Here is a 43,947-nt window from a genome sequence, read left to right as displayed (position 1 = left end):
AGTCAAACGCTTCAGGGCCGACTGCGGCTCATGCTCTGAAGACATTGTGGATGAGGTCAGGAAGCATTGCAGGACATTCTACATACGCGCCAACCGCTGCTGCTCGCTCTATGATGACATCTTCGCGCTCAGAGGGTGGAAGAAGGAAGAGATAAACGGCATCGTGTTTGAGTTGAACTCCATTCTCGTTGAGAAGTGGAAGGGCAAACCGTATCGCCTGGTAATCCAGAGACAGAGACGCATGGGCAGTGGACCGGACCTGTGGGAGGGGGAATATACATACCGCTGCATCCTGACCAACGATTACGAATCATCCATGAGGGACATCGTGGAGTTCTATAACATGCGCGGTGGCAAGGAACGCGTCTTTGATGACATGAACAATGGGTTTGGATGGGACAGACTGCCTAAATCCTTCATGGCGGAAAATACCGTGTTCCTGCTCCTGACGGCACTGATACGCAATTTCTACAAGGCCATCATGCAAAGGATTGAAGTGAAGAAGTTCGGGCTCAAGGAAACCAGCCGTATCAAGACGTTTGTCTTCAAATTCATTTCAGTACCTGCCAAGTGGATTAAGACCGCAAGGCAATGTGTGCTGAATATCTACACCGACAACCATGCATATGCAGAAGCCTTCAAAACTTCTTCCGGATGATTTACATCACTTGATGGCCACTGATTGCGTATTGCCTCAAGTCGCTTTATGGGGTAAGGGGATGGTATGCGCATTGAAACGGACGCGAGGACTTAATGGTTATCTTACGAATCAAAAGTCCATTTCTCTTTATGTAGGTAGCACTTCGGGAATGGAGTTGCGGATTTAAGGATTAATTAAAAGTATGAAGAAAAAATTCTATGGAGCTCTTCTGGTAGGAAGTTTATTCCTCGCAGGGGGTATGGTATCTTGCTCTGATTACGATGATGACATCAACAGCTTGAATGAAAGAGTTGATGCATTGGAAAAAACAGTAGCAGAACTGCAGAAAGCCATCGAAGCTGGTGCTGTCATCACAAATGTTGAAAGCACAGAAAATGGCGTTAAAGTTACTTTAAGTGACGGTAAGACATTTGAAGTAAAGAATGGCGCTAATGGTGCAGACGGCAAACCGGGTTCAGTAGTAACAATCGACAAAGAAGGTTACTGGTGCATCGATGGAATCAGACAAACTGATGAAAATGGTAATCCGTACAAAGCTCAGGGAGAAAAAGGAGAAGCAGGTGAACCGGGAAAACCAGGTGAAGACGGTAAAGACGGATGCTGGTATGTTCCAGCTAAAGATGGTTACTGGCACAAACAGTACTACAATGAAGAAGGTACAGTTGTAGATGAAGCAACAGATCAGAAATGGACTCCTTCAGCAGAAGAATCTGTACGTGTAGTTTATGACCCTGTAAATGGTTGCTTACAGATTTCTAATGCGGTAGATATGGAAGAAGGTCAGGTTATCAATATTCCTATTACTTCTAATTTGAAATCATTAGCTGTTATTCCTTATGTATTGGACAAAGAAACAAATTATCCTCTTGTATTCTTCTACAATATCATGGGATATGAAACCAAGGCAGAAGTAGGAAATGCTAACGCAAAACTTGTAGTTGCATCAAGTACAAATGCAAAAGCTCATTATCGTTTAAATCCTGCAAATGCAAATACCAAAGAGTGGGATTGGACAATGATTGATAGAACTGTTACTCGCGCAGCTGGTGATGAAAATGAATTGCTTTCTATTGTATCAACAGAAAGAGATAATGATGAATTCATTGTATCATTAAAATCTAATAAATCATTAGATGATTTAGCAAACGAGGCTTTATTTAAAGAACATGCAATTGCTGCCTTACAAGGAACTAATAAAGAAACTGCAGAAGTGATGACTTCTGACTATATTAAAGTTTCAAGTAAGGATTTGAAAGAATTCTCTATCATTACTGGTTATGATTTAGTTCAAAATGAAGTATTTGAATTACCAAGAGCAGGTGAACAGGAGCTCGATTCTTATAAAGATAGAGAAGCTGATGCACAATTCATTTACACAGAATCAATAGACCTGAATACATTGATTAAAACTTGGGCTAAAGAAGTTCAAGGACCAACTAATATCCCTACTATGGTAGATGATATGGTAGCAGAAGGAGAATTAACTTATCAATTTAGCTTACCGGCTGAATACAAACTTGGTGATAACGAAACTAATCAACAAGATTTTGTGACTTTGGAAGGAAGTATTTTGAAAGTTAATACAGAAAAATGGCCTAATGGAACAGGTGCTATCGGTACCACTCCTATAGTAGAAATTGTAGCTGTTGTTAACAATAAAATTGTTGCAACAGGTGTAATAAAAGTTGCCGTTGTAAAAGAAATCGAAACAGAAAAGCCTGCTTATGTAGTTACTGTAGATCCTGTAAACATGGAATATAGTAATATTAAGGATGGTGAAATTGTAAATAAATTCACATGGGAAGACATGCGTCAAGTATACGATGCATTGAAGATTACACGTGATGAATTTATCAACCAATACAAGAAATATACTATTGAAGATGGCAATGGCGTTATCTTGGAAAACAAGGCAGATGACGAAGTTGGAACTCAAACAAATATGGTTGAAATGAGTTTCGATCCAAAAGAAATCGCAAGTAATACAAAGGGATCTGTTAAGATTACATACACTCCGACAGATAAATTTGGATATGCTCCTATCGTAATTGAATTCCCATATGTAATATCACATAAACACGGAGAATGGTATCCTGAGTTCAATGAACAATTTGTAAATGGAGATGTTGCTATCATCAAAGGCCAAATGGTTGATGGTGTATGGACTCAAAAAGTTGAAATCTCTGAACACTTTGTAAACTTGAAAGAATATAAGCCACAGGGTAATCACGAAGCTCCAGTATTAGTTCTGAATGATGATATTGTATATAGCGAAAGACTCAATCTTGAAGGAACAACTTTGAGCAATCAAGTACTCACACTTAATAGTGAAATTAACGGAAACGAATTGAATGTACCTGTTTCAATCGTTGAAAAATTAGCTAATGGTGAATCATACTGCTTGAAGTCATACACTATTCGCTTCGTTAATCCATTTACAATGACTCCTGCAGCTATAAACTTGTCAGCTCCATTCCCTGGAAGAAAAGACAGCAAAGCTGTATCTTATACAGTAAAAGAAGGTAACAACACTATCGTTGGTAGCGATGGAAAAGTTACTGAATATGCAACTAAGACTTATGGTTTAACTAATGATGATGTAACTGTTACATATTCTGAAGGCAACTTCAATTGGGCACAATATGGTCTCAATAATGAAGCAGATGACTATGGAAATAAACAGAAATTGTCATTGTACAAAGAAACCAAAGACGGTACAACTACTTACAACATCAAATGGGAAAATAAAGGTACTGCTTTGATGAAAGAAATTAATACATTCTATCAAGTACAAGTAGTTGTAAAAGGTATTGCAGTAATGACTGAAAATGGTGCTGTAAAAGTTACTGAAACTGATATGTAATAACAAACTCAGTTAAATAACTCTCAAAAAGGGATTGTCCTGCCAAAGGGCAGTCCCTTTTTTTCAAATATATGTGCTATCTAATTAAATAGCCTCAGTCTGTAACAAACCATTTTAAAATAAACGATTATGAAACAGAGACAGACACTAATGGCTCTCGCACTACTATGTGGAGCGACAGCTTTTGCACAAACATCTTCCCCGCAAATCAAGGAAGAAGGAAAAACAGAGTTTGTTCCTCATTGGTTCATGCAAGTACAAGCCGGTGCAGCACACACACGTGGTGAAGCGAAATTCGGAGACTTGATTTCTCCAGCAGCTGCTATCTACGGCGGCTATCAGTTTACACCGCTCTGGGGACTGCGTGCCGGAATAAGCGGCTGGCAGGCTAAAGGAGGATGGGCTGCCGACGGACAACTTTACAAGTATAACTACTTGCAGGGTAATGTAGATGCTACACTGGATTTGGGCAACTTGTTCTGCCGTTATAATCCAGACCGTTTCTTCAATGCATACTTGTTTGCTGGTGTGGGCCTGAATGGTGGCTTCAACAATGATGAAGCTGTAGCATTGGCTAACAAAGGCTATGATCTGCGCTACTTATGGACAGATAATAAGATCAGCCCGGTAGGTAGATTCGGATTGGGTACAAATCTGCGACTGACTTCTAATCTGTTCTTCAATATCGAAGTAAATGCCAATGTTTTGTCGGATAAATTCAATTCAAAGAAGGCTGGCAATGCAGACTGGCAGTTTAATGCGCTTGCCGGATTCACTATCAAATTCGGAAAGACTTCACGCAAGACAGAACCTGTTTATTATGAACCGACTCCGCAACCGGCTCCCGTTGTAAAAGAAGAACCGAAACCGGTACAGCAGCCTGCTCCGGTAAAACAGGAAAAGGTAACTATGACAGAAAATGTCTTCTTCGCACTTAATTCTTCTGCTATCCGCAGCGGAGAAAAACAGAAGATTGAAAAGCTGGCAGAATTTATGAAGAACCATGCTGAATGTAAAGTTACTATCTGTGGATATGCAGACAAGCAGACTGGTAATGCAGATATCAACATGCGCCTTTCTAAGAAACGTGCTGAAAATGTAGCTACCCAACTGAAAGAAATGGGTATCGACAGCCAGCGTATCACTGTAGATTACAAAGGTGATACCGTACAGCCATTTAGCACACCGGAAGAAAACCGTGTAAGTATCTGTATAGCTGAATAACAGAACTCTTTAATTCTTCATAACATGTAAGGAACGTCACTCTCCTATTCCCTAGGGAGAAGATGACGTTCCTTTTTTAGTTTTTGTACACGATGATGCTTTCCGAATGATGAATAAATCACTATCTTTGCGCAAACTGATAAATGTCGGGAAATACAAAACCATATATACACATGAAAATAGAAGATAAACTGACTGCCTCCGTCACCAACGGGGTAAAAGAATTGTACGGTGCAGAAGTGCCTGCCAAAATGGTACAATTACAGAAAACCAAGAAGGAGTTTGAAGGTCATCTTACGCTTGTGGTTTTCCCTTTTCTGAAAATGTCGAAAAAGGGACCGGAGCAAACAGCACAGGAGATCGGTGAATATCTGAAAAAGAACGAACCGGCTATCGCAAATTATAATGTAATCAAAGGATTCCTGAACCTGACTATCGCATCGGATGTATGGGTTGAACTGCTGAACCGCATTCACGCTGATGCTCAATGGGGTATCCAGAAAGCTACGGAAGATGCTCCGCTGGTAATGATAGAATATTCATCACCGAATACAAACAAGCCGCTGCATCTGGGACATGTCCGCAATAACTTGTTGGGTAACGCACTTGCCAATGTAATGGCTGCCAACGGAAACAAGGTCGTAAAGACAAATATCGTAAACGACCGTGGTATCCATATCTGTAAGTCAATGCTTGCATGGCTGAAATATGGTAACGGAGAAACTCCTGAATCATCAGGCAAGAAGGGTGACCACTTGATTGGTGATTATTATGTGGCTTTCGACAAGCACTACAAGGCTGAAGTAGCTGAGTTAATGGAAAAAGGTTTGAGCAAGGAAGAAGCAGAAGCTCAATCACCACTGATGCAGGAAGCTCGTGAAATGTTGCGTAAATGGGAGGCAAATGATCCTGAAATCCGCGCTTTGTGGAAGAAAATGAATGACTGGGTATATGCCGGATTCGACGAAACATACAAGATGATGGGTGTCAGCTTCGATAAGATATACTACGAATCTGAAACATATCTGGAAGGTAAGGAAAAAGTGCTGGAAGGACTGGAAAAAGGTTTCTTCTACCGCAAAGAAGATGGTTCTGTATGGGCTGATCTGACTGCAGAAGGTCTTGACCACAAGCTGTTGCTGCGTGCCGACGGTACTTCTGTCTATATGACTCAGGATATTGGTACTGCTAAGCTTCGCTTCCAGGATTTCCCGATCAATAAAATGATTTATGTAGTAGGAAACGAACAGAATTATCACTTCCAGGTGCTTTCTATTCTGCTCGATAAGCTGGGATTTGAATGGGGTAAGGATCTGGTTCACTTCTCTTACGGTATGGTGGAACTGCCGGAAGGTAAGATGAAGAGCCGTGAAGGTACGGTAGTAGATGCAGACGACCTGATGGAAGCAATGATAGAAACAGCGAAAGAAACCAGCAGTGAACTGGGTAAGCTGGATGGCCTGACTAAGGAAGAAGCTGATGATATCGCACGTATCGTAGGTTTGGGTGCACTGAAGTATTTCATCCTGAAAGTGGATGCTCGCAAGAATATGACATTCAACCCGAAAGAATCTATCGATTTCAACGGTAATACAGGTCCGTTTATCCAGTATACATATGCTCGTATCCAGTCTATCTTGCGTAAGGCTGCTGAAGCTGGTATCACTATTCCTGCGGTTATCCCGACAGGTGTGGAACTGAGTACAAAAGAAGAGGGACTGATTCAGATGCTTGCTGACTTTACAAACGTGGTACGTCAGGCCGGAAGTGACTATAATCCGTCTATTCTTGCTAACTATGCGTACGATCTGGTAAAGGAATACAACCAGTTCTATCACGATTTCAGCATTCTGCGTGAAGAAAATGAAGCATTGAAGGTATTCCGTCTTGCTTTGAGCCAGAATGTAGGAAAGATCGTCAAACTGGCAATGGGACTGCTCGGTATTGAGGTTCCTGAACGTATGTAATTAAGACATTAATCATACACTATCTTTTATTCACCACGGATTATACAGACTTCTACACATATGTGTGAAACTTCTGCATAGTCTGTGGTGAATTGGTTTATTGATATCGCTATTATACAGATTATGGCAAAGCAGCAGAAATTTTATGTAGTATGGAAAGGAGCGGAACCAGGAATATATACATCGTGGACCGACTGCCAGCTACAAATTAAGAACTACAAAGGTGCTATTTATAAATCGTTCGCTACACGTGAAGAGGCAGAACATGCTTTCGCTACTCCTGCTTATGTGTATCTGAAGAAAAGTCAGACAGCAACACACGAACCGGAAGAGAAAAAAATCCCTGAAAATTTCGATTTAAACTGTCTGGCCGTAGATGCTGCATGCAGCGGTAATCCAGGCCCAATGGAGTACCGGGGAGTGTATTTACTTACCGGACAGGAAATTTTTCATTTTGGACCTATGTATGGCACAAATAATATCGGAGAATTCCTTGCTATTGTCCATGGTCTGGCACTGATGAAACAAAAGGGGATAAACATGCCTATTTATTCTGACAGCCGCAATGCGTTGAACTGGGTGAAACAGAAGAAATGTAAAACAAAGCTGGAACGTACCGCGAAAACTGAAGAATTATTCCGGCTTATCGAACGTGCAGAGAAATGGCTGAATGAGAATCAGTATACTACTCCACTGCGCAAATGGGAAACTGATTTATGGGGAGAAGTACCGGCAGATTTCGGCAGAAAATAACTTTCTGCCTTATTGTGCGGGTTGTGAACGCTTCAAAAGCTGAATATATCGGGGATGATTTCTTCTGACATATCGCAATAGTTTTCGCCAAACTTTCTGACTAAGTAAAAACAACAGGAATATGGTTCCCACGATACATACTGCACCAAACAGTTCTTTCAGACTGGTCAGAAGCGTCTGACGGGTAACTTCTTCATACAATTGCTGGATGGAAACATCAGGCATCCATTCTTTTACCAAATCCATTTTACGGCTTATCAGACCGATATTATCCTGCTGCATGTACTTCAGCCAGCGGTTTAATATGGCTGTACCCAAAGGAGTAGCAATGCTGGTGCGGATAAAGCTTAATACACATAGTCCCTGAAAGAAATGTTCGAAAGGGACAGTCTTGGCTACATAGATGGTCAGCGATATATAAAGTATGCCGTGTCCTAGTCCTTTCAGAAAATTGGGGATGTAAAGGCTTTCAATATTCAGGTTGGGATGGATAAGGAAATACATATAGTACTGATAAACTACTATCAGCATGAAGCCGACGGTAATAAGCAGTTTATAGCCTTTGCGCAGCACTACCTGGCGGTAGAATACAACTCCTGCACCTGCCAGTATTCCGATAAACACACACCAGTTCAATGAAACGGCATTCAGCATATCATATTTCAGAATAGCACTCATAAACATTTCCTGTAAAACTGATGATGTAGTGAGAAACAAACACAGCATCAGAAAAAGGAACAGGATAGTCGGGAAATGACGGTACTTAAACACGTGGGGATGGATGTACGGACGGTGAGTCGTAAACATTCGGTTCACATTGATAAGGGTACATACAACTGCCAGTACGATACAGCCTCGTATCAGAGCACTGTCAAGCCAGTCGTAATATTCACCATAAATGCATACAAACACAATGGAGAAAAGCACTACAGCCCAAAGAAGAGCACTTGTCCAGTCTATGCCATACAGAGGCATCTTGCGGGCCATCCGAAAGGGACGTGTAAGAAAAAATACGCACAGCCATACTACGGCAAGCAATCCGATGACGAGCCAGTGCATGTATTGCCAGTTTGCCCAATCGCTGATATGTATGGCTACAAGTCCGGAAAGCTGGATGCTTTCGAGTACAATGATATAGATTACCGGATAGAATACGGAAAAATTTCCTGAGGGGGTTACACTCAAACGGATATTTGAAAAACATTCAAATGTACCCCACATTCTGAAAAAACCGGAAATAAAGCACGTTATGACCAGTATGAAGATATTCTGCACGTGCATCGTCACCAGGTTGCAGCAGATAAGTACCGGACATACCATCATAAATATCTGTCGGGTAGTAAAGCGAAACTTCAGACGAAACAGAATGGGAAAAATCACTGTCATACCGATGAATGAGGCATATCCCGCCATCATCACATCTTCTTTCAGGCAACCCAATGCACTTGACATCTGTACAGACGTAGGAAGAAAAACTCCTCCGTTGAACTGAAACACCATTGCAAAGAACAAGGAAAGAAGTATGCACACGGAAGTGGGGATAAATTCCTTGAAATATAATATTCTAGGACGTTGTTCTTCTGCCATAATTTGTCTTTTATTGCAGTTTTACGTAACATTCCACGTTCATACCGGCACGCAAACGGCTTAGATTCTCCTTGCTGTTATTATGTGTAAATTCAATTCGGACCGGTATACGTTGTTCTACCTTTACAAAGTTTCCTGCCGAGTTGTCCTGAGGAATCAGGGAATAAAAGGAGCCGGTTGCATCTGAAATGGAAATAATCTGTCCTTGGTATTTCACCCCAGGTATAGCATCGACTGTCATTTCTACCAGTTGGCCCTGTTTCATATCGGTAGTCTGAGTTTCCTTATAATTGGCAATTACCCATTTTTCGGTTCCGTCTACAAGAGTCACCAAAGTCTGTCCCGATTGCACCAATTCTCCTTCATGGATATTTTTGCGTCCGGTCACTCCATCGGCTGTAGCACAGATTACAGTATACGACAAATTCAATTTAGCCAGATTCAAAGCAGCTTCTGCCAGCTTAATGTCCGATTCGTTCTGCTCCAGACGTTGGGTTTGTTCCTGTTTGACAAGCTCAGATGATTCTTTCTGACGCAACAACTGCTCGTAGCGGGCTTTCGTGGCAGCATAGTCGGTTTTTACACGATCGAACTGCTGTGGAGTGACTGCTTCTTCTTTCATCAGCTCTGCATAACGTTTGTAATCGGTTTCTGCATTCTGAAGGCGGACGCGCTGTTCCTCGATAGCAGCTTCGGTTACATAGATATTACTCTGAGTTGTATTGATGGTAGTATGCATAGCACTCTTCCCTGCCAGTGCATTCTGGTAATCAGCCTCAGCCTGTGCTACTTTCAGCAAATATTCGGTATTTTCTATCACTACCAGTGTATCTCCTTTCTTAACGGACTGATATTCTTCAAAATAGATTTTTTTGATGAATCCCTGTACACGAGTATTGATAGGGCTTAAATGTTGTTTCACCTGAGCATTGTCTGTATACTCCACATCACCCAGATGTATAAACTTTCCACATATCCAGCTGATTCCTCCAGCCAGAACCAATGCTATAAAAAAATTAGGGATAGCTCTTTTCTTATTTTTTATCATAACGTCTTATTCAGTTTATAGCTTTATTAGAGATTTCCTGTCAGTTTTTTCAATAAATAATACTGGTATAAAATACCTATCTGATAATTCGCCAATTGCAGTTCCATATCCAGCTGTGTGTTACTGGCATCCAGCATATCTGTTATCAGTGCCAGACCGTTTACATATCGTTGACGGACAATATTGAAGTTCTCATGTGCCAGTTGTACACTTTTTTTCTGTGTGCGCAAGCGTATATAGGCTTCATTCAGATTGACATATGCAGCATGAATATCATTCTCAGCCTCTTCTTCTGCCACTCTGCGTGCCTCTTCCATTTTACGGGTAGCAAGCTGTGCCTGTTTCAGCTTTCTCTTACTTTTAAATAAGGCATCAATATTATATGAAATGCCGACACCAGCGTACCAATATGTAAAATTGTTATTCAACGGGGGGACTTCTATCAAAATAGGTCCAGTGAAATCGTTTGCTGCTACCAGACTTATCTTGGGCCTTCTTTCAGCACGTATCAAATCCTGTTTATTCTTTTCTTGCTCTATTCTGATATCAGCCAGCCTGACCGACGGAGTATGATGTATTTCGAGCAACCAGTCTTCTTCTGTACGGTTTTCAACATTAAATTTCAGAAGTTCGGTTGTATCGGGGAGGATTAGCACATCAGGCTCCAAACCGACTGCTGTAGCCAGTTTATGGCTCAACACATCTATTTTATCTTTGACAGAAGTCAACGAAAGTTCCAGACTCTGAAGCTGAAGCTCATAACGGGTTATATCACTCTTCAGCGCCGTTCCCTGACGATAAGACGCCTTCATATCCTTTACCAGCAAGCGGGTTTGAGAAATATTGCTTTCGTAAACACGCTTCTGATTGTTTAACTGGAAAAGATCCAAATAATATCCAGCCAGAAGAAAACGAATATCCTGGCGGTTTTCTACATATTCCAGTTCTGCTTCCTTTTTTTGTAACTTACTCCGTTCGATTCCTTTTGCCACAGCTCCTCCAGCATATATCACCTGACTTGCCTTCAGCACAAAAGAATTACCAAAATGAGGCATATCTGCATGTACTGCATGGGCGAAATTTCTATCGGTCATCACTCCGTCGCCTATATAGTTCAGTTCAACATGCGCCTGAATAGAAGGTAAACGATCATTGCAAGCTACTTTTACCCCTTGCTCAGCTTCAGATATTGCCAAATCGTACAACCGTATACGATTATTATTCTGATCTGCCAACTGAAACATTTCATCGAGTGTCAATGAACGAGTCTGGGCTAACCCTTGCCCCAATAAACCTAAAAAAACAACACTAACTAATAATACTTTTTTTATCATATATTTTGTTTAGTCTTTATGCACATCAATACCAGACAAATAAATTCTCATTCCTATATCTGGTGTACAATAAAAGAATCACTATTCTTTTTGTCCTAAAAACTTACCTTACTTTTTTGTTATGCAAAAGTAAGTCTTTAATTTTGTTCCGAATTTGCACATTACGCAACAATATTATCAAAATAAGCCAAGTTTATTCCTGATGAATACAGAACAACAAGAATATATATCGCTAATAAGCCGTTCCACGCACGACGACATTCTTATCAAAAAAACCGGTTGGGAAGCAATCAATTTCCAGGAGCATGCGCATGAGAAATTCCAGATTATTTATACACTTTCCGGAACATTGCATGTAGAAACCGGAGGAGTAAACTATTTTGTTCCGGAAAAGCATATAGCATGGATTCCGGAAAAAGCCAGCCATAAGTTATCAAGCAACAGCCGGCAGGTTTCACTCATCATTTTTTATATTAATTTGAACATCACTCCTGATGATGGGAAAAACCGTTTCTCAATATATAGTACCAATGGTATTATAGCCGAAAACCTGAAGTTCATCGCATCAAAAGGGAAAGTCATTACACGCGGAAAGCAAACTGATCTATACAACTTTGCGTTAAGTTTTTTCAATTTACTTCCACAAATGACATTAGGGGCAGACTTTCTGCTGAAGACACTGGTTATCCCCAATGATTCACGCCTGCATCCTATACTGAACTACATAACAGAACACATACATGAAGACTTAAACATGGAACAGATAGCATCACAATATAACTTGTCAGTACGTAATTTAAGCCGGCTGTTTAATACATCAGGCATACACTTCAGCAACTATGTAAACCATCTGCGTATTACACGTGCTATAGAACTCCTGACAGATGGAGATAATACGGTACAGGAAGTTGCTTACAAAGTAGGATTCAATACTCCCAACAACTTCAACAGAGTATTTAAACAAGTAACTGGAAAATCACCCAAAACATACATTAAGGGGATCTGAAAATCGACGAAATAACAATTCGTACTGCATGTAAAGTGAATATAAATGAAAGACAATCTCTCCACACTATAAAAATATGTATCTTTGTAAGTTCAAATTCAACAATATATGAAAAAAAGAATCGCGTACCTGATATTGGTCTTTGCAGTTATATTTATTTTCTTCATACTGCAAAAACCCTTTTTCATGCTTTATAATGATGCGCCCGGACGACTGGTTCCATTTAGCTGCTATTTGCAGGTAATGTTTCACGGAATGAGTCTCGATGCTGCTACTACAGGGTATCTTACTGCCATCCCATGGCTTACCATACTCATTAGTATATGGTTCAAGAAATTTCCTCTCCGTCAACTACTTGTAGGATACTACGCCATTGTCTGCTTGCTGATTTCACTGATCTTTGTAGGCGACATGTGCCTCTACCCTTTTTGGAACTTCAAACTTGACGCCTCTGTCTTTTTGTATCTGGACTCTCCGAAAAATGCTATGGCAAGTGTATCTACCGGTTTTATTATACTACGGATACTTGTCATCCTGTTGCTTTCTGGATTTGTAACCTGGATACTTTATCGGATTACTCCCCGATATCTGCCTCCAGCCAACAAAAAAATAACTGGTACACTTGCCACAATTCTGCTGGGAGGAGTACTTTTTATCATCATACGTGGAGGAGTGAGTGAATCAACCTCCAACATCGGTCAGGTATATTTCTGCAACGATGAGTTTTTAAACCATTCTGCCGTAAATCCAGCTTTCAGCCTGATAGCTTCAGCCGGAAAAACAAAAAACTACTCAGAACAATTCAACTACTTCGATGAGACACACCGTAAGGAACTGTTCGATAATCTTTATCCTACCGGAGGAGAAAACACAGTAGAATTACTAAATACCAAACGTCCGGATATCCTGATTATCCTAATGGAAGGTTTCGGTGCCACCATGGTAGAATCGCTGGGAGGCGTGAAAGGAGCCAGCCCTAATATAGACCGTTTGTCAAAAGAAGGAATTTGGTTTACGCAATGCTATGCCAATAGCTTCCGGACAGACAGAGGAACGATTTGCACATTTAGCGGCTATCAGAGCTTTCCGGATCTATCGGTAATGAAAATACCAGCCAAGAGTCGTACATTGCCTTCTATCGCCGGAAAACTGGCAAAAGAAGGGTATCATACAGACTTTCTATATGGCGGTGATATTAATTTTACCAATATGAAAAGCTATCTGCTGGAAAGTGGATATCAGAACCTGACCGCTGATACCGATTTCCCCATGAGTCAGCACCAGAACGCTTGGGGAGTCAACGATGATATAACCTTCGATCATCTCTATCAGATGCTGAAAGACCGAAGAGACTCCCCCTGGCATACCGCTTTTCTTACTCTGAGCAGTCACGAACCTTTTGAAGTACCCTATCACCGGCTGAAGGAAAAACAACCAAATGCTTTTGCTTTTACCGACCATTGCCTCGGAGAGTTCGTAGAGCGTATACGCAAAACTCCTGTTTGGAACAATCTGCTTATCGTTTGTCTGCCCGACCATGGATTCTATTATCCAGCCGAAGGAAACGGACACGACGCACGGATACATCATATTCCAATGCTCTGGTTAGGAGGAGCAGTTAAGCAACCGATGGTAATAAATCAAGTGATGAACCAAAGCGATCTGGCTGCGACCTTACTTGCTCAACTCGGCATCGACCACAGTGAATTTAACTTCAGCCGAAACATACTGAGTACAGCATATACTTATCCGTTTGCCTATTGGACATTTGGAGGAGGTTTTGCATTTGCCGACAGCACAGGAGTAACATTAGTAGACATTAATGCCGACCGCCCGATGCTGGAGATACCTTCACCTGATGAAAACCGAATCTTGCGTGGAAAGGCTATCCTACAAAGCTCCTACGATGATTTGGGAGAAAGGTAGCAGTATAAACATTATGTTTAACGGACATTGTTTCCTCAATTTAATCTCTGCAACAATAAACAAAAATAGCTCTGCCATCTCCAAAACAGGGGAAGTCAGAGCTATTTTTATTTGTAACATGAATAACTTATAGGCTTTTCACAGAATCCAAACTTCAGACATATTTCTTAGTTATACATGTTTCCCGATGTATCATTTCATTATTCCACGAATTTCACTTTTGCAGCTTCACGAGGTTTAGCAGCTGGAGCCTCATCAGGATAACCGAATCCTATGCAATACAGCAATTCATATCCTTCACTAAATCCTAATTTCTGCAAATATTCGGCAGCTTCAGGAGTCTTCATAAAACGAGCTGGACTTCCCAAGCAGCAACTGCCAATACCCATAGACCATGCTGAAATCATCATATTTTCAGCAAGCAGACCACAATCGAAAGGAGAACTTTCCGATTTCGTATCATGACCGATGAACACCACTGTAGGAGCATTACGGAACATATTCTTGAATGCCGGATCTTCAGCTGCTTTCGGATTGGCTTTCTTATATAATTCTGTTACTCCATTGATATAATCAGCATTATCTACAACACGTACTTCCCAAGGTTGCTTATTCATTGCATTTGGAGCATTGATTCCGCATTCTACAATCGTTTGCATCTTGTCCCGCTCTACCGCCTGAGGTTTATACTGGCGAACACTACGACGTGTCATGATTGTTTCTACTACCTGATTTTTCAAGCTATCCTGTACAGGAGTTTCTGCCGGAGCCTGTTGCTGTGCTCCTCCTCCACATGCCATCAATGGCAATAATAACACAGCAAAAGTTGTTTGTTTTAAGTTTCTCATAAGCAATCTGTTTTATTTAAATTAGAAATTTTCTTTCCAGCGTTATTTTACACAATATATCGACAAATCAACAGAAAAAATTGAACTTTATTTTCAATCTGGCATAAAAATAATTTTTTCTCCGCTATTTACACATATTTCTTTTAGAAAATTCAGAAGCACTTCTCTATTTCATCATTCCACAAGATAAAAAAATAAGAGGATACTCTTTCGAGTACCCTCTTACGTTGGTTATTTTGTAACTTTATATTCAAATTACAATTTCGGACCAGCAGCAACCAAAGCCTTACCAGCTTCGTTTCCAGTGAACTTAGAGAAGTTCTTAATGAAACGACCAGCCAAGTCTTTTGCTTTTTCTTCCCACTGACAAGCACATTCGTAAGTGTCACGAGGATCCAAGATCTTCGGATCAACACCCGGCAATTCAGTTGGAACAACGAAATCGAAGTAAGGAATAGTCTTAGTAGGAGCTTTTTCGATAGAACCATCCAAGATAGCATCGATAATACCACGAGTATCGCGGATAGAGATACGCTTACCAGTACCATTCCAACCAGTGTTAACCAAGTATGCTTTAGCACCAGTCATTTCCATCTTCTTAACCAATTCTTCTGCATATTTAGTTGGGTGCAATGACAAGAAAGCAGCACCGAAGCAAGCAGAGAATGTCGGAGTCGGTTCAGTGATACCACGTTCTGTACCAGCCAACTTAGCAGTAAATCCTGACAAGAAGTAGTACTGAGCCTGTTCAGGGTTCAGGATAGATACTGGAGGCAATACACCGAATGCATCAGCAGACAAGAAGATAACTTGTTTTGCGTGAGGACCTTTAGACACCGGTTTAACGATGTTTTCGATGTGGTGGATAGGATAAGAAACACGAGTGTTTTCAGTTACGCTCTTATCAGCGAAGTTGATTTTACCTTCAGCGTCAACAGTAACGTTTTCCAACAAAGCGTCACGACGGATAGCGTTGTAAATATCTGGTTCTGATTCTTTATCCAAGTTAATAACTTTAGCGTAGCAACCACCTTCGTAGTTGAACACACCTTCGTTATCCCATCCGTGTTCGTCGTCACCGATCAACTTACGTTTCGGGTCAGTAGACAAAGTAGTCTTACCTGTACCAGACAAACCGAAGAAGATAGCTGATTCAGTTTCGTCCATATTAGTGTTAGCAGAGCAGTGCATAGAAGCGATACCACGCAATGGGTTGAAGTAGTTCATCATAGAGAACATACCTTTCTTCATTTCACCACCATACCAAGTGTTCAGGATAACCTGTTCTTTAGTAGTCAAGTTGAATACAACTGCAGTTTCTGAGTTCAGACCCAGTTCTTTGTAGTTTTCAACTTTTGCTTTAGAAGCGTTGTAAACGATGAAGTCAGGTTCGAATGATTCCAGTTCTTCTTTAGAAGGACGGATGAACATGTTAGTTACAAAGTGAGCCTGCCATGCAACTTCCATGATGAAACGAACTTTCAAGCAAGTAGCTTTGTTAGCACCGCAATAACCATCAACAACATACAATTTTTTGTTTGACAATTCTTTTGCAGCCAAAGCTTTCAGTTCTTTCCAAGCTTCAGTAGTAACAGGTTTGTTATCGTTCTTATATTCTTCAGAAGTCCACCATACAGTGTTTTCACTTGTAGCGTCTTTTACCAGGAATTTATCTTTAGGAGAACGACCAGTGTAGATACCAGTCATTACGTTTACTGCACCCAGTTCAGTTACCTGACCTTTTTCGAAGCCTTCCAAACCAGCTTTTGTTTCTTCTGCAAACAATACATCGTAAGAAGGATTGTGTACGATTTCTACGGTTCCAGTGATACCGTACTTAGTAAGATCTAAATTTGCCATTGTTCAAATGATTAATTTGGTTATTATATCAAATGTTTAGTTTTCCGTTTATACCATCCAATAGACCAGTGAGTTCAATCCTCCTCGTCTTTGGCGATACAAAAGTAGTAGTTTATTTTTAAACTAAAGAAGTTATTACAGAAAAAAATCCGTAATAAACTAAAGATTTATACTTGTGTAACAAATCTGTCATTTCGACATTGCAACTACGAATATTACCACCTAGAATAATAAGTATAGTATTTAATCCATTCTTCCATATCTTTCATGAATTATCCGTATATTTGCGGCATAAACATGTAACAATCAAAAAAAGAGAAACAATCTATGAAAATTGTAGAACTGAACCGGAATAATAGTATTCTAAACCAGTATCTGGCAGAGATTCGCGATGTAAATATACAAGGTGACAGCCTGCGTTTCCGCCGCAATATCGAACGTGTCGGAGAAATCATGGCATACGAAATCAGCCGTGATCTTCCTTATCAACCGCTGGAGATACAGACACCTTTAGCCATGGCAACCGAAAACGTTCCTACCATACAGCCTGTCATTGCTACTATCCTGCGTGCCGGACTGCCGCTGCACCGGGGATTCATTAACTATTTCGACCGCGCTGAGAATGCTTTTGTTTCGGCTTATCGCAAATACATAGATACCGACAATTTTGATATCCATATCGAGTACATTGCCTCTCCGCGCTTGGACGGAAAGACGCTGATTCTGGTAGACCCGATGCTGGCTACAGGTGGTTCAATGGAACTCGCCTACAAAGCATTGCTTACTAAAGGTGAACCAGCACACATACATATAGCATCGGTTATTGCCAGCCGACAGGCAGTGGAACACGTACAAAAAGTATTTCCTCAGGACAAAACAACAGTATGGTGTGCAGCTGTAGATCCGGAATTGAACGCACACTCATACATCGTACCGGGACTAGGTGATGCCGGTGATTTGTGCTATGGAGAAAAAGAATAAGTCTTTTTAAGAAACAGTCAACTATCAAAACAAATTCCGGTTCTGCTTCAATCTGATATTTCGCAAGTTCCTGCTCCCACAAAGAAACACCTTTCTCGCGCAGACTATCGAAAGTCATTCCGTTCAGTTCTTGCAAATTCAAAGTTGCTCCGGCTGTACTGACAGCAGAAACAGCCGTCTTCACTATGATTTCTTCTCCTTCTGCTGCTTCAAAAGATATACATGCCATCAGATTCTTTCTCCAAGCTTCATAACAGCTTCTGAAACGAGATGTGTTGTAAATGACCGGTTTCTTATCTTGCATAAAACGCAAATTTTTCAGCTTCTTTGAAAACACGGCTGTAAAATATACATGGCGCTCCGGTCCCCAACCTTTCACAAGCTTATACCCTGTCAATGTAGAATCGTTTTCCATACGTAAATTCGACCATTCACAACTTTGCCACAAGGTATGGTTCATATCAATCATGATAAATGCCTGCTCCGATTTGGGATAGGTAAAGCGAAACATTCCACTCCGAAGACCAGCTGTCATTTCAGCTTTCACACCATAATCGGACAATTCTACAGCATAATAATTAGGTGATGCCCATTCTCTATCATGAGAATAACGAGAACGGTAACCTTCTGTAGGATTCTCACGTGTACCCGGATCAAGCTTCATCTCTCCTGTACCTGGAATAAACAGGAAGTCGCCCAAATCGGGAATCCCTGTTCCACTTAAATGCGTCAGACTAAATCCTAGAATAGAGGTATGATTATACTTATATCCAGCTGCTGCATCATAAAATTTTGCATCTGTGTCTGGACTAATCTGTATTCCTCCAAATGGTATCTGCGCTCCTGGATATACATTCCCATATCCATCTGTACCAATCATAGGATTGACATACTGAGTTAAGTTCTCTGCAGAAAGAGAAAACACCGGCAAAGAAACACATAGAAAGATTGTTTTCAGTATCTTTTTCATAATCAATGATTTTCTGTTTCTTGAATATCGCCAACTGCAACTTGATATTCATACCACAAGTCATCTATATCATACTGCTCTCCTAAAGCATATTTTATAGCCCCGTTAAATGACCAAGGAACAACCTCAAGTGTACTTCGATTAAACTTACGAAGAAAGTCTTTATCTTTATTATCTCTTAACCATACAAAAAAGTATCCGGCAGTACGATAACCATCCATATAGTTTCCACCTTTAGGACGAGCATCCGGAGTAAAACCTCCATTGGCAACACGTACTGCATCAGCCATTCCCTCTATAAAAGCCCAGAAAACACGACTGCTTCCATAATTACCTATCCCTTGAGGCTCCAGCTGATATGCATGAGTCAATTCGTGTAACAAAACACCCCTTGTTTCAAAAAACAGCTTAGCAGTATCATTTGCTGCAAATGAGTTTTCAATATGACGAGTACTATAAAAAATGCTCACAACGCCATTACCTCCTCCTTTTGCAGAAATACCCTCTATATCCTGCAAAGAATAATGAATTGTATCAACCGGAACAATACTGTCAGCCGGAGAATCATATAATGTAGCAAGTACTGTACGTGCCTGATCTGCAATATACTCCTGAGGATTAGTTATTATACGATGATAAACTTTTGATCCTTCTGTCTCTGGAGCCTGATCATCAAATACAATATGCCCAACCGGATAATCTTTCCAGACCTCCATTGTCTCTTTTTCAGTCATCACATTTTTCTTGTTCCCCGTACAAGCCGATATACCACTCATTCCTAATATTATACCAGCTAATAACAATTGTGCTTTCATACTATTTGATTCCGTTTGTTAATGAATAAGGCTTATTTTCTGCTTTTTGTCCTCTTTTCTTGTTGGGTGAGGTTCCCATCTTAAACTCCCAGACTCCTCCTTTCAACAAATCTGCATGAGTAATATATAATTTGTCATATTTCTTGCCGTTAATAGTAAGTGACTGAACATAACGTCGGGTATCGCTCACTCCTTCAGCTTTAATTTCCAAAATGTTTCCATTAGGTAAACGCAGTTTGAGATAAGGGAAATATGGAGCTCCTAATACATACTGATCTGTTCCCGGACATACTGGATAAAATCCCATTACCGTAAACATATACCAGGCAGACATCTGACCACAATCATCATTTCCTCCCAACCCGTTTATATCATTACGATACATACGGTCGATTATCTCACGAGTCCAAAATTGAGTTTTCCAAGGTTGTGATGTCCAAGCGTATAAGTAAGGTATATGATGACTTGGTTCATTACCATGCACATATCCGCCAATCAGCCCTTCTTCCGTAATATCTTCATTCTTTTCATAATATTTTTTAGGAAGATGCATTTCAAAAAGCTCATCCAAACGAGTTAGAAAAACTTTTTCACCTCCCATTAAATCCATGATACCATAGACATCATGTGGTACATGGAAAGAAAAATTCCAGGAATTACCTTCGATAAAACCCTCTCCATGTGTTTGCAGAGGATCAAAATCTTTTTTGAAGCTACCGTCAGTATAACGCGGACAGGCAAAGCCATTTTTCTTATCAAAGACATTACGATAATTCAATGCACGTGCATAATACTGCTTAGCAATTTCTTCATTACCTGCTCTTAAAGCAGTCTGATAAATAGTCCAGTCATCATATGCAAATTCCAATGTAGAGGAAACAACTGTACTACTCTTTTCAAAAGGAATATATCCCAACTGTTGAGAGAAAGCCGGAGTAAAGATTAAACCGGCGAGCAAACAAAAATGTATTTTTCGAAGCATATAAAATTAAGATTTAAGCCAATATCCTATATGTAAAAGTAATAATAGATAACTATATTTTTTTCCTCTTTAAAGACATTCTTTCTCCCTAAATCAAAATGTCCTAATAAAGAATCATATTCAAAATACAGAACAATATTACAATCTGATTTACAGCATATTAAAATTACAATAAAACATTTAGAGAACAAAGTAGAAAAAGCAGAAAACAGATTTAAGAACAGGCAAGCACAAGAAAAAGGAATACTTATAACACCATATAAGTATTCCTTTTATAGTTATGATTCACTTTCAGTCAATGTTCCTGCCTTATGATGTGCACGATAATTTTTCGGAGTAGTCCCATATTTATCTGCAAACTCCTTATAAAAATACGGACGACTAGAAATACCAATACTTTCTATTACCTCCTGAATAGACATATCAGTTTCCAACAGAAGTTGAGCAGCCTTTTCCATACGGTATTTCTTTATAAAATCACTAGGAGTAATTCCTGATAAATCTTTAAACTTCCGAGAAAATTGACGAGGACTTATATGCATCCTTTCAGCCAAGAAAGTTGGTCCCAGCTCCTCTTTATCCAAATTCTCTTCTATTATCTCGATGATTCTTTGTATAAATGTAATCTGTTCAGGCTGATTACAATAAGGAAAAAATGCTACCCAGTTTCCTAAAGCACTTGCTTTCACCAATAAGTTTTCCTGCTGAATTTCTCCCAATCCTTTCGATACAGCCCATGCTCGCGCCAAACGTTCAAAGAATCCTTTCCTATGCAGTTTACAAATATACCCTGCCAAACAAAGAATTATCAAAAGGACAAGAGTCAAATATGCCCATATCGTATGATACCAGAAAGGAGCAATTTTAATAGCAACAGAATACTCCTTATAGACAGTATCCAATACGTCTTTCTTATACCGTATACGAAGTAAATACTCCCCAAGGGGAACATTTTTAAACATAGCCTCATTTTCTTTAGAAAAAAGACTCCATTTTTCATCATATCCCTCTAAAATATAAGCATATTCAATATCTGAATTAAGATAATCCAATGCTACAAATTGTAAAGAAAACGTATTCTGTTCTTCAGAAAGCAGAATCTGTTTTCTGTCTGCCGAATAAAACCTGTTAAGGTTAACTTCCTCACGATCAATAATCAGCTTACGAAGAATTACTTCAGGATAATATTCCGGAATAGAAGACTGACTATCATTCATATACAATAGTCCATCTACTCCTCCTAAAAAAAGATCTCCATTATAGGGACTACGATAATAGCTATCATCACTAAACTCTCCTATTTCAATCCCCTTGCTATAATAATACGTATAAGATCCACCACTAACAGGGTCATATTTTATCATTCCTTTATTTGTACCCATCCATAATATTCCAGCATCGTCTTTTACAATGCCGTGTACCATCTCATTAACCAGTCCTTGTTCGCGACCAATGTATGAAGGCACAATATTTCTGCCATTAATTGCAACAGAAACCAAACCGGCTGTAGTACCAACAAAAAAGTGATTGTTATCATATTCACACAAACACAAGACATCATCTACAGCTTTTCCCAGCATCGTACGCAAGGAATACACCTGATACTCATATTTTCGAATATCAAACCGAACTAACCCTTGTCCACGACTTCCCAGCCATAAAATAGAATCACCTTGTACCCATAAAGAAGAATATTCTACAAGTTCTTTCTGTTCTGCAAAACAACGGAAACGTCTGAATCTTTTGATCTCCGGAATTTCATGTGATTTATCTAGCACAACCTTAATAAGACCTGAGCCAAACGTTACTACCCAAAGAACAGAATCATTTTCCTCATATAAGCCATGTATTTCTGCCGGATAACGTATAGAGCCTCCCACACGTATCAGTTTATCAGACTGATAAGAATAATAATACAATAACGAATCGGACATTCCCACCAAAAAATCATCTCCTTGAGTCTTTTTCTTCAGCATAAATACCGGATAGAAATTAGGTCCGCGCACATAATCAGTCAAAGCCCATTTTCCTTTAGGTGAATAAACTGAAAGAGTTTTAAGATCAATCTCTTTTTGATAATCAGGTATACGTATCAGACCGTCTCCCTTAGTTCCAACCCACAATGTACCGTAACGATCGGTCATAATACCTCTAACCTGCCCACTTACAGATGAAGACATGCGATTTAGCATTAAATTCGTAACCAGAGCATCTCTTTTAGTAAACTTCACTACACCGGCTCCATCTGTCCCCATCCATAAAATCCCTTGCTGATTATCTGTATAAGCTGAAAATATACGCAAATCTACACGTATCAAATCTTCTGTATATTGCTGAGAAGCCATCAGACGAAGGATACCACCCGTATGAAGAGTTATCAGAATATCATCATAAAAAGGAAATACGTTCATGAAGTTACCATACTTTCTATATAGTTCCCCTACATTACGAATATATACTTTAGACTTCTTGGAAACATCATACAAATACAAATCATCTGCTTCGTCAATGAAACAAATAACCCCGCTTTGAATAAAAGTCTTTTTTATAACCTTGGAATGTAAAGGTGAAGATGTAACATCCAAACTTGTCTGCAAAGAATCAGCAGAAAAAGAACTCAATGAAAAATGAATCATCTTAGTATCATTAACTGGTACTATATGAAGTCCACCTTGTCCATCTACATAAGCACTTTGTTGAAGGTTCTCCAAATTTAAATTCATTGCACCGGCCTTCACAAAGCAACGATGATATGTATTATAATAATACAAATTCCGCTTTCCAACAATCCAGCTGTCACCTTTCCGATTAGAAAATACAATAACTTCTTCATCTGGAAATACATAATTATCGATAACAGATAAAGAATCTGTAGAAAATAAGTTTACTCCAGAATAGCTTTGCACCCATAATTTGTCATCTGAAGCAATCTGAATACGAGAAATAATGTTATTATCTAATGTTAGGCCCTTGGAAAAATCAGTACGAAATACATCTATCGTTCTACCATCATAACAGTTTAATCCATCGTAGGTACCGAACCACATCAATCCCTGATTATCCTGTAAGATGCTTAAAACTGCGCTATTTGAGAGTCCTTGTAAATGGTTTATTGTAAAAGAAGAATAAGAACTAGAAGCCAGCATAACCTGAAAGCATGCTATCAAGAAACTTGCCAGATAGATTTTCATATTACTGATGCTTCTTATCATAATTCTACTTTATAAGATATAATACAAAAATTTGGATAAATAAAAACAAAAAAAATAAGGAGCCCCATAATATTGACTCCTTATTTTTTTCTTCCGCTTTATTTTATTTCCCAAGTATCATTGGTTGCAAGCAATTCAGCAAAATTATGATATTTCTTTTTCGCAGAAACTTCTTCTATTTGTGCTTCGACAGATTCATCATATGTAGGCGCTTCTACATCACGAATAACTCCCAATGCAATCGGGAAATCAGGCCCTTCCATCAAAGCCAGTTTCAACTGAAGTGTATGATCTTCACAATGAGCATCATGTACTAGAATATCTTTTTCCGTAATTCCATTTTCACCCAGTTTAACGACTTTCAATCCGAAACCTTCCTGCATTAATCCAAACTCTTTATTCGGACCGAAAAGCATAGGTTTACCGTGTTCCAGATAAATGGCATTGCGTTCACGATCTTCTTTTTTAGCGACAGCATCATGAGTACCATCATTAAATATCACACAGTTTTGAAGAACCTCCACTACCGATGTTCCCTTATGACGAGCTGCTACTTTCAATACTTCTACTGACGGACCTCCATCTACAGCGACACAACGGGCAAAAAAGCGTCCACGCGCGCCAAAGCATAATTCTGCTGGACGGAACGGATCTTCTACTGTACCGTATGGTGACGACTTACTGACAAAACCTCGAGCTGATGTAGGAGAATACTGCCCCTTGGTAAGTCCATAAATACGATTATTCAGTAATATAATATTAATATCTACATTACGACGGATAGCATGAATAAAATGATTACCTCCAATAGCCAGTCCGTCACCATCTCCTGAAATCTGCCAGATAGTAAGATTTGGATTAGCGACTTTAGCACCTGTGGCAATAGTTGCCGCACGTCCATGAATCGTATGCATACCATATGTATTCATATAATAAGGCAGACGAGACGAACATCCAATACCAGAAATAACTGCAATTTCATGGGGAGAAACTCCTAATTCTGCAAGTGCCTTATGAAAGGAATTCAAAAATGCGTGATCACCGCATCCGGGACACCAGCGCGGTTGTCCTGCCTTATAATCTGCTGCTGTATATTTTGTTTCGCTCATTGTCTATTCCTCCATTAATTTAGTAAATGCTTCAACCAGTTCTTGTACAACAAAAGGTTGTCCCTTTACCTGATTAAACTGATGCAAATGAATACCTTCTATCTTCATTCTCAGATAACCTGCCAGCTGTCCCATATTCTGCTCTGCAACAACGATCTTTTTATATCGACGAAGAACTTCTTCTGTATTCTTAGGCAACGGATTGATGAACTTAAAATGAGCTAAAGCAGCTTTCTTTCCACGTCTGTTCAGCTCATCCATAGCCGAATGCAAATGACCGTATGTTCCACCAAAACCTACAATCAGTAAATCTACATCCTGATTTCCTTCTACCTTCAAATCAGGTATAGAATCAGCAATCTTAGCCACTTTCTCAGCACGCAGACGCGTCATCAGGTTATGATTTTCCGGATCTGTTGAGATAGCTCCCGTTTCATTACTTTTTTCCAATCCTCCGATACGGTGCATAAATCCTTCCATACCTGGAGTAGCCCAATAACGTACGCCTGTCTGTGGATTACGCTGGAAAGGTGTCCAGGCCCCAGCCATGTCAGGTGTTACATAAGGAGGACGAATATCAGGATATTCAGCTAAGTCAGGCAAACGCCATGCTGCCGAACCGTTTGCAATATATGCATCAGTCAACAAAACAACAGGAGTCATATGTTCCAATGCTATTTTACATGCCATATAGGCTGCATCAAAACAATCTGTAGGTGAGGATGCAGCAATAACAGGCATCGGGCTTTCACCATTTCTTCCATACAAAGCCTGTAATAAATCCGTCTGTTCTGATTTAGTAGGTAGTCCGGTAGAAGGTCCTCCACGCTGTACATCAACGATTACTAAAGGTAATTCAGTAATTACAGCCAGATTCATAGCTTCACTCTTCAGACAAACTCCAGGTCCGGAGGTGGTTGTTACAGCCAAAGCTCCGGCAAAAGCAGCACCAACAGCCGAAGCACATCCTGCTATTTCATCTTCACACTGAACCGTTTTTACTCCCAATGATTTATGTTTTGCCAATTCATGTAAGATATCTGTCGCAGGAGTAATAGGATATGATCCCAGGTAAAGCTGCAATCCAGCCTTTTCTGCAGCAGCAATAAGCCCGTAAGCCGTAGCTTTATTGCCATTAATATCCATGTAACGTCCTTTTTCTTTTTGAGCTTTACTAGGAACCAGATAGCTCATCGCAACTGAAGCATGCGTGTTTTCTCCAAAATGATAACCATCGTATAAAACCTTCACATTAGCTTCTGCAATCTCCGGCTTTCTCGCAAATTTCTCACGAAGTAACTTTTCACCTACCTTTACATCACGATGGAAAAGCCAGCACACTAAACCTAATGCGAACATGTTTTTGGTACGCATAATAGACTTATTGTCCAACCCACTATCCTTCAGGCTTTCTTTACACATTGTCGTAATGGCAGCTTCCACTACCTCATTCTTAATACCAAGCTCTGAAAAAGGATTTTCCAATACAAACTGAGCTTTTTCCAGGTCACGCTTTGTAAACGAGTCTGTATCAATTATAATAACCGATTGAGGCTTACAAAATTTATACTGAGTTTTCAATGCTGCAGGATTCATTGCAACCAACACATCGCATTTATCTCCTGGAGTATATACTTTCCCAGAACCTATATGTACCTGAAATCCAGAAACACCTGTTAATGTACCTTGCGGAGCCCGGATATCGGCCGGATAATCTGGAAATGTACTGATATCATTTCCCTCGGCAGCTGATATATTGGAAAACATATTTCCCGCCAGCTGCATACCGTCGCCTGAATCACCAGAGAAGCGAACAACTACATCATCCAGCTCCTTGATTATCATTTCTTCTGCCATAATATGTCATTTAAAGTTTACAAATTCATTAATCGCAAAATTGGCGAACTTCCTTTAAAAATCAAAATAAAAAAGGTAGTTATTTCATTTGTAAAGGAAGCTCTCAAGTTTTTTAAACAAAATTATTGGGATATTCCGAAAAAGAAGTATTTTTGCAATCAACTTGCCCTTGTAGTTCAACGGATAGAATAGAAGTTTCCTAAACTTTTGATTCGGGTTCGATTCCCGACGAGGGTACAAAAAGAAAGGAGCCATGTCTAAATTCTGACATAGCTCCTTTTTCCGAAAAACAAACTAGAGTTTTATTCTGCTTCGTTCAGTGTTGCAATACTTACGCGGTTCCAGTCTGGTTCTGAGAACATTTCTCCTACTCCTTGACCTTCTGCCGTAATACGGCTTGCGCTTATTTTGTATTTATTAATCAAGATAGTCTTCACAGCCTCTGCACGTTGCTTAGCAATACGTGCATTAATCTCTGCACTACCTTCAGGAGAAGCATATCCTTTAATAACAACTGTACTAGAAGGATTATTCTTCATGTATGTAGCAATACGTTCTACATTTGGCAACTGATCAGCACTTACAGTAGCCTTTCCTTGTCCGAAAGTAATAACCGACTCTAAAGACTTAGAGTGAGTATTCTGAACAATAGTTTCAACCTCTTTCGGTGCATTCATACACTCATTCAGTTTTTCTTTCAACTGATCATTTTCATATTGCAAAGCTTCAAGTCCTTCTGTTTTTGCAGCCGATTCTGCACGCAATGTGTTAATTGCATCATTCAGCAAATCAACTTCAGCCTGGTTGTATGGAGTCTGAATTGTTTGGTAATGCTTTCCATTACTACTTGCAAAATGATAGGTCACACCCGCCAAAAGTTCTATAGCTGATTTATTAACATTTAAAATCTGCGATCTGTTTCCTGACATCTGATATACAATAGCAGGACGTACATTTATAGTCCAAGCTTTCGCCTCTCCTAAATTGAAGTTAAAACTTGTTCCAAAACGGCTTACCATATATGATTTGTCATAGCCCAGACCTGAATTTACAAAATCATGTCCCCAGCCAATGCCGGCAATCGCCTCAACTTCAAACAATCTGGGCTTACCCAAATAGCCACCAAATAAGTTATTTAAGTTGATTTTACCCAAGGCTCCCAAATTAAGTGCATCAAACGCTGTACGGCTTTCGCTCGTGTTGACAGTTGTCAGTCCTTCAAAAGAAACTCCCAACACCGGAGTAATTTGTTTCCCAAGCTCAATACCAGCTGTTCCACGCATATTTTTCCAGAATGCAGAATGTGTTGTTGGGGTAATGCCTCCACCTTTGATACCCATGTACCAATTATCAAAGAATTTATTACCTACGTATGCATCTTGTGCATTACCCACCATTGCAACAGCTACAAGCGCCATTGCGAAAAAAAATCTTTTTTTCATACTTTGAATAGTTTGGTTAGTTGTTTAGTCAGTCTGTTAATCTTACAGTACATAGATAAAACAAATCTATGCCTACTTTGTTCTTCAAACTCAATAATCAGCAATAAAAAATCATAGGCAAACGAGTAGGAGGAAAACGAAGTAGTTTTCTTCCTACTTTCGTTTTCCGACCTCTCACACCACCGTACGTGCCGTTCGGCATACGGCGGTTCTTTACTATGGATGCCTTTCGTATTCTTCGAAAGACACTTCCACGACATCTTCTTCAACCATCCATTTGTAGGTCTGCGCTCCTTTATACCCTTCGCATTCCGTCCTATCTCTTTAAAGGTAGCCCAATACTTCTGTTTTGGTTTTATGCATTCGTTCCAACAAACGGTAGTTTTCAGTTATGCCGTTTAAATAAAGTTTGGTCCTTCCCTATAGGCATACATGCCTTGGGTACTACGACCTCTGCTGACTTCTCACGGCAAGCTTTACTCCATCATGGTACTTCGAATCATTCATCCTCACCATATGTCCGTGAGACCTCCTCGGATAAGGGTATTAACTTTCAATCTTATGTCTGCTCCATTTACACTAACCGTCCCGAATAGCTATAGGGCTTTAGTTTGTTTCGCAACCTTACCCACGGTCATATGCCTTATATGAAGTTTCTGTTCGTCAGACCAGATGTTTGCCGCCAGCTTCTTTCAGATTCCAACTCGCGATGGACACCCTTGCTTTTGGCTGTATGATTCCCGCTATTAGGGCTCATTGGGGACTTGCACCCGTTAGCTAATACTCATGCCGAGCATACAAAAAGAAAAGCCTCTACCATAAGTGCTATGGTAGAGGCTTTTACCTCAATCTATAATTTTAATAAATTTATTAAGCTTCTGCTTTTTCTGTATCTTTCATCTTATGTCCCATTGTCAGATATGCAACTGGAGCTGCCACGAACAATGATGACAAAGTACCGATAACAACACCCAGAATCATTGCAAAGGCAAAGCTACGAATACTATCACCACCTAAAATCAAAATACTCAACAATACGATTAAAGTACTTAATGAGGTATTAATAGTACGGCACAATGTAGTGTTCAGTGAGTCGTTAAACAGTTTAGCACGATCACGTTTCGGATACAAGTGGAAGAATTCACGTACACGGTCGAAAATTACCACCTTATCGTTGATTGAGTAACCGATTGCGGTCAAAATAGCACCGATGAATGTCTGGTCGATTTCCAATGAGAAAGGCAGTATACCATACCAAATAGAATACATACCAATAATCAACAGTGTATCAACAGCCAATGCAACAGTAGCACCTACACTATAGGCAATATTGCGGAAACGAACTAAAATATACAGACCAATTGCAATCAGAGCCAACACAACTGACCAAACAGCAGATGTTTTGATATCATCAGCGATACTTGGACCAACTTTCTGTGAACTGATGATTGAACCACCAGTACGGTTATCACGGTCGATAAATATTTCAAGTGTAGTTCCTTCACCAAGCAAATTACCCTCTTTCAATGCATCATACAAGAATTCCTCAATTTCAGCATCGATAGTTGGAGAATCTTCTTCTATACGGTAGTTTGTTGTAACACGGATAGTCTTACCATCTGTACCCAATGCAATAGCCTGAACATTAGCATCACCCACCTTTGGCTGCAACAAGCTACGTACAGTTTCCGGTTGTACAACCTGTTCGAACTGAACAACGAAGTTACGTCCACCGGTAAAGTCAATACTTTGTGACAAACCGCGAGCAAAGAATGAAATGATACAAACAACAATTACAGCTCCCCAAATTATGAAAGAACGTTTGGTAACACCCATAAAGTTGTAATGCACATTCTGCATCAGGTTCTTCGAAATACCAGTAGTAAAGGTCAAGTTCAACCACTTATCTTTACCCATATAATGTTCGTAAACCAGACGAGTCAAGAATACAGCTGTAAAGAATGAGCAAAGAATACCGATAATCAATGTAGTGGCAAATCCACGGATAGGACCAGTACCAAAGTTAAACAAGATAATACCAGTAATAATAGAAGTCAGGTTTGAGTCGAAGATTGCTGAGAATGCATTAGCATAACCTTCCGACAAAGCTTGTTTAGTTCCCTTACCAGCCTTCAACTCTTCTTTTGTACGTTCATAAATCAATACGTTAGCATCCACCGCCATACCAAGTGAAAGCACCATACCGGCAATTCCAGACATTGTCAAGGCAGCCTGGAAAGAAGATAGAATACCTAATGTAAAGAAGAAGTTAACAAACAATGCACAGTTTGCAATCATACCCGGAATAAATCCATACATAGCACACATATAAATCATCAAGACAACCAGTGCAACTACGAATGAAATAATTCCTTGGTTAATAGATTCCTGTCCCAAAGACGGTCCTACGATATCTTCCTGTACAATACGTGCAGGTGCCGGCATTTTACCAGACTTCAGCACGTTAGCCAAGTCTTTTGTCTGTTCCGGAGTAAAGCTACCAGAGATTTCTGACTGTCCTCCAGGAATTTCACCATTAACACGTGGAGCACTATATACATAACCATCCAATGCAATAGCGATTGATCTGCCAACATTTTGTTTAGTCAAAGCAGCCCAGCGACGAGCACCTTCTGTATTCATAGACATGCTCACGCACGGTTTATTATACTGGTCGTAAGAATCTCTTGCATCAGTTACGACATCACCTTCCAAAGGAGCACGGCCATTACGCTCTGTAGATTTAATTGCATACAATTCGAAAATACGACCACTCTTATCGAAGTCAGCAGCAGCAACACCCCACATCAATTTCAGATCACGAGGTAACTGCTTCTGTATTTCAGGCATACTTAAGATACGATTAACTTCAGCTGTATCGTTACGGTCAGCATAAGCAACAATAGCTCCTACGCCACTCTGGTTCAACTGAAGAACAGAAAGCAACGGATGTTCCTTCTTCATTTGTTCAATATTTGCACCAGAAGTATTAGAAGCAGTTTCACCTTTCAATGCAGCAGCTAAACTGTCTTTAGCAGAGATTGCAGGCTGAGCAGTAGCAACAGTATCTGTTTGTACAGAATCAGTAACTGTTCCTGCAAGCAAATCACGAGCACGACTATCAGCAGAAGCTAATACCGGAACGATTTCTTTTGCTTCAAAAGTTTCCCAGAATTCCAGATTAGCAGAACCCTGCAACAATTTTCTAACACGTTCTGGTTCCTTAATACCAGGCAATTCTACCATGATACGTCCCATCTTACCTTCCAATGTCTGGATATTAGGCTGAGCCACACCAAAGCGGTCGATACGAGTACGCAATACATTATAAGAATTGTCTACCGCAGCTTTCACTTCTTCGCGTAATACAGCTTCAACCTCAGCATCAGTACTGCGTGTAGTTACTTTATCCTTTAACTGTTGAGTAGCGAATAACTCTGCCAGCTTTCCTTCCGGAGCCAGTTTCTTGTATTCACGAATAAAAATTGTGATAAAATCATCCTGACTGGTAACCTGTTGTTTTGCAGCTTCAGCAACGGCTTTATTAAATGCCTCATCTGTTTTGTTATCAGCCAAAGCTTTTACAACATCCGGTACAGAAACTTCCAGAATAACGTTCATACCACCTTTCAGGTCAAGTCCCAGTCCGATTTCCATCTCACGACATTGTTTCAGCGTATAACTGCCCAACCAAACCTTTTCATTCTGTACTGAATCAAGGTAGTGAGTTTCCCCTTTCGGATCTTCTGCCGCCTTTTTCATATGATAGCGGGTTACAAAAGAGAACGAAAGATAGAACACACATACAAGGGTCAGCAATATCGCAAAAACCTTTACGAATCCTTTGTTTTGCATGTTACTTTAATTTATATATTTACTTTTTAATTAATATACGTTTATTCAAGGTTGCAAATATAGTTTTTTTTTCATTTATAAAGGGAAAGGTTTCTAAATATTTAAGTTTTAAGCTATAAATTTCCCTTTTTCAAAGAAGCATTTCATATCAGTATTATAATTTGACAGATCAAATCGTTAGAAAACAGCTGTACTGCATAACTAAACGAGTAGGAGGAAAACGAAGTAGTTTTCTTCCTACTTTCGTTTTCCGACCTCTCACACCACCGTACGTGCCGTTCGGCATACGGCGGTTCTTTACTATGGATGCCTTTCGTATTCTTCGAAAGACACTTCCACGACATCTTCTTCAACCATCCATTTGTAGGTCTGCGCTCCTTTATACCCTTCGGATTCCGTCCTATCTCTTTAAAGGTAGCCCAATACTTCTGTTTTGGTTTTATGCATTCGTTCCAACAAACGGTAGTTTTCAGTTATGCCGTTTAAATAAAGTTTGGTCCTTCCCTATAGGCATACATGCCTTGGGTACTACGACCTCTGCTGACTTCTCACGGCAAGCTTTACTCCATCATGGTACTTCGAATCATTCATCCTCACCATATGTCCGTGAGACCTCCTCGGATAAGGGTATTAACTTTCAATCTTATGTCTGCTCCATTTACACTAACCGTCCCGAATAGCTATAGGGCTTTAGTTTGTTTCGCAACCTTACCCACGGTCATATGCCTTATATGAAGTTTCTGTTCGTCAGACCAGATGTTTGCCGCCAGCTTCTTTCAGATTCCAACTCGCGATGGACACCCTTGCTTTTGGCTGTATGATTCCCGCTATTAGGGCTCATTGGGGACTTGCACCCGTTAGCTAATACTCATGCCGAGCATACAAATAAAAACAGGCCAACTTCAGAAAAGAAGTTAGCCTGTTTTCGTTGCGAATTATTATAAAACAAAGATCAATCTATAAAAAGTATTTCGCCAAAATTTGGTCTGGCAAGCATCAATAAAAATTTATTTCGTTTTTTCAAGCAAGCACCAAACCGGATAATGATCAGAAGTGTTTATGGAACGATCAATTTTACATTCCAGTATACGAAAAGCATCGCTGGCAAAAATATGGTCTATGCGGAAATAAAAACGATTCTCATAATAAGTAAAACCAGGCCCTCTACCCGCCTTTCTATAAACATCATTCAAACCCTGTCCGACTACTCGATGAGCATACGAGATAGGAGAATCATTAAAATCACCGCAAACAAGCATATAGCGAGTACGATTCACAGCAATAGCCTGTGCAACAGAGTCCGCCTGAGGGGCACGTACAGCCACAACCTTTGCTATTTTATGAAACAAATGCTTTCCCCCATTTTTTATATTCTTTTCCCTTGGAGATTTCAATATATCATTATATACAGTCTTATCATGTGCATCAAGCTTATTCGACTCCAAATGATTATTGATTAACACAAGAGTATCATTTCCAAATTTCAACCGATAAAGAATACTGGCATTGGATTCAGTCTTATAATCTATTGTTTCTGCCGAAAGAATTGGATAGCGTGAATAACAAGCAAGTCTGCCCGGCCCCTCTCCCTTTACACGTACATGGTAAGGATAACATGCCAAAGCACGATCTATTTCCTTTTGTTTTACCTTTGCACTAGGATTAAACTCTTGCAAGCAAATAATATCAGCATCACTGTCCCGCAAGTAATTGAGAACAGGATTACCTTCCTGTTTATCATACTCTTTCGTTAACGCAATATCCTGCGTGTTATAAGTAAGCAACTTAATTACCTCTCCTCCTTCCGGTTTCTCTTCTGATCCCAGCGGACAATAGTTCCAAATACTGCTCCAGCCGGCAACAAGAACCAGCAACGAAAAAAAAGCATACCGCCATTTGATACAAACCCACACAAATATAAATAGGAGATTAGCAAGAAACAGAAAAGGGAAAAACAGCCCAGCACACGCCCACAACGGATGACTGACCGGAGATATATACGGACTGTAAGCACTTATCAAAAAGCCAATGGCAACTAATATATTTAAGGTAAACAATACCCACCGAACCAAACATCCAATTTTCCTCATATCTATATTATTTTATATTATCAATATTGCATTCGGATATATTTTTCTTCCATTGGCAGAAGCCCAAACGAGCTTTATTTACTTTTTACTTGCATCAAACAAGCTCTTTTTTTCAGCATCAGTCAAACTACCGTAACCAGACTTACGCAACTTATCTAATATTCTATCTATTTCCTCTGTTCGTTCTTTTTTTCTGGCATTAAAATCATAGTCTTTCTGCTTGTCACTGTAATGCACTTTCATTTTAGGCTTTCTGGAAACAGGCTTCCAGCTTCCAGATAAAAAGTCGAGTATATTATTTATCCATTTTGTTGCATCATGACCCTTCTGTAACCCTGCGGCAAACCACCAACCGGCTAAAGCCCCTCCCAGATGAGCAATATGTCCACCTGCATTTCCTGAAGTCATAAACAACAAATCCAGCAACAACATGAATATAGCTACCTGCTTTAGCTTTACAGTACCGACAAACATCAACTGAATAGGATAGTTTGGCTCACGTACACCAACTGCAATTACAATAGCAAGCACTGAAGCCGAAGCTCCTAACAAATAAGAAGAATATACCGCACCAGCAAAATAGGGAAACAAATTATATGCAAGCATATACATCAATCCTCCCACAATTCCGCCTAATACATATAAGCCACGCAAATGTTTTGCCGAAAAAAATTGCAAGAACAAACGCCCGAACCAGTACAGCCATAACATATTGAACAATATATGCAGTATGCCAGCATGCATAAACATATAGGTAAACAACGACCAAGGCTGTCGGATAAAACGCTCCCACCAAGCGGGAAATTCCAAATAGTTCGTCCAAAAGCCAGCAGGCTGATTAAACAAAGTCAGTACAATGTTTACCAGTGTGACAACCAGGAAAACTCCTATATTTATATATAGCAGCCGAGTTACAATATCCCCTCTCCTGAAATTTTCTTTTAGGTTAGTAATAAAACTGTTGTCCGCCGCCATTCTTCTTTCTCCAATATATAATCAAAATAAAACCAAAAAGCATTCCTCCCAAATGTGCGAAATGAGCTACTCCGTCACCTCCTGCAATACCAAGAACAAGCTCCAACACAGCATATCCGATTACAAAATATTTCGCTTTAATCGGCATCGGCAAAGGAAAGATAAACATCTGACTGTTAGGAAACAGCATACCGAAAGCTAACAAAATAGCATATACAGCACCTGAAGCTCCAACCGTATTCAGACGATTCAAAAACTCAGCCATAGGTATAACTCCCATACCTGTATCTACTCCATCGTAGTGCGACCAACTAACCAAATACTCTGTATACTGTACAGCCTCCTGTATTAGTCCGGCTCCTATTCCACATAAGATGTAGTAAAATAAAAAACGCTTAGGACCCCAAACTTGTTCAAGCACCCGGCCAAACATCCACACGGCAAACATGTTAAAAAATATATGCTGGAAGTTGGCATGCATAAACATATAGGTAATAAGCTGCGCAGGATTAAAATCAGAGACCAGGAAAAAATGTAATCCCAACAAGTTTTCCACATCTATGCCGTAGCGTCGTGCCACTATTGTGCCAAAAAAGCACAACACATTAATAATCAATAGATTTTTAGTTACTGTAGGTAGGTTGTTCATAAGCTATCTATTATTCATGTTTTACAATACTATCACGTAGAACCAATAAACTTTCAGGTCCCATATTAAATAACAAATCTATAATACTGAGATTAGGCAAAAAATTGTTTTTCTGGTCAAATACCTGATAATAAGGTTTAGGCAGAAAATCCGAATCACACTGCACATATGCTTTTTTAGGATGTATCAATTCACGAAAATCATCCATATCCTCTACATTGGCAACATAATCCTTTGTCATTACAAAGGAAGGATGTAAATCGATCTGTTCACATATCCAGTTACACAATTCCATATTAAAATCGAACAAGAATTCATATCTATGTTCATAAAACTGATGAAACTCATCAGCATAGTAATCGAAAAAAGGACTTTGCTTATAAGCTGCAACAAAAGCGTTCCAATGCACATGCCGCCAGTTGCCATGATCAGAAATACGCACATCCTTCATCAGGCATTTTAAATCATCACTTTTTTCTGTCGGGATAGTCAACGACAAACTTCCATCTGCCGAAGCTATCGTGCAACGATTACGATAAGTTTGCTTCATATAGTGGTCAAACTGCTCTATATGTATAGTATCATACGCAAACAACTTCGTATAATATTCTACTGGCGCAAGATACGCCGAACTAAGTATAACTTCTTTCTTCATTCTTATTGCACACGTTGAAAAAAACGTTCTTTACAGGAAGGAAACCAGATAAACCATGCTTTACCAATAATATGATCTTCCGGAACAAAACCAAACAGCCGTGAATCGTACAAGTTTACAGGATCATTCGAAGCCATCCAATAATAGTCTTTACTGAATGTAAACGAAGTGGCAGGTTTTCCTTCTACCCACAACGTATCGCCCCGCACTTCAGCCTGCTTCTGCTCATGCGAAACAATTGTATTACATAACAATACTACATTCCACGGATATACTTTTACAGCTTCCCCTTTGCGAGGAACAACATAAGGATGTATCTCTTGCGAAAGTCTGTTGTTTAGCGGAACAAAATCGATTCGCTGTCCTGCTTTTTGTGAAACCAAATAAAATTCATAATGACTAAAGCTACGGATATACCCTCCATCTTCGGTATATCCTACCAGTGAATTTTCTTTCAGCCCTACTGCATCCAATATAATCTTCATCAGATCTTCTTTCGATGCAGGATATACATACAAAGCCTTACTGTCCGGACTTAAAATCTCATCTCCGGTATTTATCAACTCTCGATTCAACATCAGTGTATCTCCGGGAGTAGCAATACAACGGCTTATAAAGACACTGCGCCACTCAAGCCGTTTATTTCGCTGAGCAGCCCCCGGATCATTGAAAATTACAATATCCCCTTTCCCTACATCACAGTTTCCGATACGGTGATAACCTAAGAATGAAGGAAAAGGCATACGCAGACCATAACTCCACTTATTCACCAGCACCCCTTCGCCCTGATAAAGTGTATTTTCCATTCCCGACGAAGGAATAAAACATGATGTAACAAGAAAAGTCCTAACCAGCCATACAGCAATAATGACAAATGCCGATAGCTTCAGTCCTATTTTCCAGTCATTACTCAATATGATGCAGTATCATTTTATCGAATCGACAAACTTAAACAAGCGATTCCAACGGACTTTTCCGTCGAACCAACCTCTATCCTGATCGAGTGACAACCAGATAAAGATAGGCTTACCAACGATATGATCTTCAGGCACAAAGCCCCAGAAACGTGAATCGGCAGAGTTATGACGGTTATCACCCATCATCCAGTAATAATCCATCTTAAAGGTATACTTCGTCGTTTCCTGTCCGTTTATATAGATTTTTCCGTCCTTCACCTCCAGAGAATTTCCTTCATAATTCTTGATAGGACGTTCATAAATCGGCAGGTTGTCCAGTGTCAAATCGATTGTAGCACCTTTTTTCGGAATCCATACCGGACCATAATTGTCTACAGTCCAGCCAGTCAGTTTATTTACAGGATACAATCCGCCGGCATCATCATCTGGAGTATTTTCTATAGACACAACCAGATCCTTCCGAGCCAGCAAAGCTGCTTTAGCCTTCTCTGTCAACGGCATGTTATAAACCGATTCTTCGGTGTAATACATCATCAAATCCTCCTGACTAATACCCAGTTCATGACACAAATCATCAGGAAGCATTCCCTTAGTCTTGACAAAATAACGATACTGTACATTATCCGGTTCCTTATTCGCTTTTCCGTCCAGATAAATAATACGGTTCTTTATCTCTAATGTCTGACCGGGAAGTCCGACACAACGCTTTACATAGTTTTCACGACGGTCGACCGGACGGGTAATAATCTTACCGTACATCTGCGGATTTTCATCAATATATTTGCGTCCTGCCTGATAATAGAAATCGTACACCTGACGCTGCTGTTCCAAAGTAAGGCGCGACATATCTACCGGCTGCGAAAGCTGCTGTCCTGCCTGATAACTCAACCGATACAAATCTTCAGCAGGAACGGCTGTAGCTACACTGTCACCGGCCGGAAAGTTGAAAACCACAATGTCATTCAGTTCTACCTTACCCAAACCTCCAACACGCTTGTAATCCCAATGTACCCAGTCAAGATACGACTTACAGTTGAATACCGGAAGTGTATGCTGAGTAAGAGGCATATGAAGCGGAGTCTGTGGAATACGTGCTCCATAACTCATCTTGCTGACAAACAGATAATCGCCTACCAGCAACGACTTTTCGAGTGAAGAAGATGGTATAACGTAATTCTGGAAGAAATACAGATTGACAAAATACACTGCCACCAGCGCAAATACAATTGCATCTACCCAGCTCATTACTGCCAGAACCGTTTTATTTTTCGACTTTTTCCACCATGTCCATGGAATTTTCTTTGAGATATAAGCATCAAAGATAAAAGGAACAACAACCACTCCCAGCCAGCTCTGCAACCAGATCAGGAAAATCAGGTACAGAACTAATACTATACTAAACTTTATCCACTGCTTACGTGATGCCTGTATCATATCTTAAAACTGAAATAAATCGTTCATTCCTAAAAATCCTTCGTGAGTTGCTGTGTACTCGGCTGCCAGTACTGCACCCAATGCAAATCCTTTGCGGTTCTTTGCATCGTGCGTAATAATGATAGAATCAGCTTCCGATTCATAACGGATAGTATGAATTCCGGGCACTTCTCCTTCACGGATTGCACTTACAGGCATTTCATCCGATGCGCACGCTGTAGTACCGGTTACAGTTCCATCCGGAGCTGTAAGTGTACCCATAACCCATTTGTTCTTTCTGTCCAGGTTCTCCAAGATACCTTCAGCAAGTGTAATTGCTGTTCCACTTGGAGCATCCAACTTATGGATATGGTGTGTTTCTACCATTGACACGTCATAATTGGGAAAGTTGTTCATAATCTTTGCCAAATATTTATTGACAGCAGAGAAAATTGCTACCCCCAAACTAAAATTGGACGACCAGAAAAGAGTTTTTCCCTCTTCTGCACACAGACGACGCATTTCTTCTCCATGCTCGCCCATCCAACCTGTACTGCCGGAAACTACCTTAACTCCGTTTTTGAAAGCTTCCAGACAGTTGCCATAAGCTACAGAAGGAGCCGTAAACTCAATCGCAACGTCTGCTGAACGGAACGCTTCCGATGCAAAGTCCTGACGATTGTCTACATCAATAATACTTACAATTTCATGTCCGCGGGCAACTGCAATCTTTTCGATTTCCTTACCCATTTTACCATATCCTATTAATGCTATCTTCATAAATCTCAAATTATTTTAGGCACAAAGATAACGTTTTTCGTTATTAATCATTACATTTAGCGAACATTTACACCTCATTAACATGGAAGAACTCTTGCACTACGTGTGGAAACACAAACTTTTCACACTGAAACCTTTGCAGACAACCGACGGACAACCGATTGAAATTATCGATCCCGGTCTGGCAAACATGCATGCCGGTCCGGATTTTTTCAATGCAAAAATCAAGATAAACGATGTAACATGGGTAGGAAACATCGAAATACACCAGCAGGCTTCCGACTGGTTCCGCCATAATCATCATCTCGACCCGACATACGATTCGGTTATTCTGCATGTGGCTTCGGATATAGATGCTGTTCCCACACGAAGCAACGGAGAGATTATTCCACAGATGGAGTTACACTACCCACCTTATCTATTGGAAAATTATGAAGAATTAATCCGCGCCGACCGCTATCCGGCCTGTTTCCGAATCATTCCCCAACTGCCGTCTTTCCTGCTACACAGCTGGCTGTCTACGCTTCAGGTAGAGCGTTTCGAAAATAAAACGCAGCAAATAGAGAAGTACTTGCATGAATACAACCAAGACTGGGAGTACGCGTTTTTCATTACGCTGGCACGTAATTTCGGATTTGGTGTAAACAGTGATACTTTCGAGCTATGGGCGAAGAGTGTACCGCTTGCTGCTGTCAACAAACATCGTGACAATCTGTTTCAGATAGAGGCCTTTTTCTTCGGACAAGCAGGACTTCTGCAAGAGTTGCCTGTTGATGCATATACGGAAAACATGATAAAAGAATACAATTACCTGAAACAGAAGTTCGGACTACAACCTTCTTCTGATTGCCGCTGGCGTTTTCTCCGCCTGCGTCCAGGTAATTTTCCACATATCCGCATCGCACAGCTTGCCTGCCTGTACCATCGTTCACAGGGCTTATTCTCACAACTGATGGAAGCAGAATCGGTGAACGAATTACGGAATCTCCTGAAAGGTGGAACATCGGAATACTGGCTGACACACTACACTTTTGGTATACCTTCTCCTTCTCATCCCAAAACCATCAGCCAAAGCTCAACCGATTTACTTATCATCAATACGGTAATACCATTTCTTTATGCCTACGGCAAGCACAAGTCGAACGACGCCTTATGCCTGCGTGCGACCAAACTGCTAGAGGAACTGAAGCCAGAAAACAATTACATCATCCGTATGTGGAAAGAGTGTGGACTAGAAGCATCACATGCAGGCGACAGTCAGGCACTTATCCAGCTCAAAAAGAATTACTGTGACCTGAAGAAATGCTTGTACTGCCGCATCGGATATGAGTATTTCAAGAAAAAAGAAATATAATATTTCGAAGTAGTAACTAATTTTTAACTGTATCTACTTTTATCTGAATAGAAGGAATATAAATAGTTTGAACAGAAGGAACAGTAATAGTTCCTCTATCGATATTAGTAACTTCTGCTTTTACATCATTCACATAAATTTTATCCAACGGATAATATAGCTTATAGGTTGGTAAAGAAGTTATCCATTCGGTCTTTATATTCACCGGTTCTGAAAATATATCTTCACATACTAAATCAAAAGAAAATGAAGCAGTACGATCATCTCCATCACCAATAACATCAGTACTATTCACACTAAAATAATAATGCCCATCTTCCATGTAGCCCCACTTTAAGTCAAAATAATCACACTCTACATATTTTGAAGTTTCAGGATTCAGCCATTTGAGTTCCATTTTATCAGCAAGTGTCTCCATGTCATCCATGTTATCAATAAATGGATTTCCATTTTCATCTACCAGCTCGAAATAAAATTCGTAAACGCTAAACTCAACATTTTTATCATTTTTATCACAACCACTTATCAAAATAAATAATAACAGGACCACTGAACTTAAAATAAACTTTTTCATAAGCTAATTAGATTAATAAGAAGGTATTATAATTAATTTAAGTTTCGCAAGTGCTAAAATGATGTAATAAAAAAGGCTAAAGTGTTTGATAATTCGTTAATTATCACTATATTAAAGTCGTCAAACAAAAAACATAGAACCCTTTAGCCATGAACAAAAATAGACATATTATCGGTGAACTCCAAGAGTTTTTTGCAAACAATGATGCCAGCAACACGGCTCTTTCATTTAAAACAACCTCTATAATCCTTGTTATTCTCCGAAAAACCATTATTTTTGCGCACAGCGATGCAGGAAGCACCGCTTCCGGTGTTTCTTTTTATCGTTCATATAAAATTATTTTTGTAGGCGGAAATCAAATGCGACAGAGGTCGTTTTTTGATTTCCGCCTTAATTTTCGCTATGCGAAAATAAGATTTATTTTGCTGATATGCAACATTTTGCATATCTAATATATAAAAAAGAAACATGCATTCTGCCGTCGTGGCAGCATAATGAAACATCTGAAAGAATTTGTGAAATCAGTGCCGGATTACCGCAGGACAGACAAGGGAAACTACAAATACAAGCTGGAAGATATTCTTCTCCTTGTAATACTCGGACGGCTGGGCAAGTGTATGACAAGACCGGATATAATCAGATTCGGCGAGCGTAATCTGAAACGCTTCCGCTCTTTAGGAATTTTGTTGGACGGTGTGCCTTCTGAACCTACGCTCTGCCGTATATTCAAACATATTGATGATGAAGCCATGTCTGAGCGGATGTCTGAATTTACCTCCACCTTCCATGATGAGCTTGTCGGTTGTGCCGGAGACATCCTCTGTATTGACGGCAAGGCAATGAGAGGGACGGTACTTGAAAACGGACGCACCCCCGACATCGTATCCGCCTATTCCCTTGAAGGAGGTTTCACCCTTGCCACGGACATGTGTGAAGAAAAAAGCAACGAGATAACTTCCGTACCCAAACTGTTGGACAAGGTGGATGTGTCAGGATGCATAGTTACGGCAGACGCCATGTCCTTCCAGAAAGCCATCATAGATAAAATCCGGGAAAAAGGCGGTGATTTCCTTATCGAGCTGAAGGCAAACCAGAGAACTCTGCGATATGGGGTTGAGGACAATGTCAAACTTGCAGAGCCTGTGGATGTATATTCGGAAGGCCCTTTTCTTGAACATGGCAGAATAGAGACCAGAGTATGCCGTATCTTTCGTGGAAATGACCTGATTACGGACAGGAAAAAGTGGAATGGAAATCTGACGGTTGTCGAAATACGGACTGCAACGGAGAGAAAATCTGATGGTCAGAAATCTTCCGAGAGGAGGTTCTATGTCTCCAGTTTTCACGGAAGTGCCAGGCGGCTGAGTACAATAGCCAGAATGCATTGGGCAATAGAAAGCATGCACTGGGACCTTGACCGCAACCTGAGGCAGGACTTCATCAGGCGGAATAGTGCAAGGTCCGCCAGAAACCTTGACACGATACAGAGGATAGTACTGGCAATACTTTCTATATGGAAAGGTAAAAGGAAAAAGCTCTCCGACAAGGCTAAGGGAACGGCCGAACTTATTAGAGAACTTTCTTTGGACTTTACCGCAATGATACATATGCTGGATCAAAAATGAGATAATTTGTAATTTCAGAGGATTCGTAACGTTTTGGGTATCAATCATAACAAAATCCCTACTTCCCATAAGAAGTGGGTGGGGGAATTATGTGCCTTTATCTAAGCTTAAATGAAAGAGCCGTGTGCCAGCAAGGCAATAAACAGCATATCAACCATAATGAACAGCATTAGGATACAGAGCAAAGTCATCGGTTCAGTCAAGAATCCGAACTGCAAGTTCACCTGTCTTCAGGTGTTGCAGTTGCTCGTGCTCTTCCCGTTCTTCTCGGTGAAAAATGCTGCCAATTATTCGTCCTCTGCACTCTGCAAGTTGTTTACATGCGATAAGGATATGTTCTATCGTTTCATGAATGACGGCAACGTCAATTGGCGATGTATAATCTACTCGGTTTTCAGACAGCTGTATTCTCGTGTGAGCCGCAAGACAACAGCAAAATCTGATGTCAAATGCGTCATTATCGATGATACAGATCTTCCTAAGACCGGATTCAAGACAGAGAAGATCGGTAAAGTCTTCTCTCATACTCAAATGAAGCCTATACTGGGCTTCAAAGCAATGTTCCTATGCTTTACTGACGGTATATCTCAGTCTATTCTTGACTTGTGGGAATTC

General features: G+C 40.0%; 31 protein-coding genes, 1 tRNA gene and 4 pseudogenes. 15 read left to right on the top strand and 21 right to left on the bottom strand.

Features of this window, described 5'->3' with window-relative positions; translation table 11 throughout:
* From BACCOP_RS05910 to BACCOP_RS05890, 5 genes and pseudogenes are all read left to right on the top strand, one after another.
* Positions 1–658, top strand: a pseudogene (locus BACCOP_RS05910) (IS1380-like element IS615 family transposase); the annotation flags it as partial.
* Between the two features lie 184 nt (positions 659–842).
* A complete protein-coding gene (locus BACCOP_RS05905; RefSeq protein WP_007567226.1) occupies positions 843–3,524 on the top strand; it encodes a PL29 family lyase N-terminal domain-containing protein in 2,682 nt (893 codons plus the stop codon).
* A 129-nt stretch (positions 3,525–3,653) separates the two neighbouring features.
* Positions 3,654–4,748 (top strand): OmpA family protein, encoded by a 1,095-nt coding sequence (locus BACCOP_RS05900; protein ID WP_007567224.1) that lies wholly within the window; start codon positions 3,654–3,656, stop codon positions 4,746–4,748.
* A 173-nt stretch (positions 4,749–4,921) separates the two neighbouring features.
* Positions 4,922–6,715, top strand: a complete 1,794-nt coding sequence (gene argS, locus BACCOP_RS05895) for an arginine--tRNA ligase (protein ID WP_007567222.1) — start codon at positions 4,922–4,924, stop codon at positions 6,713–6,715.
* 123 nt (positions 6,716–6,838) lie between these two features.
* Positions 6,839–7,468 (top strand): ribonuclease H1 domain-containing protein, encoded by a 630-nt coding sequence (locus tag BACCOP_RS05890; RefSeq protein WP_040311877.1) that lies wholly within the window; start codon positions 6,839–6,841, stop codon positions 7,466–7,468.
* A 9-nt stretch (positions 7,469–7,477) separates the two neighbouring features.
* On the opposite strand, the gene BACCOP_RS05885 is transcribed toward BACCOP_RS05890, so the two are convergent.
* Genes BACCOP_RS05885 through BACCOP_RS05875 form a run of 3 tightly spaced genes read right to left on the bottom strand, consistent with a single transcriptional unit; the run spans position 7,478 to position 11,437 of the window.
* Positions 7,478–9,055, bottom strand: coding sequence for an efflux MFS transporter permease (locus BACCOP_RS05885; protein ID WP_007567218.1), 1,578 nt, complete (start codon positions 9,053–9,055; stop codon positions 7,478–7,480).
* Between the two features lie 10 nt (positions 9,056–9,065).
* Complete coding sequence (locus BACCOP_RS05880) at positions 9,066–10,103, bottom strand: HlyD family secretion protein (RefSeq protein ID WP_007567216.1); 1,038 nt, start codon at positions 10,101–10,103, stop codon at positions 9,066–9,068.
* Between the two features lie 26 nt (positions 10,104–10,129).
* The gene (locus tag BACCOP_RS05875; protein WP_007567214.1) at positions 10,130–11,437 is read right to left on the bottom strand and encodes a TolC family protein; all 1,308 of its coding nucleotides are present in this window, start codon (positions 11,435–11,437) and stop codon (positions 10,130–10,132) included.
* A 202-nt stretch (positions 11,438–11,639) separates the two neighbouring features.
* On the opposite strand from BACCOP_RS05875, the gene BACCOP_RS05870 reads away from it, so the two are divergent.
* Together BACCOP_RS05870 and BACCOP_RS05865 are read left to right on the top strand one after the other, a co-directional pair.
* Positions 11,640–12,443 carry a helix-turn-helix domain-containing protein gene (locus BACCOP_RS05870; RefSeq protein WP_007567212.1) on the top strand — a complete coding sequence of 268 codons (804 nt, stop codon included), beginning with the start codon at positions 11,640–11,642 and terminating at the stop codon, positions 12,441–12,443.
* Between the two features lie 108 nt (positions 12,444–12,551).
* The gene (locus BACCOP_RS05865) at positions 12,552–14,369 is read left to right on the top strand and encodes an LTA synthase family protein (protein WP_007567210.1); all 1,818 of its coding nucleotides are present in this window, start codon (positions 12,552–12,554) and stop codon (positions 14,367–14,369) included.
* 200 nt (positions 14,370–14,569) lie between these two features.
* Here the strand turns inward: BACCOP_RS05865 and BACCOP_RS05860 are convergent, their stop codons facing one another.
* Both BACCOP_RS05860 and pckA read right to left on the bottom strand, forming a co-directional pair.
* Complete coding sequence (locus BACCOP_RS05860; RefSeq protein WP_007567209.1) at positions 14,570–15,217, bottom strand: nitroreductase family protein; 648 nt, start codon at positions 15,215–15,217, stop codon at positions 14,570–14,572.
* 255 nt (positions 15,218–15,472) lie between these two features.
* Positions 15,473–17,077 (bottom strand): phosphoenolpyruvate carboxykinase (ATP), encoded by a 1,605-nt coding sequence (gene pckA / locus BACCOP_RS05855; RefSeq protein ID WP_007567207.1) that lies wholly within the window; start codon positions 17,075–17,077, stop codon positions 15,473–15,475.
* A 327-nt stretch (positions 17,078–17,404) separates the two neighbouring features.
* Between pckA and upp the strand changes: the two genes are divergently transcribed.
* Complete coding sequence (gene upp, locus BACCOP_RS19645; protein WP_007567205.1) at positions 17,405–18,058, top strand: uracil phosphoribosyltransferase; 654 nt, start codon at positions 17,405–17,407, stop codon at positions 18,056–18,058.
* Positions 18,059–18,098: 40 nt separating this feature from the next.
* Here upp and BACCOP_RS05850 read toward each other — a convergent pair.
* From BACCOP_RS05850 to BACCOP_RS05825, 6 genes and pseudogenes are all read right to left on the bottom strand, one after another.
* Positions 18,099–19,028, bottom strand: a pseudogene (locus BACCOP_RS05850) (GH92 family glycosyl hydrolase); the annotation flags it as partial.
* 2 nt (positions 19,029–19,030) lie between these two features.
* Positions 19,031–19,804, bottom strand: a complete 774-nt coding sequence (locus BACCOP_RS05845; protein WP_370858849.1) for a basic secretory protein-like protein — start codon at positions 19,802–19,804, stop codon at positions 19,031–19,033.
* A gap of 40 nt (positions 19,805–19,844) precedes the next feature.
* A pseudogene (locus tag BACCOP_RS05840) lies at positions 19,845–20,762 on the bottom strand (GH92 family glycosyl hydrolase); the annotation flags it as partial.
* A 341-nt stretch (positions 20,763–21,103) separates the two neighbouring features.
* On the bottom strand, positions 21,104–24,037 hold the full coding sequence (locus BACCOP_RS05835; protein WP_083779551.1) for a ligand-binding sensor domain-containing protein: 2,934 nt from the start codon (positions 24,035–24,037) through the stop codon (positions 21,104–21,106).
* A gap of 98 nt (positions 24,038–24,135) precedes the next feature.
* The gene (locus BACCOP_RS05830; protein WP_007567195.1) at positions 24,136–25,146 is read right to left on the bottom strand and encodes a 2-oxoacid:ferredoxin oxidoreductase subunit beta; all 1,011 of its coding nucleotides are present in this window, start codon (positions 25,144–25,146) and stop codon (positions 24,136–24,138) included.
* Positions 25,147–25,149: 3 nt separating this feature from the next.
* Entirely contained in the window at positions 25,150–27,003 is a 1,854-nt protein-coding gene (locus tag BACCOP_RS05825) for a 2-oxoacid:acceptor oxidoreductase subunit alpha (RefSeq protein WP_007567193.1), read from the bottom strand.
* 165 nt (positions 27,004–27,168) lie between these two features.
* Between BACCOP_RS05825 and BACCOP_RS05820 the strand changes: the two genes are divergently transcribed.
* Positions 27,169–27,240, top strand: a tRNA-Arg gene (locus tag BACCOP_RS05820).
* Between the two features lie 65 nt (positions 27,241–27,305).
* Here BACCOP_RS05820 and BACCOP_RS05815 read toward each other — a convergent pair.
* Positions 27,306–28,445, bottom strand: a complete 1,140-nt coding sequence (locus BACCOP_RS05815) for an OmpA family protein (RefSeq protein WP_007567191.1) — start codon at positions 28,443–28,445, stop codon at positions 27,306–27,308.
* A 113-nt stretch (positions 28,446–28,558) separates the two neighbouring features.
* On the opposite strand from BACCOP_RS05815, the gene BACCOP_RS21000 reads away from it, so the two are divergent.
* On the top strand, positions 28,559–29,041 hold the full coding sequence (locus BACCOP_RS21000) for a hypothetical protein (RefSeq protein ID WP_085960420.1): 483 nt from the start codon (positions 28,559–28,561) through the stop codon (positions 29,039–29,041).
* A 274-nt stretch (positions 29,042–29,315) separates the two neighbouring features.
* Here the strand turns inward: BACCOP_RS21000 and secDF are convergent, their stop codons facing one another.
* Complete coding sequence (gene secDF, locus BACCOP_RS05805) at positions 29,316–32,300, bottom strand: protein translocase subunit SecDF (protein ID WP_007567188.1); 2,985 nt, start codon at positions 32,298–32,300, stop codon at positions 29,316–29,318.
* A gap of 161 nt (positions 32,301–32,461) precedes the next feature.
* On the opposite strand from secDF, the gene BACCOP_RS21380 reads away from it, so the two are divergent.
* Positions 32,462–32,980 (top strand): hypothetical protein, encoded by a 519-nt coding sequence (locus BACCOP_RS21380; RefSeq protein WP_007567185.1) that lies wholly within the window; start codon positions 32,462–32,464, stop codon positions 32,978–32,980.
* A 327-nt stretch (positions 32,981–33,307) separates the two neighbouring features.
* On the opposite strand, the gene BACCOP_RS05800 is transcribed toward BACCOP_RS21380, so the two are convergent.
* The 7 genes from BACCOP_RS05800 to dapB all read right to left on the bottom strand — a co-directional run bounded on the left by BACCOP_RS05800 (position 33,308) and on the right by dapB (position 39,779).
* On the bottom strand, positions 33,308–34,390 hold the full coding sequence (locus BACCOP_RS05800) for an endonuclease/exonuclease/phosphatase family protein (protein WP_007567183.1): 1,083 nt from the start codon (positions 34,388–34,390) through the stop codon (positions 33,308–33,310).
* A 78-nt stretch (positions 34,391–34,468) separates the two neighbouring features.
* Entirely contained in the window at positions 34,469–35,365 is an 897-nt protein-coding gene (locus BACCOP_RS05795; RefSeq protein WP_007567181.1) for a rhomboid family protein, read from the bottom strand.
* Positions 35,337–36,014, bottom strand: coding sequence for a rhomboid family intramembrane serine protease (locus BACCOP_RS05790; RefSeq protein ID WP_007567180.1), 678 nt, complete (start codon positions 36,012–36,014; stop codon positions 35,337–35,339). Before BACCOP_RS05790 ends, BACCOP_RS05795 begins: the two co-directional genes overlap by 29 nt.
* A gap of 10 nt (positions 36,015–36,024) precedes the next feature.
* Entirely contained in the window at positions 36,025–36,669 is a 645-nt protein-coding gene (locus BACCOP_RS05785; RefSeq protein WP_007567178.1) for a WbqC family protein, read from the bottom strand.
* A 2-nt stretch (positions 36,670–36,671) separates the two neighbouring features.
* On the bottom strand, positions 36,672–37,583 hold the full coding sequence (gene lepB / locus BACCOP_RS05780; RefSeq protein ID WP_085960419.1) for a signal peptidase I: 912 nt from the start codon (positions 37,581–37,583) through the stop codon (positions 36,672–36,674).
* Positions 37,584–37,595: 12 nt separating this feature from the next.
* Positions 37,596–39,020 (bottom strand): S26 family signal peptidase, encoded by a 1,425-nt coding sequence (locus tag BACCOP_RS05775; RefSeq protein WP_007567176.1) that lies wholly within the window; start codon positions 39,018–39,020, stop codon positions 37,596–37,598.
* Between the two features lie 3 nt (positions 39,021–39,023).
* On the bottom strand, positions 39,024–39,779 hold the full coding sequence (gene dapB / locus BACCOP_RS05770; protein ID WP_007567175.1) for a 4-hydroxy-tetrahydrodipicolinate reductase: 756 nt from the start codon (positions 39,777–39,779) through the stop codon (positions 39,024–39,026).
* Between the two features lie 82 nt (positions 39,780–39,861).
* On the opposite strand from dapB, the gene BACCOP_RS05765 reads away from it, so the two are divergent.
* Positions 39,862–41,133, top strand: coding sequence for a DUF2851 family protein (locus BACCOP_RS05765; protein ID WP_007567174.1), 1,272 nt, complete (start codon positions 39,862–39,864; stop codon positions 41,131–41,133).
* 16 nt (positions 41,134–41,149) lie between these two features.
* Here the strand turns inward: BACCOP_RS05765 and BACCOP_RS05760 are convergent, their stop codons facing one another.
* Positions 41,150–41,707, bottom strand: a complete 558-nt coding sequence (locus tag BACCOP_RS05760; RefSeq protein WP_007567173.1) for a hypothetical protein — start codon at positions 41,705–41,707, stop codon at positions 41,150–41,152.
* Between the two features lie 149 nt (positions 41,708–41,856).
* Here BACCOP_RS05760 and BACCOP_RS20395 point away from each other — a divergent pair, with 149 nt between their 5' ends.
* The 3 genes and pseudogenes from BACCOP_RS20395 to BACCOP_RS19625 all read left to right on the top strand — a co-directional run.
* Positions 41,857–42,159, top strand: a complete 303-nt coding sequence (locus BACCOP_RS20395) for a hypothetical protein (protein WP_007567172.1) — start codon at positions 41,857–41,859, stop codon at positions 42,157–42,159.
* A gap of 42 nt (positions 42,160–42,201) precedes the next feature.
* Positions 42,202–43,332, top strand: a complete 1,131-nt coding sequence (locus BACCOP_RS05750) for an ISAs1 family transposase (protein ID WP_007567171.1) — start codon at positions 42,202–42,204, stop codon at positions 43,330–43,332.
* Positions 43,333–43,443: 111 nt separating this feature from the next.
* Positions 43,444–43,947, top strand: a pseudogene (locus BACCOP_RS19625) (IS4 family transposase); the annotation flags it as partial.

The organism is Phocaeicola coprocola DSM 17136 (assembly GCF_000154845.1).
Lineage (GTDB): Bacteria > Bacteroidota > Bacteroidia > Bacteroidales > Bacteroidaceae > Phocaeicola > Phocaeicola coprocola.
This window is presented reverse-complemented; position numbering and strand designations above follow the sequence as displayed.

What these genes read in the sequence shown, in the direction of transcription:
- BACCOP_RS05905 (WP_007567226.1), top strand. Translation starts at nt 843, where the DNA reads ATGAAGAAAAAATTCTATGGAGCTCTTCTGGTAGGAAGTTTATTCCTC.
- BACCOP_RS05900 (WP_007567224.1), top strand. Translation starts at nt 3,654, where the DNA reads ATGAAACAGAGACAGACACTAATGGCTCTCGCACTACTATGTGGAGCG.
- argS (WP_007567222.1), top strand. Translation starts at nt 4,922, where the DNA reads ATGAAAATAGAAGATAAACTGACTGCCTCCGTCACCAACGGGGTAAAA.
- BACCOP_RS05890 (WP_040311877.1), top strand. Translation starts at nt 6,839, where the DNA reads ATGGCAAAGCAGCAGAAATTTTATGTAGTATGGAAAGGAGCGGAACCA.
- BACCOP_RS05885 (WP_007567218.1), bottom strand. Translation starts at nt 9,055, where the DNA reads ATGGCAGAAGAACAACGTCCTAGAATATTATATTTCAAGGAATTTATC.
- BACCOP_RS05880 (WP_007567216.1), bottom strand. Translation starts at nt 10,103, where the DNA reads ATGATAAAAAATAAGAAAAGAGCTATCCCTAATTTTTTTATAGCATTG.
- BACCOP_RS05875 (WP_007567214.1), bottom strand. Translation starts at nt 11,437, where the DNA reads ATGATAAAAAAAGTATTATTAGTTAGTGTTGTTTTTTTAGGTTTATTG.
- BACCOP_RS05870 (WP_007567212.1), top strand. Translation starts at nt 11,640, where the DNA reads ATGAATACAGAACAACAAGAATATATATCGCTAATAAGCCGTTCCACG.
- BACCOP_RS05865 (WP_007567210.1), top strand. Translation starts at nt 12,552, where the DNA reads ATGAAAAAAAGAATCGCGTACCTGATATTGGTCTTTGCAGTTATATTT.
- BACCOP_RS05860 (WP_007567209.1), bottom strand. Translation starts at nt 15,217, where the DNA reads ATGAGAAACTTAAAACAAACAACTTTTGCTGTGTTATTATTGCCATTG.
- pckA (WP_007567207.1), bottom strand. Translation starts at nt 17,077, where the DNA reads ATGGCAAATTTAGATCTTACTAAGTACGGTATCACTGGAACCGTAGAA.
- upp (WP_007567205.1), top strand. Translation starts at nt 17,405, where the DNA reads ATGAAAATTGTAGAACTGAACCGGAATAATAGTATTCTAAACCAGTAT.
- BACCOP_RS05845 (WP_370858849.1), bottom strand. Translation starts at nt 19,804, where the DNA reads ATGAGTGGTATATCGGCTTGTACGGGGAACAAGAAAAATGTGATGACT.
- BACCOP_RS05835 (WP_083779551.1), bottom strand. Translation starts at nt 24,037, where the DNA reads ATGATAAGAAGCATCAGTAATATGAAAATCTATCTGGCAAGTTTCTTG.
- BACCOP_RS05830 (WP_007567195.1), bottom strand. Translation starts at nt 25,146, where the DNA reads ATGAGCGAAACAAAATATACAGCAGCAGATTATAAGGCAGGACAACCG.
- BACCOP_RS05825 (WP_007567193.1), bottom strand. Translation starts at nt 27,003, where the DNA reads ATGGCAGAAGAAATGATAATCAAGGAGCTGGATGATGTAGTTGTTCGC.
- BACCOP_RS05815 (WP_007567191.1), bottom strand. Translation starts at nt 28,445, where the DNA reads ATGAAAAAAAGATTTTTTTTCGCAATGGCGCTTGTAGCTGTTGCAATG.
- secDF (WP_007567188.1), bottom strand. Translation starts at nt 32,300, where the DNA reads ATGCAAAACAAAGGATTCGTAAAGGTTTTTGCGATATTGCTGACCCTT.
- BACCOP_RS05800 (WP_007567183.1), bottom strand. Translation starts at nt 34,390, where the DNA reads ATGAGGAAAATTGGATGTTTGGTTCGGTGGGTATTGTTTACCTTAAAT.
- BACCOP_RS05795 (WP_007567181.1), bottom strand. Translation starts at nt 35,365, where the DNA reads ATGGCGGCGGACAACAGTTTTATTACTAACCTAAAAGAAAATTTCAGG.
- BACCOP_RS05790 (WP_007567180.1), bottom strand. Translation starts at nt 36,014, where the DNA reads ATGAACAACCTACCTACAGTAACTAAAAATCTATTGATTATTAATGTG.
- BACCOP_RS05785 (WP_007567178.1), bottom strand. Translation starts at nt 36,669, where the DNA reads ATGAAGAAAGAAGTTATACTTAGTTCGGCGTATCTTGCGCCAGTAGAA.
- BACCOP_RS05775 (WP_007567176.1), bottom strand. Translation starts at nt 39,020, where the DNA reads ATGATACAGGCATCACGTAAGCAGTGGATAAAGTTTAGTATAGTATTA.
- dapB (WP_007567175.1), bottom strand. Translation starts at nt 39,779, where the DNA reads ATGAAGATAGCATTAATAGGATATGGTAAAATGGGTAAGGAAATCGAA.
- BACCOP_RS05765 (WP_007567174.1), top strand. Translation starts at nt 39,862, where the DNA reads ATGGAAGAACTCTTGCACTACGTGTGGAAACACAAACTTTTCACACTG.
- BACCOP_RS05760 (WP_007567173.1), bottom strand. Translation starts at nt 41,707, where the DNA reads ATGAAAAAGTTTATTTTAAGTTCAGTGGTCCTGTTATTATTTATTTTG.
- BACCOP_RS20395 (WP_007567172.1), top strand. Translation starts at nt 41,857, where the DNA reads ATGAACAAAAATAGACATATTATCGGTGAACTCCAAGAGTTTTTTGCA.
- BACCOP_RS05750 (WP_007567171.1), top strand. Translation starts at nt 42,202, where the DNA reads ATGAAACATCTGAAAGAATTTGTGAAATCAGTGCCGGATTACCGCAGG.